Here is a 55,902-nt window from a genome sequence, read left to right on the forward strand (position 1 = left end):
GGGTGCATCTCGGCCATGTTCGAGCCCCAGAGCACGAAGGCGTCGGCCTGCTCGATGTCGTCGTAGCAGCCCATCGGCTCGTCGATGCCGAAGGTGCGCATGAAGCCGGCAACCGCCGAAGCCATGCAGTGCCGGGCGTTGGGGTCGATGTTGTTGGAGCGGAAGCCGGCCTTGAACAGCTTGGACGCGGCGTAGCCTTCCCAGATCGTCCACTGGCCGGAGCCGAACATGCCGACCGCGCCCGGGCCGTCGGCCTTGAGCGCTTCCTTCCACTTCTGGGCCATGATGTCGAAGGCCTGATCCCAGCTGATCGGCGTGAACTCGCCTTCCTTGTCGTACTTGCCGTTCTTCATGCGCAGGAGCGGCTTGGTCAGCCGGTCGGTGCCGTACATGATCTTGGACAGAAAGTAACCCTTGATGCAGTTGAGGCCGCGATTGACCGGCGAATCCGGGTCGCCCTGCGTAGCCACCACACGCCCGTTCTGGACGCCCACCAGCACCGAACAGCCGGTGCCGCAGAACCGGCATGGCGCCTTGTCCCAGCGTACGGCGGCGCCGGTGTCCTGCGCGGCGGCCACTTGCGGCAGCGAAATGCCGGCGCTGGCCGCGGCCGCGGCGATGGCCTGGGTCTTGATGAAATCGCGTCGGTTGATGCTCATGGCTGAACCTCCTCGCAGGGGGAATGCGTTGCAGGCGTTAGGGTTGAAGGATCGGAATCCGGGAAGGACGACAGGTGCGGGTTGTGTTCGTAAGCCAGTGTGACGGCCAGGACTTCGGGCACGCCATGCACGGCGATCAAGGTCTCTGCGACCGAGGATTGGGGGGTTTCCTCGACGGTGACGATCAGCTTGCCGTCATCGGACATGGCGTGGCATTCGACGCCGGGTAAAGCGGTCAGCGCGGCCTCGGCGGCAACGCGCCGCTCGGGCTGGATGCGCAGGACAAGACTGGCAAGGTTCATGCGGCCTCCGCAGGCAGGGGGATGGGACGCAAGGCGCCGACCGGACACGGCGCGATGCAGGCGCCGCACGCCGTGCAGCGTTCGGCGTCGAATTCGGGTTCGGCAACATTGCCCAGGCGCGGACGAAAGACGATGGCCCCGCGTTCGCACGCCTCGCCGCACACCCGGCACTCGACGCGCTGCTTCGGCAGGCAGGAGGCGACGATGGTCAGCGTATGGCGCCAGGTGGGTTGCCCGTCGTTTCTTAACAGCGCGCCGTCACGACAGGCCGTGACGCAATCGCCGCAGAGGGTGCAGGCAGCACGGGAGAAATCGACGACCGGATAGCCGCCCTCCCCCGCGCGCAGGACGCCGGTCGGGCAGGCGCGCAAGCAATCATCGCAACGCGTGCAGCGTTCGACGAAAGCCCGTTCATCCAGGCTCCACGGCGGGCGTAAAGGTGCATCTCCGGCCCGACGGGCGCCAAAGAAACTTCGGCGCGCAGGATCCATTGGCACTCCCTGATCGAAAAAATTTTTTCCAAATCTACCGATGAGCTTATGGAAAAAATTTGATTTAGGCTAATTAATCGCCCAAGCGCCGGTTTCGACGCGATCGCCCCATCGGCAGCGCGGAACGACAATCATCGGTCAACCATCACGACCGACCGGCGCAAGAGCGCACGCATCAAAGGCCGACACCGAGTGCCGGCCAGCGCTGCCGCCGGAGTCAGCTCTACGTATTTCCCGCCGATTCTGGCGAAAAGTACGGATGCACAAGTCATGCCGGGTTTGCAAGCATCTTGAACACGCCGCAGCTCGGCCATTCCGGTCGCGAGCGCGCCGCAGGAGGCCCTGGCATGTCGTCCGCATCGCACGCCGCCAAACCCAACACGATTCATCATGATCATCGGCGTTCGCCGTCACCGCTGAGCATCCGCAACGTGCGAACACACGATGCGCTGGCGCGGTTTTCCGGAGACGAAGCGCGCTACCGCTATTGGCTGGGTGATTTCATCGCGCATGGCCCGCGCACGGTGCGCAAGATCCGCGCGACCGTCGACATTGGCGAACAGGAAACTGCGGCCCGCCTCGTCCACTCGTTCAAAGGCCGGACCGGCATGCTCGGGATGATCGAGCTGCACGCCCTTGCGCTGGCGCTGGAAATGACCTTGCGCAACGGCGAACCAAGCTTCTACTGGCTGGACGATCTCGAACGCACGGTAACGGCCACCTGCCAGGACCTGACGGTAGCCCTCGCTCATTCTGGAAACTGAACCTCCGACCATGTCGTCACAGCGTCATTCATCCAACGACCGGAGCACCCACTTCTTTGGGGAGAGAAATGGAATCCGCATTCAAGGTTTTTGTCGTCGATGACGACCCGGCGGTACGCAGCATCATCTGCGCCATCCTCGAGCCGGATTACCCCGTCGACGCATTCGAGAGCGCGGAAGCCTGCGCCGCCCAACTGGAAACGACGCATCCCGACCTGATCCTGCTCGACATCAACCTGCCCGGCATGGACGGCTACGCGCTCTGTCGGCAGCTCAAGGGCGCACCGGAAACCCGGGCCATCCGGGTGATGTTCGTCTCGGCGCACGAAGGCAGCGAAGAGCGCATCGCCGGCTACGACGCAGGCGGCGACGACTTCATCGTCAAGCCATTTGAACCCGAGGAATTGTTGCGCAAGGTCAAGCTGGCGCAGCACATGATCCTCAACCAGCGCACCCTGGCCGAGCAGATCGAGGAAGCCGAACACCTCTCCTCGCTGGTCATGGCCAGCATGGACGAGACCGGCATCCTGCTGCAGTTCATGAGCAAGCTGATCGCCATGGAAAGCGCGCAGGAGATTGCTCAGGGCGTGCTTGACCTCCTCCACCGCTACCGCCTCGGCGGCGTCGTGCAGACGCGCCTTGGCGGCGAAACGCTGACCCTGAGCGCCGCCGGAACCAACCTTCCGCTCGAGACCTCGGTCATCGAGCATGTGCGCGATCAGGGCCGGATCTTCGAATTCAGCCGGCGCAGCGTGCATAACTTCGAGCGCGTCACGCTGATGATCAACCAGTTGCCGCTCGACGACCCCGACTACTGCGGCCGTCTGCGCGACCACCTCTCGGTCGCCGCACAGGGCGTCGACTCCCGGCTCAAGGCCTTGCAGGCCGAGGAAAGCAGCCGCCGGGCGCAGGAAGGCATCCGCACCGCGCTGGAGAACGTCGGCAACACGATCATGGAACTGCACATCGCCCACCGCGAAAACGCCGAGGCCAGTTCAGCATTGATCGTGAACTTGCAGGAGACCTTGCTCAATTCGTTCTACAAGCTTGGGCTGACCGACAACCAGGAAAAATTCCTGCAGAACATGGTCGGCGACTTCATGGCCCAGATGGTGGCCCTGCTCGACCGCGGCATCCAGACCCAGGACGCGCTCTCGCGCCTCAGCAACCAACTGGCCGACCTGCGCCAGCATTAAGGCTTCGGAAAACATCACGTGGACCTCACCGGACTGTCTCCTCGCGAAATCGAGCGGCTGGCGCGCAACGTTCATCCCGGCGCCTGGCTGATCGACAGCGAGAAGCCGCTGGCCACCTTGCTCGGCTCCTGCGTCTGCGTCTGCCTGCACGACCCGCAGTTGAAGATCGGCGGCATCAATCATTTCCTGCTGCCGGACATCAGCCGCAGCCGGGACGGCGAAGTCGACGCCCTGCTCTCCGGCAACTTCGCCATGGAAGCCCTGCTCAACGGCCTGCTGACGCGCGGCGCCAAGAAGGCGCGCCTGCAGGCCAAGGCCTTCGGCGGCGGAACCATCATCGAAGTCGGCAACACGCTCAACATCGGCCAGCGCAATGCCTCCTTTGCCAAGGAGTGGCTGTCGCGCGAGAACATTCCCCTGCTTTCCTCCGACCTGCTCGGGCCCTGGTCGCGCAAGATCGTTTTCATTCCCTGCTCGGGTGATGCGTTCTGCAAGCGCCAGGTCACCAGCATGGCCAACGCCGAGGTGATCGCCCGCGAAGAACGCGCCTACGCCGAAACGCTCAAGCGCAAGCCGCCGGCAAGCGAAAAACGGATCGAGTTGTTCTGATGATCGAAGCCGCCTTAAGCGACCAGGAGTTCGCGCTCTTCCAGAGGCTGATCTACAAGATCGCCGGGATCAGCCTGAGCGACGCCAAAAAGGTCCTGCTCGCCGGACGCCTGATGCGTCGCCTCAAGCACCACCAACTGTCGAGCTTTGGCGAGTACTACCAGCTGATCGCTTCGGAGCAGCACCCCGAAGAGCTGCAGACGATGGTCGACCTGCTGACCACCAACGAAACCTATTTCTTCCGCGAGCCCAAGCACTTCGAATTTTTGCGCGACGAACTGCTGCCGCGCCGTGCCGCGGAACAGACCTTCAGGGTCTGGAGCGCCGCCAGCTCGAGCGGCGAGGAGGCGTATTCGATCGCCATGACCCTGGCCGAGACGATCGGCCTCGGGCGCTGGGAAATCGTCGGCTCCGACATCTGCACCCGCGTCCTCGCCAAGGCCACCGCCGGGCACTACGCGCACGAACGAACCGACGGCATTCCGCCGGGTTACATGCGCAAATACTGCCTCAAGGGCGTGCGCGCACAGGCCGGTACCTTTCTCATCGCGCCCGAGTTGCGCCAGCGCGTGCGCTTCTATCAGATCAACCTGATGCACCCCGTCGACGCCGGGATCGGCGACTTCGACGTCGTTTTTCTGCGCAACGTGATGATCTACTTCGACGTGCCGACGAAGGCCAAGGTGGTGCATAACCTCATGCCTCGCCTCAAGCGCGGCGGCCACCTGATCATCGGCCATTCCGAAACCCTGACCGGCATCGTCGACGCCCTGGTCGCCGTCCGTCCGACGATCTACCGCAAGCCATGAACCGCCCGCCAGAACCCGCCAAGACCGGCGACACCACCCCCGCGGCGCACTTTCGCACCGTCGTCCTCGGCCCCGGGGATTTCCACTTCGGCCAAGGCCGGACGCGCATCTCGACCCTGCTCGGCTCCTGCGTCTCGATCACCCTCTGGCACCCGCGCCGGCACATCGGCGGCATGTGCCACTACATGCTCTGCCAACGCCCGCAGACCGAAGGCGGGCAAGCGACGCTCGACGGTCGCTACGCCGCCGAGGCCTTCGAGCTTTTCCTGCGCCACGTCGAACGCGCCGGAACCCGGCCTGCGGAATACGAAGCCAAGCTCTTCGGCGGCGCCAACATGTTCACCTACACCGACGAGACGCCGGGCATCGCGACCGACATCGGACAGAACAACGTCGCCTACGGCCGCGCCCTGCTCGAACAGTACGGCATCGCACTGATCGCCGAACACGTGGGCGGAAACGGCCGGCGCAAGCTGCACTTCGACATCTGGAGCGGCAACGTCTGGCTTGCCTTTCCCGAAGGCGAAGGCGCCGCGGTACGCGCCACGCGGAGTCAGCATCATGGCTGAGTCGATCAAGGTGATGATCGTCGACGACTCGGCCGTCGTCCGGCAGGTGGTGGCCAAGGCGCTCGCCGAGGCGCCGGGGATCGAAGTCGTCGGCGTCGCCAACGACCCGCTTTTCGCCCTCGACCGCATGCGCAACGACTGGCCCGACGTGCTCGTCGTCGACATCGAGATGCCGCGCATGGACGGCATCGCCTTCGTGCGCAAGATCATGGCCGAACGCCCGACGCCGGTGATCATTTGCTCCTCGCTCGCCGAACCGGGCAGCCAGGCCTCGATCGATGCCCTCGCCGCCGGCGCAGTGGCGGTCATCACCAAACCGAAACTCGGCCTCAAAGGCTTTCTCGAAGACTCGGCGCAGGAGTTCGTGCAGACCATCCGAAGCGCCGCCAAGGCCCGCCCGCGCCGGAGTATCGCGGCGCCGCTCCCGAGCGCCAGCGAAACCGTCCCTCCTTTGCTCGAGCGGACCACCGAACAAGTCATCGCCATCGGCGCCTCGACGGGCGGCACCCTGGCGCTCGAAACAGTGCTCACCCGCCTGCCGGCGCATTGCCATGGCATCCTCATCGTGCAGCACATGCCGGCGACCTTCACCGCAATGTTCGCCGACCGCCTCGACTCCTTGTGTCAGATCCGCGTCCGTGAAGCGCGCGACGGCGACCGCGTCCTCCCCGGGCACGCCCTGATCGCACCCGGCGGAAAACACATGACGCTCAAGCGCAACGGCGCGCAGTACGTGGTCGAAATCAGCGACGGCCCGCTGATCAACCGGCACAAGCCCTCGGTCGACGCACTGTTCCGTTCGGTCGCCCGAGTCGCCGGCGCCAACGCGCTCGGCATCCTGATGACCGGCATGGGCGACGACGGCGCGCGCGGCCTGCGCGAGATGCTCCAGGCGGGCGCCCGCACCGCCGCGCAGGACGAAGCCTCTTGCGTGGTCTTCGGCATGCCGCGCGAAGCCATCCGCCTCGGCGCCGCCCAGATTACCCTCGGCCTCGAGCAGATTCCCTCGCTCATCGTCGGCTACAGCGGCAACCCCGCAGGACTCCCCCTGCCCTTTGCCGTCCCGTCGGGAGGGCTCGCACCATGACTGATGTCGCCAACATCCTGCAACGCATCGCCGCCGACGCGCAAAACGGCGAAATCGTCTTCCCGACGCACGCCCAGATCGCCTTGCGCGTCCAGCGCCTGCTCGACGACCCGGACTGTTCGACCGACGCCCTGACCCGGCTGATCGGCGCCGAGCCCATCCTCGCCACCCGCCTGCTCACCCTCGCCAACTCGACGATCTACAACCCGGCCGGGCGACGGATCGACGACATCAAGATCGCGCTGGCCCGGATCGGATTCGCCGGCGCCCGGGCCATCGCCGCCGTCGTCGTCATCAAGCAGATGCAGGGCATGTCGCCCTTGGGCGCACACCGCAAACTCGCAGCCCAGCTCTGGGAACACACCGCTCACGTCGCGGCGCTGGCACGAGTGCTGGCGCGCCGCGTCACCCGCCAGAATCCAGACGCCGCCTTTCTGGCCGGCATCGTCCACGAAATCGGCAACTTCTACCTGATCGCCCGCGCCGGCGAATATCCCGGACTGCTGGAACGCGACCTCGAAATCCTGCACGGCGAAGGCGAAGCCGCCATCGGCCGCGCCGTCCTGACCGCGCTTGACGTCCCCGAAGACATCCGCCAGGCCCTCGAGACACTGTGGTCCGGCTACCTGGCGATGCCGCCCCGCAGCCTGGGCGACACCCTGCTGCTGGCCGACCAGATCGCCCCGCTCGAATCACCGCTCGACGCCCTCACCGGCATGAGCCGCAAGGGCATGCGCGCCGAAATCGAACTGCTCGTCAATCAGGAAACCCTCAGTGCCATCCTGGCCGAATCCAGCGAAGAAGTCCGCGCAATGAGCTCCGTCCTCGACGGCTGAGCCGCCGGACGCTGCGTCCGTCTTCCCCCGCACGCCGTTCCTCTCGACTCCCTCCACCGAACGGCGTGTTTTCCGCCCTCCACTCCCCGGAGGGCTTCTTTTTGCCTGCATTCATTCCGCCTGCATCCGCTTTGCATCGACGAAATATGAAAAATGGCTTAACCCGGCCCAAAAACTCCGTAAAAACCGCTGAAATAAAATAACGCATTGCGGTTTACACGGATGCACAAAGGGTTATTCGTCTGCGACTATGCTGACCGTGTAACTGGTTTTCCTCTAGTACCTCCGCCCACACCAGACCAAACGCCAAGCGACTGGCAGGCTCGGTGTGTTTCCCCCCCTCGGGACGCCTCTCCGGCGACCTTTTGAGGGGGGTTATTTTTTTCAGATCGTGTAATCCTCGCTCATCGCTGCGTCGTGGCGCAGCGCGTCGTTGATCTTGGCCTCGGTCAAACGCGGGATCAGCTGTTCGATCAAGGCATGAGCGTAACGCCGGAGATAAACGCCGCGCCGCAGAGCCAGGCGCGTCGTATTCGGGACGAAAAGCGACGACACGTTCAGCACACTCAGGCTGTCGTCAGCTTCCGGATCGAAGGCCATGGCGGCCACGATCCCGATCCCCAGGCCGATCTTCACGTAAGTCTTGATCACGTCGGCATCGATGGCCGACAGTACCACGTCCGGAACAAGCCCCGCTTCGGCGAAACGACGATCAATGTTGGTCCGGCCGGTGAAGCCCTCGTGGTAGGTCACGATCGGATATTCGGCCAGGTCGGCCAGACTGACATTCTCCTTCTGCGCCAACGGATGGCCGTTCGGCACGATCACGTCGTGATGCCAGGTGTAAAAGGGGAAGGTCACGATTTCCGTGCTGTTTTCCAGCCATTCGGTCGCAATTGCGATATCGGCCTCGCCCGTCGTCAGCAATTCGCCGATTTCGCGCGGACTGCCCTGATGCAACACCAGATGCACTTTCGGGTAATTCGCCTTGAAACGCTTGATCGCTTCAGGCAGCACATATCGCGCCTGCGTATGCGTGGTGGCGATGACCAGATTACCGCTGTCTTTGTTCGAGAATTGATCGGCAATGCTGCGCGCATTTTGCGTATCGAGCAGAATGCGCTCGACGACGGCCAGCAGTTCCTTGCCTGGGTCCGTCAAACCCAGCAGGCGCTTGCCGCGGCGCACGAAAATCTCGACCCCCAGTTCGTCCTCGAGATCCTTGATGTGTTTGGAGACACCGGGTTGGGATGTAAAAAGTGTCCCGGCCACCGTGGTCAGGTTGAAATCCTGGCGCACGGCTTCGCGAATGATCCGGAGTTGTTGAAAATTCATGGTCCGACCCCGTGCTGCAAACCGGCGCCATTGAACGCACTGTGGTGGCTGCTCCCGCCGTCCGCAGCGGCATGAATCGATTCGGACGGGAACGCGGCCATGCGGCTGGGCGCCACGCAGGACCACGCGGCAGCCAAGGCGATGCCGTAGACGATGCCCGTCAGCAGTGCGCGTATTTTCATGAAGCGACTCCGGTCGAGGGATGACAACAATCGATGACAACCAAAGTTTATGGAATAAACGCGGCGCGCGAACGAACAAATAGTTATTTAGATATGCTTCCCGACTTCCGCATCCGGGCCGCAACGCGGGCGTTCAACCGGAGCGCGTGACCTTGTAGCCTTGCGCCTTCAGATAGTCGATCGTGCGCACCAATTTGCAGTCCCGTCTGGCACCAGGCTTTGGGGCGCCCGCGGCGGGAACGTCACTTAACTCCAAACCGTGCCGATGCAGCCAGGCGCGGATGATCTCCAGGCTCCGCTGCCCGACCCCTGGGGCGCGCGCCACGGTTCGATAAGGCAGCGCGGCGATTTCTTCCGGCTGGATTTCCGGCTTATTGAGCAGGCTGCGCAGGGCATTGTTTTGCCGCGTGGGAAGTTGGTCCAAACACGTCGGACACGATTTTTCCCCTTTGGCCATTGGACAATCGGTCATCAGGACGGACACCTTAAGAACGTTGATCGTGCGCCAAGAAATTCGCCGCGGCGAACAGTTCGTTCAAAAGCATAGGCCGCGCCCAATCGGTGCCCAACGAACTTATCTGAATAAGCTTATTGGCATTTCAGACCATTCACTGAACCCCGCGCCACCATCGAAATCGCGCATAAGCTTTGCGACATTAATTATTTGTCAATCCAGGCGGGGGACCAAGATACTCGGTCGCATGCTCAGGCGCCGACCCGACGACGTCGGCGCGAGAAACCTCATCGAGACCGCCCCCATGACCGCACTCACACGCCTAAGAACAACCTTAATCCGGACGCTGCTCCAGGCGATTCCGACCGTCGTCGGCATCGTCATCCTGATTTTTTTCCTGCTCCAGCTCGTCCCCGGCGATGCCGCCGATGTTCTGGCGGGCGAATCCGGCGGGATCTCCGAAGAAGGACTCGCCCAGTTCCGCACCCGCTTCGGCCTCGACCAGCCGGTACTGGTCCAGTTGCTGGCTTACCTGAACAATCTGGCGCACTTCAGCCTCGGCCATTCCCCGCGCTACAACGTCCCGGTCATCGAGCTCATCCTATCGCGCCTGCCGGGAACGCTGCTCCTGATGCTCATCGCGCAACTCGTCGCCATCAGCGCCGGTATCGTCCTCGGCGCCATCATGGCCACCTGGGCCGGGCGCTGGCCCGACCGCCTGCTCTCGCTCGCCGCCCTGTTGCTCTACTCGACGCCCGGTTTCTGGATCGGACTGATGGCCCTCGTCGTCTTTTCGGTCTGGCTCGGCTGGCTGCCGAGCGGCGGCAACGGCACCCTCGGCGCAGACCTGCACGGTTTTGCCTACATCAAGGATTTCGCCGCCCACGCGGTGCTGCCCATCGTCGCCCTCGCCGGATTTTTCGTGGCCATCTACGCCCGCCTCGTGCGCGCCTCGATGCTCGAAATCTCGCGCCAGGACTTTGTCCGCACGGCCCACGCCAAAGGCCTGAGCCCTTTCGTCGTCACGGTCCGCCACATCCTGCGCTGTGCGCTGGTGCCACTGACGACCGTCGCCGGCATGCACTTCGGCACCCTGCTCGGCGGCGCTGCCGTCGTCGAAACGGTCTTCAGCTGGCCCGGCCTCGGACGCCTGGCGCTCGAAGCCGTGATGGCACGCGATTTTTCCGTACTGCTCGGCATCCTCCTGCTCTCTTCCCTCCTCGTCATCCTCGCCAACATGCTCGTCGACCTGCTGCATGCTTGGCTGGACCCACGCATCAAGGCCCACTGACATGACCCCCTCGCTGCTTACCTTCGCCCAGGCACCGGCCAGCCCCCCATTCGGCGCGCTGACACCGCACGTCCGCCACTTCCTGCGCAATCCTGCCGGGGTGGCCGGACTCACCCTGCTCCTTCTGATGATCCTGATGGCCATATTCGCCGCGTTGCTTTTCCCCGGCGATCCGCTCGACATGGTCGCCCAACCCTTGCTGCGCCCCGGCCAGGACCCTCAGTTTCCTTTGGGTACCGACGCCCTCGGGCGCAATCTCCTCGCCGGGCTGGTGCACGGCGCCCGCATCTCGCTGCTCACCGGTTTTTCGGCGGTCGGCATCAGCCTGCTCATCGGCACCCTGGTCGGCACGACCGCCGGTTATTTCGGCGGCCGGATCGATGCCTGCCTGCTCCGCCTGACCGAGCTCTTCCAGACGATCCCGACTTTCCTTCTCGTCATTGTGCTCGTCGCCATCGGCCGGCCTTCGGTGGCCTTGATCGCGCTCTCGATCGGCCTCGCTTCGTGGCCGACGATCGCCCGTCTGGTGCGCGCCGAATTCCGTTCGCTGCGCGAATCCGACTTCGTGCTGGCGGCGCGCAGCCTCGGCTATTCCGATGCACGCATCATTTTCCACGAAATCCTGCCCAACGCCCTGCCTCCGCTCATCGTCACCACGTCGGTGATGGTGGCGACGGCGATCCTGATCGAGTCGGCACTCGCCTTCCTCGGTCTTGGCGACCCCAATCGCGTCAGCTGGGGCAGCCTGATCGGCGCCGGACGCGAAATGCTGCGCACCGCCTGGTACCTGACCGCCTTCCCCGGCGCAATGATCGTCGCGACAGTCCTGTCGCTGAATCTGGTCGGCGACGCACTGAACGATGCCCTCAACCCACGCCTGCGAGGCCTGTCATGACACCGCTGCTCGAAATCAAGAAGCTGAACATCGCCTTTCCCGGTCACCACGCCGTGCGTGACCTGAACCTGACGCTCCAAGCCAAGGAAACGCTGGCGCTCGTCGGCGAGTCGGGCTGCGGAAAATCGGCGACGGCGCTTGCGTTGATGCGCCTGCTGCCGCCGACGGCGCAGGTCGAGGGCGAACTCCGCTTCGGCGGGCAGGACCTGCTGGCGCTCTCGCCGCGCGAAATGCGCGCCTTGCGCGGTAACGCGATCTCGATGATCTTCCAGGAACCGATGACCTCGCTCAACCCAGTGCTGTCGCTCGGACAGCAATTGATCGAGGTGCTGCGCGTTCACGAGTCACTGACGGCAAAAGCCGCGCGCCAGCGCGCGATCGAATTGCTCGACCTCGTCAGGATTCCCGAACCCGCGCGTCGAATCGACGATTTCGCGCACCAGTTGTCGGGTGGGCAGCGTCAGCGCGTGATGATCGCCATGGCCGTCGCCTGCCGCCCGCGTCTCCTGATCGCCGACGAACCGACGACGGCCCTCGACGTCACCATCCAGGCGCAAATCCTCGAGCTGCTCGACCGTCTTCGCCACGAGTTCTCGATGAGCCTGCTGCTCATCACGCACGACTTGGGCCTCGTCGGGCAATGGGCCGATCGCGTTGCGGTAATGCACGGCGGCAAAAAACTTGAGGAAGCGCCCACGCAGCGCCTCTTCGAGCATCCACACCACCCCTACTCGCGCGGCCTGCTCGGCACGTCGCTGCACCTCGAGCGTGACCTGCACTACCGCAGCGCCCGCTTGCCCGAAATCCGGCATGAACCCGATGCCAGCGGCGAAAGCGTATTCCGCTTCACCGACGCCCAGCCGCAGCGCATCCCGGTCCCGCCGCCGGCCCCGGCCTCGAACTCGGCTCCGCTCCTGTCGTTGCGCGACGTGCGCACGCATTACCCGACGCCGCAAGGAATGATCGCCGCCGTCGACGGCGTTTCGTTCGACATCCGGCGGGGCCAGACGGTCGGTCTGGTGGGCGAATCGGGCTGCGGCAAATCGACCTTATCGAAGACCATCCTGCGTTTGCTCGAACCGAGCGACGGAACGATCCGGCTCGACGGCCAGGACATCACGCACCTCAAGGAACGCGAACTGCGGCCATTGCGGCGCAACGTGCAGATGATCTTTCAAGATCCGTTCGGCTCGCTCAACCCCCGCCACTCGATCGAAACGATCCTCGACAGCGTGCTGCGCGTACATGGCGTCTGGCACCCCACCGAACGCCGTGCCCGCATCCTGCAAACGCTCGAACACGTTGGCCTGCCGCGGCAGGCGCTGGGTCGCTATCCGCATGAATTTTCCGGCGGCCAGCGGCAACGCATCGGCATCGCCCGCGCGCTGATCCTCCGGCCCTCACTGGTGATCTGCGACGAGCCCGTATCGGCGCTCGACGTTTCGATCCAGGCGCAGATTCTCAACCTGCTCGTGGACTTGAAGCGGGAGTTCGGCCTCGCCTACCTCTTCATTTCCCACGACCTGTCGGTCGTTCGCTACATCGCCGACGAAGTCTTCGTCATGCACGGCGGAAAGTTCGTCGAGCACGGCGATCACCAGCGCATCTGGGAGTCTCCACAGCACCCTTACACCCAGGCGCTGATCGATGCGGTTCCGGCCCGCCGCACGCCGACGCTCGCCGCGGCCTGAATTTCGTTCGCGTCTCAACCGCCACGGTCGCACGTGCCATGCCTGGCGCATGCGGCCGTCTTTCGTCGACTTCAAGCACCACCAGATGCATTCGCCCGCCTTCAGGAACGTAGTAAGCATATTGGAAATACTTCGTTCCCATGCGTCTGTCACGTCGATAACGTAGGGCCATGCGTGTCGGATCAAGCGAAGCGCCAGCCTCCGCCGTGACACCTGCGATGACTCGCACTACGACCGCCGCCCGAAAACCACCCTCATCAATGAAAGGCAAGCATGCGCATTCGTGAAACCCTCCGTCGCGCAATCACGCGAACCGCCGTGATCGCCGCGCTCGTCGCTCCGTCCGCCGGACTTTTAGCCGCGCCCCAGCACGGCGGCAACCTCAACTGGATCGTGAGCCCCGAGCCGGCGTCGATCGTTCCGCTCACCACCACCGCCGGCGGCAATTGCGAGATCGGCCCGAAGATCGTCGAAGGCCTGCTCACCTACGACCCGAAGCTCAACCCGAAACCGCTACTGGCCACGGCCTGGTCGGTCAGCAAAGACGGCCTGCAGTACCGCTTCGAGCTGCGCAAAGGCGTCAAGTGGCACGACGGAAAAGCCTTCACCTCGGCCGACGTGGCCTTCTCGATCCAGACGCTCAAGCAATACCATCCGCGCGGTCGCGGCACCTTCGCCAACGTGACGGCCGTGAAAACCCCGGACGCGCACACCGCCATTCTCGTCCTCTCGAAGCCGGCGCCCTACCTGCTGACGGCACTCGCGGCGACCGAATCGCCGATCGTGCCCAAGCACCTGTACGAAGGCACCGACATCCTGACCAACCCGCACAACAGCGCCCCGGTCGGCACCGGCCCCTTTGTGTACAAAGGCTGGGTGCGCGGCAGCCACATCGCGCTGGAGCGCAATCCTGAGTATTGGGACCGCCCCAAGCCCTATCTCGACAAGGTCACGGTGCGCTTCATTCCCGACGCCGCCGCCCGCGCACTGGCGCTCGAATCGGGCAGCGCCGACCTCGGCGGGCAGGCAATCCCGCTCTCCGATGTCGAACGCTTCAAGGCCTCGCCCAAATTCGCGGTCGACACCGAGAGCGAACCCTACCTGGGCAGCCAGCAGCAGCTCTACTTCAACCTCGATTCGCCCGCCCTCGCGAAAATCGAAGTTCGCCGCGCCCTGGCCGGCGCGCTCGATCTGAACGCGTTCAACAAGCTTGTCTGGTTCGGCTACGGTCAGATTGCCGCCTCGCCGATCGGTCCGTTGATCGCCAAGTATCACGACGCCAACATCAAGCCCTACCCCTACGACCTGAAGAAAGCAGAAGCCGCCCTCGACGCCGCCGGCTACACGCGGGGCGCGGACGGCACACGCTTCAAGCTGCGTTTGCTCTGGAATCCCTTCCAGGAAAAACGCGCGGCGGAATTCGTCCGCCAGTCGCTGGCCCGGATCGGCGTGGATGCGGTGATCGAGAGTTACGACTTCGCCACCTACGTGACCCGGGTGTACACCGACCGCGCCTTCGACATCACCCTCGAGGCTCTGGCCAACATGTTCGATCCCACAGTGGGCGTACAGCGCGTCTATTGGTCGAAGAATTTCAAGATCGGACTGCCATTCTCCAACCCGGCGCACTATGCCAATCCGGAAGTAGACCGTTTGCTCGAAGCCGCCGCCATCGAAAACGACGAAGGCAAACGGCGTCAGCTCTTCCTCGATTTCCAACGCTTGGTGAACCAGGATCTGGTCTCCGTCGAATTCGGCACCAGCCCGCGCGTCGTCGTCCGGACCAAAGCGCTGAAGAACTACGCCCCCGGCGGAGAAGGCCTGCGCGGCAATTTCGCGGACGCTTACCTGCAACCTTGAGCGCGACGGGGCGACACAGCAACGCGGCCCCGGGTCGCCCCTTCCTGCCTCTTTCCTTCCATCGCCCGACCTACTGCGCCGGGCCCACCGACACCGCAGACTGCTCATGGACTTCTCCGACTTCTTCTCCCCCCATTACGCCGCCGCCCGCACCCGTTTCCTCGAACATGCAACCGCAGCCGGCGCCCACCTCGCGCATTACGCCCACCCTGAGCAATCGGGTCCCAACGGCGAAGCGCTCGGCATCGACGTGGCCCACCTCGGCAACCGCAACGGCGCGCGGCAACTCGTCGTCATCAGCGGTACGCACGGGCTGGAAGCCTACGCCGGCTCGGCGGCACAGATCGCCTGGCTGAAACTCTTCCGACCGCAAGCGCTCGCGCACGACGTCGGCGTCCTCCTGATCCACGGCCTCAACCCCTACGGTTTTGCCCATTTCACGCGAACAACCGAGAACAACGTCGACCTCAACCGCAATTTCATCGACCACGCGGCTCCGCCCGAGAATCCCGACTATTCCCGCCTGCACCCACACCTGATCGCCACCGACTGGAGCTTCGAGACCCAGCACGCCCTGACGGACGCCGAGGCCGGATTCCGCGCCGAATACGGTGCCGACGCGCTGTTCAACGCCCGGGTCAAAGGGCAGTACGCGCACCCCGACGGACCGTATTTCGGCGGCCATCAGCGCGAATGGTCTAACCTCACCCTTGAACGGATCGTCGACGAACATCTCGCGTCCGCCGCGCGCGTCGGGCTCATCGATTGGCATACCGGCCTCGGCGACTATGCCCAGCCCTTCTTCTTATGCTTCAGCCCCGAAGACAGCGAACACTGGACGCTGGCCAAGCAATGGTGGGGAGCGGAACGGATCGAGAACGCCCGCCCGCACGGCCTTGCGCGCCCGGCTTACGTCGGTCTGGTCTTTCAAGGCCTGCAGCAGTTTCTGGGCACGCGTCCGCTGGTCGGGGCCGTGGTCGAGTTCGGCACCCGCGGTACGGCCATGAACCACGCCCAGGCACTGGATCAATGGCTGCGCAAACAGGATGCCGCGTTTCGCCGCACGGACCGACACCAGCAATTGCTCGCCGACTTGCGCGACGCTTACGTCCCCGTCGCGCAGACGTGGCGCAACGCCGTCATCCACCAGGGCGTTGCGATCACCGACCAAGCGCTGGCCGGGTTGACGCACTGGCCAGCGTAAACAACCCGTTTCGCTCCTCCTCGGACGCCTCCGCGCGGCCTACGTAGTTTCCGCAGTTCGTCGCGGATTTTGCGGATGCACATCGCGCGGCAGATCGACCAAGATCAATCGAAACACGGAAATGCTGGAAAAACGGCGCACGGGATGCGCCGGGGGCCGGCAAAAATCGCGCCCAAATCGACCGCCGACAGGCCGCGCCAGGCCTGCCCGCACCGCCGTTGATTCAGCTCCGCCCAAGACGAGGGGCCTAAGCGTGGGGCACGCCTGCTCGTCGGCCACCGTCCTTACCGGAGAAGGCACCATGAGCACGATCATGCTGGTCGATGATTCCGCCACCATTCTGCTCAGCATTTCGAGCATCCTGACCAAGGCGGGCTACGCGGTCGAGAAGGCGCCCAACGCCGAAGACGCGCTGAAGAAATTCCAGTCCGGCATCAAGATCGACCTCCTGATCACCGACCTCAACATGCCCGGCATGAACGGCATCGAGCTGATCAAGCAGGTGCGCCAGATCCCCGCCTACAAGTTCGTCCCCATCCTGTTCCTGACCACCGAGTCGCAGCAGGAAAGAAAACAGGAAGCCAAGGCGGCCGGCGCTTCGGGCTGGATCGTCAAACCGGCGACGGCCGACGAATTGTTGAGCACGATCAAGCTCGTCATCCGCTGAATCCGCCCTCACCCGCCCCGACGGACGCGACATGATCCCGCACGATCTCGTCAAACGACAGGTCCTGGTCACCCTGGTCGTGGCGATCGGCAGCGCTTTCTGCGTTTATTACTTCAACCGCCCCTTCCACCAATACTTCGCGCTCCCAGAACTCGCCGATGCCTTGGGCACGGCATTTCTCGTCATCACCGCCTTCCTGGCCCAGCACATCGTCTCACTCCTCTTCTACCGCGACACCACGCTCGGCCAACAGACAGCACTGGGTCAGGAATTGGCGCGACGCGCCGACGCCGGACGCCGGCAGAAGGCGGTCAGCGAGGAACTGCTGCGTCTCGACACGCTGACCGGCGTGATGCGTGCGCAGTTGCAGAACACCGTCGAGCTGACCGAAACCTCGGCGCTCGACATCGTCACCCGCCTGCACGAGATCGATGCGGTGGTGGACGAACTCGACCGCCTGATCACCAGCCGCAACGCCGAAACCGAACAACAGCTGCTCGATACCGACGCCGTCCTCGTCCGCAACCGGCAACTGCTCGAACGCATGGATAGCTACATCGACCAGCGCCGCGAGGAAGCGAACAACGACCGCCTGCGCATCCAGAGCGTCACCGACGAAGCGCGCGCCCTCGGCGACCTTGTCGCGCTGGTGCATCGCATCGCCGCCCAGACCAACCTGCTGGCCCTCAACGCCGCCATTGAGGCCGCCCGCGCCGGCGAATCGGGGCGTGGCTTCGCGGTCGTCGCCGACGAAGTGCGCAAGCTGTCGGTGGAAACAGGCGGCGCGGTCGAGAAAATCAGCGGCGGCATCCACAAGCTCGCCGAGCACATCGCCAGCCGTTTCCGCAACGAGGAACTCGAATCGAGCCTCGCGCTGGAGCAGGAGATGCTGCGTGAATTTTCCGCCCAGCTCTCGGAGCTGACCTCCGATTACGGCGGGCTTGTGCGCCGCGAAGCCGAGGTTTTCGCGGAGGTCGGCCAGAGCAGCAAGCGCCTGACGTCGATGTTCCTCGACGCCCAGGCCAGCATCCAGTTTCAGGACGTCACCCGACAGCAGATCGAGCTCGTCGCCGAGGCCACGCGGAAGCTCGACGCCCTGGCCGCCGATTTCGCCCGCCGCCTCACCCCGGAGTGTGACGGCGCCCCGCCCAAGATCGACATCGACAGCTGCCTGGCGCAGTTGCAGAAAGCCTATGTCATGGCCACGCAGCGCAAAGCCCATGCCGAGGCCACGCAGCATGGCAATGCCCCCGCGGCCGTTGCTCCCGGCAGCGGCACGCGCCGCAACGTCGAGCTCTTTTAGGAGGCCGCATGACGCCCCGCAAATCGCTCGCCCTCGAAGCCCCTCTGACGATCTACCACGCCTTCGAACAGAAGCGCCTGTTGCTCGATGCGCTCGCCGAATGCGAGGAGCTCGAGCTCGACCTGGCCCAGGTCGGCGAGATCGACAGCGCCGGCCTGCAACTGCTGCTGCTGCTCAAGCGCGAGGCGCAACGCGGCGACAAGCGCGTCGCCCTGATCCGGCACAGCCAGGCCGTGCGCGCGACCATCGAATTCTGCAACCTGGCCGCCGAGCTCGGCGACCCGCTCGTCATTCCCGCGGCCGAAGCCGGCTGAACCCCGGAGCGACAAAACATGGACGAGATCGTCAGCGTTTTCATCCAGGAATGCCGCGAGCAGCTGGCCGAAATGGAAGCCGGGCTGCTGCGCCTCGAACAGGTCCCCGACGACCACGACAACATCAATGCCATTTTCCGTGCCGCGCACACCATCAAGGGCGGCTCCGGCGTCATCGAATGCCGCTACATCGAGCAGTTCACCCATCTCGTCGAGAACGTCCTCGACCAGCTGCGCAACGGCAGCCTGCCCGTCACCCCGCGCCTGACCACGCTGCTGCTCGAATGCTGCGACCACATGAACGCCCTGGTCGACGTGCTGGCCGCCAACGACGCGGCCCCCGATGCGTCCCTGGCCGAGCGCGGCGAAGCCCTGCACGCCCGCCTCGCCGAGGGGTTGGCCGCAGAAGCACCGTCCGCGAAAGTCGCAGTCCATGTCGATCCGGTCGAGGTGGAAAGCGAAGTCGCGGTGGTCAACACCGACAGCTGGCACCTCTCGATCCGCTTCGGGCGCAACGTCATGCGCGGCGGCACCGATCCCCTTTCCTTCGTCCGCTATCTGGGCGAAATCGGCGAGATCATCGGCCTCGAAACGGTTGCCGACGCTCTGCCCCCGGCCCTCGAGATGGACCCGGAAGCCTGCTACCTCGGCTTCGAAGTCCGCCTGCAGACGAAAGCCAGCAAGACCGATCTTGAGCGCGTCTTCTCCTTTGTTCAGGACGAGTGCGAACTGCGCATCCTGCCGCCGGAAAGCTGCGTCGCCGACTACCTGCGCTTGATCGGCGAGCTGCCCGAAGACGACATGCGCCTGGGCGAGATGCTGGTCCGGGTCGGCGCGCTGACCCAGAACGAAATCGAGCGCGGCCTGCGCGAACAGCAGGCGCAGCACCTCCAGGACTCGAACGCGCCTGCCGAGACGGACGCGCCGCCCCCCTTGGGCCGAATCCTGGTCGACGACAAGGTGGTGCACCCGGCGGTGGTCGAAGCCGCCGCCACACGCCAGGGGCAGATCGTCGACAAGAAGGCGCGCGATGCGCAGTCGATCCGCGTCCAGGCCGACAAACTCGACCAGCTGATCGACCTCGTCGGCGAACTCGTCATCGCCGGCGCCTCGGCCAACCTTCTGGCGCAGAAAAGTCGGCAGGGCGAACTCGTCGAAGCCACCTCGATCCTTTCGCGCCTCGTCGAGAACATCCGCGACGCCGCGCTGCAACTGCGCATGGTGCAGATCGGCGAGACCTTCAACCGCTTCCATCGGGTGGTGCGCGACGTCTCCAAGGAACTGGGCAAGGACATCGAACTTGTGATCAACGGCGGCGAAACCGAACTCGACAAGACCGTGGTCGAGAAAATCGGCGATCCGCTGATGCACCTCGTGCGCAACTCGCTCGACCACGGCATCGAAGCGGCCGAATTGCGGCGCGAGCGCGGCAAACCCGCGACCGGCCGCGTCTCGCTCAACGCGTTCCATGATTCGGGCAACATCGTCATCGAGATCGCCGACGACGGCGGCGGCCTCGACCGCGAACGCATCCGCACCAAGGCCATCGAGCGCGAGCTGATCGCCCCCGATGCCACGCTCAGCGACGGCGAGATCATCAACCTGATCTTCGAGCCCGGCTTCTCCACTGCCGACAAGGTCTCCAAGCTCTCCGGCCGCGGCGTCGGCATGGACGTCGTCCGGCGCAACATCCAGTCGCTGCGCGGCAGCGTCGAAGTCGCCTCCAGCGAGGGACGGGGCTCGACCTTCACCATCCGGCTGCCGCTTACCCTGGCGATCATCGACGGCTTCCTGGTCGGCATCGACAACGACGCCTACGTCATTCCGCTCGATGCGATCGTCGAATGCATCGAACATCGGGCGCTGGGTGCCCAGCGCAACTACCTCAATCTGCGCGGCGAAGCCCTGCCTTTCATCCGCCTGCGCGACCTGTTCGAGATCGAAACGCCGGCGCCCGCGCGCGAAAGCATCGTCGTTGTCCAGTTCGGCGGCCAGCGCGCCGGCATCGTCGTCGACCAGCTGATGGGCGAGTTCCAGACCGTCATCAAACCGCTTGGACGCATGTTCGCCAACCTGCGCCTGATCGGCGGCTCGACCATCCTGGGCAGCGGCGAAGTCGCGCTGATCCTCGACGTCGCCGCCCTGGTCGGTTTCGTCACCCGCGGCGAGGAAGATCGCCTGAGCCTCGTCCGCGCCACCCCACCTGCAGCCCAGTTGCCCAACTAAGTGTCCGTCGCAAGGAGGACTTCATGTTCAAGAACCTCAAAATCGGTGCCCGACTCGCCTTCGGATTCGGCATCACCCTCATCCTTCTGACGGCGATCTCGACCGTGAGCTACGTGCGCATCAACACGCTCAATCAGGAGATCGAGCTGATGGTCTTCGACCGCTTCCCCAAGACGGTCCAGGCCAACAACATCATCGACGCGCTCAACGTCATTGCCCGCCAATTGCGCAACGCCTACATCTACAGTGGCGAGGAACGGGCAAAGTCCATCGAACAGATCGAACCGCAGCGCAAGATCATCACCGACGAGATTGCCAAGCTGGAAAAGTCGATCACCACCGAAAAAGGCCGGGAACTGCTCAAACGCATCACCAATGCACGACGCGATTACGTCGCAGCACAGGACCGGTTCATCGAAATCCTGCGCTCGGATAAAAAGCCCGATGTCCTCCGCAACGAGATCGTCGCGCACATGCAAGGCGCCCTGCGCAAAGCCCAGACCGAATACCTGGAGAGCGTGAATGCCTTGATCGACTTCCAGTCCGAACTCATGGACGCTTCCGGCAAGCTGGCCAACGAAAACGCCGAATCGGCAAAAACCATGATCCTCGGCCTGGCCATCAGCGCTTTGCTCATTTCCATCGCCTTCGCCTGGTGGATCACACGCAGCATCACCCGCCCGCTCGGCGAAGCCGTGAATGCCGCCAGCCGGATCGCCGAAGGCGACCTGAGCGTTCGCCTCGACGCAACGAGCAAGGATGAAGTCGGGCTGCTGATGAACGCGATGCAGAACATGATCGCCAAGCTCACCCAGATCATCGGCGAAGTGCGGACCGCCGCCGACAACCTCTCCAACGCCGCCGGACAGGTGTCCGCCACGGCCCAGTCACTCTCCCAGTCGTCGTCGGAGCAGGCCGCCAGCGTCGAGGAGACGACCGCGTCGATGGAAGAAATGACCGCCTCGATCTCCCAGAACACCGAGAATGCCCGCGTCACCGACGGCATGGCCACCAAGGCCGCCAACGAGGCGGCCGAGGGCGGCCAGGCCGTCACCCGCACGGTCGAAGACATGAAATCGATCGCCGGCAAGATCGGCATCATCGACGACATCGCCTACCAGACCAATCTGCTGGCACTCAACGCAGCCATCGAAGCCGCCCGCGCCGGCGATCACGGCAAGGGTTTCGCCGTTGTCGCCGCCGAAGTGAGAAAGCTCGCCGAGCGCTCGCAGATCGCCGCGCAGGAAATCGGCGACCTCGCGTCGTCCTCGGTCAAGCAGGCCGAGCGCGCCGGCAACCTGCTCACCGAGATGGTGCCCTCGATCCGCAAGACCTCCGACCTGGTGCAGGAAATCGCCGCCGCCAGCCAGGAACAAAGCGCCGGCGTCGCCCAGATCAACGGCGCGATGGGGCAGCTCAACCAGGCCACGCAGCAGAACGCCTCGGCCTCGGAAGAGCTGGCCGCGACAGCCGAGGAACTTGGCTCCCAGGCCGAACAGCTGCAACACACGATGACCTTCTTCCGCCTCGACGCCAACAGCGCGCAACGCAGTTTCGTCGCACCGGGCACCGCCGCGGAGCCCGTGGCCCGCAACGCCTTCGCCCCGCCGCGCGCCGCCAAGGGCGCTGGCCCGCGCAGCACGCCCCTGCCGGTCAGCGAAGGCGATTTCGAACGCTACTAGAGACGAGGACAGCCCATGGGACTCCCCGCGCAGCCCGCCACGGGCCTGGAGCTCGCCGGAATTTCCGGCCCCGACAGCCCCTCCCAATACCTGACCTTCTCGCTCGCCGGCGAGATGTTCGCCGTCGGCATCCTCAACGTGAAGGAAATCATCGAGTGCGGCCACCTCACCGCCATTCCGATGATGCCGACCTTCATCCGCGGGGTGATCAACCTGCGCGGCAGCGTCGTCCCGGTGATCGACCTCGCCGCCCGCTTCGGCGCCAGCAAGACCGAAATCCTGCGCCGCACCTGCATCATCATCGTCGAGGTCAGCGACGCCGAGACGCGTCACGACATCGGCATCATGGTCGATGCCGTCTCCGAGGTGCTCGACATCCCGCCCGCCGAGATCGAACCGCCGCCCGCCTTCGGCACCAACATCCGCACCGACTTCATCTTCGGCATGGGCAAGGTCGCGGGCAAATTCGTCATCCTGCTCAACATCGACAAGGTGCTCTCGGTCGACGAAATCGCGCTGCTTACGGGGCCGCTCGTCGGCGCCGCCGAAACTGCGCTGCCCGAGCGCTGACCCTTACGCCAACACGCCGCCGCGCCATGAACCTCGGAACCGCCGAAATCCCGCCGCCCCGCCCCCCCGCGGTGCCGACACCGGTCGACGCAACGGCGCATGAAGCGGTCACGCCGCCCAAACGCCGGCGCGCCACCGACCATGAAACCCTCCTCATCGTCGACGACCAGCCGGAGAACCTGAGTGCGCTCGGAGGACTGCTGCAAGGCGCGGGCTATCACGTCAAGGTGGCCAACAACGGCCACGTGGCGCTGCACCTCGCCCGCCAGCTGCCGCGTCCGGGCCTGATCCTGCTCGACGTGGTGATGCCCGAGATGAGTGGGCACGAGGTCCTCGCGCAGCTGCGCGAGGAGCCGTCAACGCGGGACATCCCGGTCATCTTCCTCACCGCGCAGGACAGCGACGCGGACGAAGAGCGTGCCTTCGACGCCGGCATCGCCGATTACATCGTCAAGCCGCTCAAGCCGGCGGTCGTGCTGGCGCGGGTGCGCAGCCAGCTGCTGGTGCGCCGCGCCCGGCACCTGCTGCAGGACCAGAACGCGGCGCTGGAAAGCGAAGTCGCCCGAAGGATGCGCGAGAACGAGCTGATCCAGGCGGTCAGCATCCGCGCCCTGGCGCACCTCGCCGAAACGCGCGACAACGAAACCGGAAACCACATCCAGCGCACGCAGGGCTACGTCCGCCTGCTCGCCACCCGGCTGGCCACCCATCCGCGCTTTTCCGACACCCTGACCGCACCGTACATCGACATGCTCGCCCGCTCGGCGCCGCTGCACGACATCGGCAAGGTCGGCATCCCCGACCGCATCCTGCTCAAGCCCGGCAAGCTCACACCCGAGGAGTGGTCGGTCATGAAGACCCACACCGTCCTCGGCAGCGAAGCCATCGCACTCGCCGAACGCGACCTGCACACCTCGGTCGGCTTCCTGAGCCAAGCCAAGGAAATCGCGCGCTGGCACCACGAACGCTGGGACGGCTCCGGCTATCCGGACGGCCTGGCCGGCGACGACATCCCGCTCTCGGCCCGGCTGATGGCGCTGGCCGACGTCTTCGACGCACTGATCTCCCGCCGGGTCTACAAGGCACCGATCCCGTTCGACACCGTGCGCGAAATGATCGCCGAGGAACGCGGCCACCATTTCGACCCGGACATCGCCGAGGTTTTCGTCGCCGGACACCATGATTTCGAAGCCATCGCCCTTTATTTCGGGATCGAGAACTGACGCCTTCGCCCCCATGAACGCCACGCCCACGCCCGCCCCCTCCTTCCTTCGCCCGGAATACGTCAAGGCCGGCGCCATCGCCGCGCTCTACGGGATCTGCGCGGCCATCTGGATCATGGGCCCGGACATTTTCCTCGACGACGACGTGGGCGCCGAACGCATCGAGCTGTTTCTCGACGCAGCCTTCGTCCTGGCCTCGACGCTGCTGCTCTTCCTCACCCTGGCCCACGGCCTGCGCGAAGCGGCACGCAACACGCCATTCTCGCGCGTCGTTGCCCCGCGCTACACCACCCGGCGCATGGCGGTCACTTTTTGCGCCCTGGCCTTGCTCGCGCCCCTGATCGGCACCAGCTACGTCGCCCTGCGCATTCCGCAGATCGAGCAGGACACCTACGCCCACCTCGAAACCATCGCTCGCCTGAACACCGAGCAGATCGAAAACTGGCTGCGCGAACGGCAAACCGATGTAGAAATGCTCAGTAAAAACCCGCTTTTCCTGACCGCGCTCAAAAAATCCAAGGACGGCAGCCGCAGCGAACGCACCCATTGGCGCGACGAGCTCGCCATCATGCTGGGTTCGCTGAAGCGGGCCGACAAGCACGACCGGACGGTACTGTTCGATGCCGACCAGAAGCCGCTGCTTTCGGATAACGGCGAAGTCGAACATCTCAACGAGAACATTTTCGCCGGCCTGGCCGCCGCGAGCCGCGAGCAGAAAACCCAACTGGGCGAAATTTCGCTCCTCGACGGCGATCCGCACCTGCACATCACCACGCCCCTCTTCGCGTCCGGAACCGACGACAAACGCCTGATCGGCTTCATCGACCATTGCACCAACCTCAATGATTTCATCCTGCCCCAGCTGAAAAACTGGCCAACGTCGAGTCCAAGCGGCGAAACACTGCTGGTGCGCAAACAGGACGATCACATCACGATCATCTCTGCCCTGCGTCATCTCGATGCCCCGCCGCTCACGGTCAGCATCCCGCTCACACGCACCGACATGCCGAGCGTGCATGCCGTTCTGGACGCCGACAGCGGCCGCTTCATGGGCCCGGACTATCGCGCAGTCAATGTGCTCGCGGCCTATCGGCCGATCGCCGGCACCGACTGGAAGCTGCTCGCCACCATCGATCGCAAGGAAGTGCTCTCGCCGATGTGGCGGACGGTGTTCTGGATCGGGCTCGTTTCGGCCGCTGCCGCGCTGGCGGTGATGTGGGCCTTCATCGTCCTGTGGCGCGAGCGCGAACTCGTGCAGACGATCTCCCTGATGTCCGAACAGGCCAAGAACGACCAGCTGCTGCAGAGCTTCTTCACCCTGCCCTTCATCGGCATGGCCATCGTCTCGCCTTCGACGCGAAAATTCCTGCGCTTCAACGACCAGGCCTGCGAAATCACCGGTTATTCGCGCGAGGAATTGCTCGAACTGACCTGGCAGGACATCTCGCACCCCGACGACGTCGCCGACTTCTACCCCGAGATCCTGCGCATCCGCAACGGGGAGGTCGATTCCGCGATGTTCGAGCAGCGGCTGGTGCGCAAGGACGGCACGCTGATCTACGTCAATGCCAATGTCAGGTGCGTACGCAAAAGCGACGGCACGCTCGACTACCTGCTCGGCACGGTGCAGGACATCACCCCGCGCAAGATGCACGAAATGGCGATCAGCGTCGCCAACGCCCAGCTCAAGGCCAACCAGGCCGAATTGCGCACGCAGAACGAAAAATTGCTTGAGACCAAAGCCGAACTCGAAGCCTCGCGCGCCCGGCACATCGACCTCTACGAGCACGCGCCGATCGCCTACTTCACGCTCACCTCGGCCGGCCACATCAAACGCATCAACCAGACGGCGTGCAAACTGCTCGGCTTCCGCCACGACGCGGTGAACGGCTTTAATTTCACGGCCTTCGTCAGCGACGAGGACCGCGCCCGCTGGCAGGTTTTTCTGGACACGGCGCAGCAGGACGAGCCGCAAAGCGCAGAATTCGGCATCGAACACGCCGACGGCTCGCTGATCTTCGTCAATGCCGAGTGCATTCTGCAGAAAGACTGTAAAGGCGACCCCGAACTGCGCCTGACGCTGACCGACGTGAGCGCCCGCCGTCAGGCCGAAATCGCCCTGCGCGCCAGCATCGAACGTTACGAGGCCGTCACCCAGGCCGCCAACGACGGCATCATCAACACCAACAGCAAGGGGCTGATCGTCGCCTGGAATCACGCGGCCGAACGCATCTTCGGTTATTCGGCCCAGGAGGCCATCGGCCGCTCGATCGCCCAGCTGTTCGCCACGCACGAGCAGGAACGGCACCGCGAGCTGATGAAGGCGGTCCTGGACGGCGAACTGTCCGGCAGTCAGGCCGGAAACGTCGAGCTCGTCGCCCTGCGCAAGGACGGCAGCACCTTCGAAGTCGATGTCTCGCTGTCGCGCTGGCAGGTCGCCGATGGCATCTACTTCACGCATGCGGTGCGCGACCTCTCGCAACGCAAGAAAGCCGACCAGTCGCTCCGCGTCCTCTCCGAAGTCGTCAGCCAGTGTCCGATCTCGGTGGTCGTCACCGACACCGAAGCACGCATCGAATACGTCAATGAAGCCTTTGAGCATCACAGCGGTTACACTTCCGCTGAAGTCATTGGTCATAACCCGAGGATGCTCAAGTCGGGAAAAACCTCGGCCGAAACCTACGCCGATCTTTGGAACGCCTTGCACCGCGGCGAAGCCTGGAAGGGCGAATTCTCCAACCGGCGCAAGGACGGCAGCCTCTACACCGAAGCGGCCGTAGTCGCGCCGATCCGCCAGGACGACGGAAGCATCACCCATTACGTGGCGATCCAGGAAGACATCACGGAAAAGAAGAAGCTCAACGCCGAACTCGAGAGCTACCGCAACCACCTCGAGGAAGTCGTTTCGCAACGCACCTCGCAGCTGGCCGACGCGCGCCTGCAGGCCGAGGCGGCGAACATCGCCAAGAGCTCCTTCCTGGCCAACATGAGCCACGAGATCCGCACCCCGATGAACGCCATCGTCGGGCTCACGCACCTCCTGCGCAACAGCGAAGCGACGCCCCGCCAGATCGACCGCCTGGACAAGATCGAGAATTCCGCCGCCCACCTTCTGTCGATCATCAACAACATCCTCGACCTGTCGAAGATCGAAGCCGGCAAGATGGTGCTCGAAGACACCGACTTCGCGCTCGCCACGGTTTTCGAAAGCGTTCGCACGATGATCGTCGATCAGGCGCGGCAAAAGCGCCTGCAGGTGATCATCGATCTGGACGGCGTCCCGTCCTGGCTGCGCGGCGATGCGACCCGGCTGCGCCAGGCGCTGCTCAACTACGCCATCAACGCCGTCAAATACACCGAGAACGGCCAGATCACCTTGCGCGCGAAGCTGCTCGAAGAAAAGGACGACAGTTTGCTGGTGCGCTTCGAGAGCGTCGACACCGGCATCGGCATCAATCCGGAAAAACTGCCCAACCTCTTCCGTGCCTTCGAGCAAGCCGACGCCTCGAACACCCGCAAGTACGGCGGCACCGGCCTGGGGCTGGCCATCACCCAGCGTCTGGCGCAGTTGATGGGCGGCGAAGTCGGCGTCGAAAGCGTCCGCCATTGCGGCAGCACCTTCTGGTTCACCGCCCGCCTGCAGCGCGGCCACGGCGCGATACCGGACACCCAGGAACGCCCCAACATGGACTTCGAAAGCCGTCTGCGCCAAGAGCATGCGGGCGCGCGCATCCTGATCGCCGACGACGTCGAGGTCAATCTCGAGGTCGCCCAGCTGCTCCTGCACGGCGTCGGCCTGCAGGTCGATTCGGCGCGCAACGGGCGCGAAGCGGTCGACAAGGCACGGATCACCCCCTACGACCTGATCCTGATGGACGTGCAGATGCCGGAGATGAACGGCCTCGATGCATCGCGCGCCATCCGCCGCCTGTTCGGGCGCGCGCAGACGCCGATCTTGGCGATGACCGCCAACGCCTTCGAGGAAGACCGCCTCAATTGCCTCGACGCCGGCATGAACGATTTCGTCGCCAAGCCGGTCGACCCCGACGCCCTCTACGCCATGCTGCTCAAGTGGTTGCCGCGCGTGCGCAAGGCACCGCCTCCCGCTGCCGAAACGCCCGCCGTTCAGCCCGAGACACCCGCCGAGGCGAACGCAGGCAACCGCCTCGCCAGAGTTTCCGGCCTCGACGTCGCGAGCGGCCTGGCGCGCGTGCGCGGCAACGAAGAAAAATACCGCCAGGTCATCAGCCTCTTCCTCAACAGCCATCGCGACGACCCGGACAAGATTGTCGCCGCGCTCGCCGCCGATGATCACCAGGCCGCCGAGCAGGTCATCCATGCGCTCAAGGGATCGGCCGGCCTGATCGGCGCGCAGGAAGTCACGAGCGAAGCCGCCGCGCTGCTCGACGCGCTGCGACGCAAGGAAGACGGCTCGACCATCGACACCCTCTACCAGCGCCTCGCCCCGCGGCTCGAAACGCTGATCGCCGAGCTTGAGCGGGCGCTTGCCCCGGCGGACGCCGACAGCGCGGAGGAAGACGAAACGGAAACCGATGCCGCCGCCCTGTGCAGTCAGCTCGCCTGCCTGCTCGAAAACGGCGACCTGGCCGCGAACACCCTGGCACGCCAGCACCGCGAACGTCTGCTGGCCGAGCTCGGGGCTCAGGGGGGAACGATCCTCGCGGCCATCGAAGTCTTCGACTTCGAGCTGGCGCTGAGCGAACTCAGGCAGGCACGCCAGTCGCCCGGCACCGCGCCGGCCGAGGCGTGAGAAAAATCGTCGTCTAGACCGTGCCGCGCCGCGGCATCGCCTCGACGACGATGCGCACCAGCTCGGCCACCGAGCCAGCCTGCAGCTTCTGCATGATCAGCTGGCGGTAGGTTTCGGCGGTGCGCACGCCGATGCCCAACTCGTCGGCGATCACCTTGGTCAGCTTGCCCTCGAAGATGCCCTGCAGCACTTCCCGCTCGCGCGGGGTGAGCAGCGCCATGCGCTCGCCGATCTGGCGGTTGCGCGCCAGCAGCTCGGCACGCTCGCGGTCGATGCGCAGGCCGTCTTGGATGCGTTCGATCAGGTGCTGCGAGGAAAAAAGTTTCTGGAAGAAATCGAGCGCGCCGCCCCGCATCGCCCGCACCACCGACTGCACCTCCGCATAACCGGAGATGAAGATGATCGGCAGGTTGATCTCGCGTCGGTGCAGCTCCTCCTGCAACTCGAGTCCGCTCATGCCCGGCATGCGCAGATCGGTCACGATGCAACCTTCGAGGCCGCTGAGGTCCTGCTCGAGAAACTTGACCGCACTGTCGAAGACGACGTGCGGCAGATTCACCGATTCGACGAGGTCGACCAGAAGATAAGTCACGACCGGATCGTCATCGATCAGATAAACCTTCGGAACCTTCCGCTGATTATTGTTTGTTCTCATCTCGCCTGGCCGGTCGGAATGACGCGCAAATCTTAATCAATCGAGAAAAACGCCGCAAGGCAATGATTCAATTGAACAAGCAAAAACCCGCCCCGGCGTGCAAAAAACCGCACGAGGCCGGGGCGAAAGGGCTTACGCAAGGATCACGGCTGCGTCGTTCCGGCCTTGAAACGCTCGCAGTAGGCTGCGCGCGGCGGCGGCAGCGTCACGCCCTGCGCCTTGGCCCGCGCTTCCATCTGCGTCCGGTGCTCGGCTTGCAGGGCCTTGCATTCGTCGTAGCTGCGCACCGCGCGCATCTGTTCAAGGTGCGCCGCGCGTTCCTCGGGGGTCAGCAAGGCCCGCCCGGGCGCAGCCCCGGCTCCGGCGCCCCGCGGCCGGCCGTTGCCCGGCTGTGCGCCGGCCTCAAAGCGCCGTGCGCAGACGTCCGCCCGCATCGGCGGCACGCTCACACCTTTTTCCTGCGCCCGGCGCTCGATCAAGGCGCGGTGTTCGCCCTGAACCTGGCGGCAGGCTTCGAGGTTGCCGGCGGCGCGCATCGCGTTGCGGTGAGCGCTCATTTCCTCGGGGGTCAGCAGACCGGCGCCGGGACCATACCCTTGGCCACGCCCCGGGCCACGGCCCATGCCGCCTCCCGGTCCCATCCCACCGCCCGGACCCATGCCCTGACGGCCGCCCATCATGCCTGAGCCCGCGGCGCCGCCGGCCATGACCCGCTCGCACACGTTGGGCGGCTCCGGCGGCAGGGCAATGCCGCGTTCCTGGGCCCGGGCTTCGACCAGCGCGCGGTGCTTGGCCTGCACCGCGCGGCAATCCTCGAGACTCTTGCTGGCCCAGAGGGCGCTGCGATGCGCGTCCCGCTCGGCCGGCGACATCAGGCTCCAGCCCGCGCCGCCGCCGGGGCCATACCCCTGGCCATAACCTTGACCGCTTCCTTGACCACTTCCTGGGCCACCGCCGGGTCCGGGCTGCGCGAAAACGGGCAGGCTGAGGCTGCCCAAGAGGGCAATCAGGCCCAGGTTTTTGACGATCTGGATGTTCATGGCAAAGCTCCTTGAGCGGTGAGGGGAAACCGCGCCCGCGGTCTCCATGCCGTCATTAAAGCCGCTGCATGTAAGCGGCGTATTGCGCCGCGCGCCCAAATTGCATCGTGGCGTTACCTGGCGGAGTGATGCAACAGTACGTTACATTCGGATTCCCGGTCCGCGCCACAAGCGCCGATAATGCGGTTTGCACGCAAACCCTGCCGCCCCGTTATTCCCCAGGACCTTTCCGATGGACCGCGCCGATAGCATCCTCATCGTCGACGACGACCCCGAGATCCGCCGTCTGCTCGTCGACTACCTCGCCCGCAACGGCTACGCCGCCCACCCGGCGCGCGACGGCCGCGAGATGAAGCTGGCACTCGAACGCCAGACGATCGACCTCGTCGTCCTCGACCTCATGCTGCCCGACAGCGACGGCCTCACCCTCTGCCGCGACCTGCGCGCCAACGAGCGCACGCAGAACCTGCCGGTGCTGATGCTCACCGCGCGCGGCGAGGAGACCGACCGCATCGTCGGCATCGAGATGGGCGCCGACGACTACCTCGTCAAACCCTTTAACCCGCGCGAACTGCTCGCCCGGATCAAATCCATCCTCCGTCGCACCCGCGCCCTGCCCCCCAACCTGCGCCCGGAAGCCGCGCGCTGCCTGCATTTCGCCGGCTGGTGCCTGGACACCGCCGCGCGCCTGCTCACCGCGCCGGACGGCGTCGCCATTCCGCTTTCGGGCGGTGAATACCGGCTGCTGCGCATCCTGCTCGACCACCCCAACCGCGTGCTCACCCGCGATCAGCTGTGCGAGCTGATCCACGGCCGCGAAGCCGGCCCCTTCGACCGCGCCATCGACGTCCAGGTCAGCCGCCTGCGCCAACGCCTGCGCGACGACCGCCGCGAACCGCAACTCGTGAAAACCGTGCGCGGCGAAGGCTACGTCCTCGCCTGCACCGTCGAAGGCCGCGACGCGTGCGCCTGAACCTGCGCGCCCTGCCGGGCAGCCTTTATGCCCGGATGGCCCTGCTCCTGCTCGCCGGCCTCGCGGCGGCGCAGTTCGTCAGCTTCTGGCTCTTCTCCGGCGAACGCAGCACCGCCGTCGCCCAGGCGCGCAGCCAGCAATTCGTCGAACGCCTGGCCGACCTCGTCCAGCGCCTCGAAGATCAAACGCCCTTGCAGCGCCATGTCACGCTGGCCGCGCTGCAACGCGGCGAACTCAATGCGCAACTGATCGCCCCCGAAAACGTCGCCCCCAACCCGCCGCGCGGGCAACTGCAGGCCAACCTCGCCGCCCGCCTCGGCAGCCCGCGCGAGATCCGCGTCGTCGGCGGCCAGGGCGGCGGCATGAACATGGGCATGGGGCCCGGCGGCGGACGCGGGCGAGGCGCTGAAATGGGCGCTCCAGGCCGGCTGGACACCCCGCAAAATGGCGCACCCAGCGCCCGTCCGCCGATCCAGCGCAGTGTCGACGTCCGCCTCCAGGACGGTCAATGGCTGCGTGTCACCCTGCAACGCGAAAGCGAGCCGCCGGCCCCGCCGCGCGAGTTCTACCTGCACCTCGTGCTGGCCATCGGCATCGTCGCCGCCGCCGTCGTCTTCGCCGTCCGCCAGGCCACGCGCCCGCTGCACGAACTGGCGCGCGCCGCCGAACACTTCGGCCGCGACCTCGACGCGCCGCCGCTGCCCGAACGCGGCGCCCACGAAACACGCCAGGCCGCGCAAGCCTTCAACCGCATGCAGGCGCGCATCAAGCGCCTCGTCGACGAACGCGCGCGCGCCCTGGCCGCCGTCTCGCACGACCTGCGCACCCCGCTCACCCGCCTGCGCCTGCGCACCGAACTCGTCGACGACGAACGCCTGCGCGAACAGATGGCCGCCGACCTCGACGCCATGGCCGCCATGCTCGACGCCAGCCTCGACTACCTGCGCGGCCTGCAGGACAGCGAGCCGGCACGGCCGATCGACGTCAATGCCCTGCTGCAAACGCTGGTCGAGGACAACGCCGTGCAAGGACGCGAACTCGGCCTCGCCGGCGAAGCCGACAAGCCTTACCCGGGGCGGCTCGCGGCGCTGCAGCGCGCCGTGCAGAACCTCATCGACAATGCCTTCAAGTACGGCCGCGACGTGCGGCTGACCGTCTCGGACAGCGACGAGACGCTGCGGCTGGCCGTCGAAGACAACGGCCCCGGCGTCCCGCCCGCCGAACTCGAACGCCTGGGCACCCCCTACTACCGCCCCGACGCCGCCCGCCGCAGCGCCACCGGCGGCGTCGGCCTCGGTCTCTCCATCGCCCGCGACGTCGCCGCCCTGCACGGCGGTACCCTCGAGCTCGCCAACCGCCCCGGCGGCGGCTTCTCCGCCACCCTGCGCCTGCCGCGGATGGCGGCGGGGGAGCCGACGTAAAACGCTGCGCCACGCCCGGCGCGGAGGCCTTGCCCCCACCTTGAACCGGCGCCCACACCGGATTCGCAGGTCGATCCACCGCTTTGTTTCGCCGTTGACCGGTGACCGGACTTTCTTTTGCTTCGCCAAAAGAAAGCCACCCGGGCGTCAGGCGCGGAACACAGCGTTTGAAGCGAGCCTGGACGCAGGCACACAGGAAATGCCCGCTCGTCCAAGCCCGCGCTTGACGCCCTTTCTTTCGGGCGTATAATTCTGCGACAAACTACTCCGTTTATTAATCATGGCCCGTCCCAAGAACGAAGAACTGCACCAGCAGCGCCGCGAGGAGATCCTGCTGGCCGCGGCGCGCACCTTCAAGCGCTGCGGCTTTCACGCCGCGCGCACCGAAGACATCTGCACCGAGGCGGGCTTGAGTTCGGGCACGGTGTTTCGGCATTTCGCCAGCAAGCACGAGATGATCATGGAGATCGCCTCGCGCGAATACGCCTTCTATACCTCGCAGATCCAGCAACTGGCGACGCGCGAGGGGCTTGAATGGCTGAGCACGCTCGACGCGGACAAGCTCGAGCAGATGCTCACCCCATCCGAATACGACCTCGGCAGCGACAGCTGGCTGGAGTTGTCGCGCCTCGACCCGTGGCGCGGACAGCTGACGGCCTTCGAGTCCGAGCTGCGCCGCACCCTGGCCGAGCGCCTCGTCACCGGGCAGCGGGAAGGCTGGGTGCGTGCCGACGTTAACGGCCTGGGCGCGGCGCACCTGCTGTGCGCGGTGATCACCGGCCTGCTCTTCGAGCGCGACATCGGCCTCACCAGCGGCCGCGCCGAAACGGCCCGCACCCTGGCCAAGCTGTGCCGGGAACAGCTGATGCGCTGACCCCGACTTCTAACGTCCACCTCCGCCAACCGCCATGCGTGCCCCACAGCCTACCCCATCCCGCTTTCGTTTGTTTTGCGACGGACTACTCCGTTTCATAACGAAACGCTTCGCGCCCTGCGCCTCGAAGAACACTGCTCCGGACAGCGAGTCGACCGACGCAGGCCTCAGCAGCCCCCGTGCAAGCATCCTCCCGATCGAAAGCGCCGACGCCCGCCCCGTCTCGCTCGCCCGCGCCGGCCTGCGCCACGAGGGGCGGCGTTACCTCGCCGCGGTGCTGGCGATCACCTTCGCCAGCATGCTGATCGCCATCCAGATGGGCCTCCTGCTCGGCATGTTCGGCACCGTCTCGTCGGTCATCGACCGCTCCGACGCCGAGCTGTGGATCGGTTACCGCAACACCCGCAGCGTGGACCTCGGGCGCGCCGTCAGCCGTTTTTCCGACGCGCTCGCCTGGCAGCACCCCGACGTTCGCCGCATCGAGCGCTACGTCAGCGGCTACGCCGACATGCGCCGCGCCGACGGGGTGCCGGTCTCGGTCATCCTCAACGGCATCGACGCGACGCCGCAGGCGCTTGCCTACGCCCGCCTGCTCACTCCGGCGCAGCGCGCCGCGCTCGATGCGCCCGACGCCATCCTGATCGACCGCGCCGACGAGGCCAAGCTCCAGGCCGCGGTCGGCGACACGGTCGAGATCAACGGGCGGCGCGTGCGCGTCGCCGGCATCGTCGACGGCATCCGCGCCATCGGCGGGGTCAACGTCCTCGCCTCCTTCGCCACCGCCCGCCGCCTGATGCCCGAGGGCGGCGACCAGCCGACCTTCCTGCTCGTCGACCTCGACCCCGCAGCCGACCCGGCGGCGGTGCAGGCCGCGCTCGCCGACCGCGCCCGCTTCCCGCGCTACAGCGTGTGGACCGCGGCCGAGCTGTCGTACGAATCGCAGGCCTACTGGCTGCTCGAAACCGGCGCCGGCATCGGCACCGCCTTCGCCTCGCTGCTCGCCTTGATCGTCGGCATGGTCATCACCAGCCAGACGCTCTCCGGCGCCATCCTCGCCTCGCTCAAGGAATTCGCCGCCCTGCGCGCCCTCGGCGTGGCACGCGCGGCGCTGCGCCGGGTGGTGATCGAACAGTCCTTCTGGGTCGGCGTCGTCGGCCTCGGCCTGGCCGGGGCACTCACCGCGCTCCTCGCCGTCGTCGGCCACCTCGCCCACGTCGACATGCGCTACCCGTGGTGGATGCTGCTGCCGCTGGCGCTGACCATGCTCGTCGTCGCGGTGCTCTCGGGCCTGCTCGCGCTGCGCCCGCTCAACCGGGTCGACCCGGCCAACCTGCTGCGCTAGGAAAACGCATGAACGCCCCAGCCAAGCCTCCCAGCCTCCGCAGCCACGGCATCGCCAAGGCCTTCACCGTCGGCAAGGTGACGCAACAAGTGATCCGCGACAGCAGCCTCGACATCTACCCTGGCGAACTGACCCTGATCGTCGGCCCTTCGGGCTCCGGCAAGAGCACCCTGCTCTCCATGCTCTCCGGCCTGCTGCGCCCCGACGCCGGGCAGGTCCTGGCCCTCGGCACCGACCTCTGGCAGCTCGACGAAACGCGCCTCGACGCCTTCCGCCTCGCCCACTGCGGCTTCGTCTTCCAGGGCTTCAACCTCTTTGGCGCGCTCACCGCGCTGGAAAACGTCGCCCTGCCGTTGCAGTACGCCGACGTCGCCGCCGCCGAAGCGCGCCGCCGCGCCGCCGCCGCGCTCGCCGAGGTCGGCCTCGAAACGCGCGCCCACCTGCGCCCGGCCGAACTCTCCGGCGGCGAGAAGCAGCGGGTGGCGATCGCCCGCGCGCTGGTCAAGAACCCGCACTTCCTCTTCGCCGACGAACCGACCTCGGCGCTCGACAAGCACAACGGCGAGATCGTCATCGACCTGCTCAAACGCATCGCCGAGGAGCACGGCGCCACGGTGCTCGGCGTCACCCACGACCCGCGCCTCCTCTCGCACGCCGACCGCGTCATCGGCCTCGAGGACGGCGTCGTGACGAGCGATGCGCGCCGCAACGAACGCCCCCTTTCCCTTGCCCACGAGACCCTTAGCCATGCCTGAAACCCGCACCCCGCCTGCCCTGCGTCGGCCCGCCAGGCCGCGCCCCGCCTTGATCCTGGCCCTGCTCCTCGGCGTTCCGCTCGCCGCCTGCCAAGGCACGCCGCCCGACGCGCAGGCGCAAACCGCCGGCCCGGTCTACGTCGCCAGCGGCAAGGGCCGGATCGACATCGAAGGCGGCGTCATCCGCCTCGCCGCCCAGCGCGACGGCATCATCGCCCGCGTGCACGCCGAAGAGGGCGAGCGCGTCCAGGCCGGTCAACGGCTCGCCGAACTCGACCACGAAACCGCGCGCCGCCAGCTCGCTCTGGCCGAGGCCGAACTCGGCGAAGCGCGCGCCGCGCTGGCGCGGGTCGAGGTCGACTGGCGCGCCGCGCAGCGCGAAGTCGAACGCCTGCGCAGCCTCGCCGACAACGACAACGTCTCGGCGCAGGAACGCGACCTCGCCCGCGACCGCCACGACGGCGCCCTGGCGGCCCTGCGCGTGGCCCGCGCCGCCTGCGAGAGCGCCGCCGCCCGGCGCGCGCTCGCCGAGCGCGAGGTCGAAGAACGCTTCATCGTCGCCCCGCTCGCCGGCCAGATCGTGCAGCGCCAGGCGCGGCCAGGCAACGGCGTGAGCACACTCAACGTCACCCCGCTCTTCCTCTTCGCCCCCGACGGCCCGCGCATCGCGCGCGTCGAAGTCGAGGAACAGGCGCTGCCCGAAATCGCCGTCGGCCAGAAGGTCGACGTCGTCCTCGACGCCGACCACCGCCGGCACTGGGATGCCACGGTGCTGCGCATCGGGCGCATGGTCGGCGCGCGCACCCCGAGCGACGACCCCACCGAGCGCCAGGACCACCGCGTCGTCGAAGTCGTACTCGTGCTCAGCATCGACGCCCCCGACGCGCTGATCGGCCAGCGCGTCGTCGCCCGCTTCGCGGCGCGCAGCGGAGCCTGAACATGCTTGCCGCGACCGCGCCTCGATCCGTGCCCGCCCTGCGTTCCCCGCAGGCCGCTGGCCCCATCACGTTCGTTCTTGGGCTCGCGTTCATCCTCCTTGGCACCGGCTGCGCCCAGCTCGACGCCGCCCGCCCTGAAGCCTTCGTCGCCCCGGAGGGCTGGTCGACCGCCGCCACGGCCGCCGCCGGACAAACCGCCGCAACGCGCACGACCTCAGCCTCGGCCCCTGCCGCCACGCCCAACTTCACCCCCGCGCCCTGGCCGGCGGGCGACGACGCGGTGCTCGCCGACCTGCTCGCGCGCCTCGAACGCGACAATCTCGAACTCAAAGGCGCCGCCGCACGGCTCGCCGCCAGCCGCGCCGTCGCCGAACACGCCGCGGCGCTGCATCGGCCGTGGCTCGACGGCGGCCTCGACCTCGCCCGTCAGCGCGTCCCGCGCAGCAGCTTCCGCGACAGCGACGGGCAACGCCACCGTGTGCCGCCCTACCGCGAATCGCGCTACGACGCGCAATTCGTTCTCGGCTACGAAGTCGATCTCTTCGGCCGCCTGGCCCAGCTCCAGGCCGGCGCAGAAGCAGCGCAGGCCGCCCAGGCCGCCGACCTCGAAGTCTTGCGTCTGCGCCTGCGCCTCGAAACCCGCTTCGCCTACCTCGACCTGCGCCACGCCGAAAGCCAGCAGGAAGAAAGCGCCGCCGCCGCGATGCTGCTGCGGCAGCGCCTCGAACACCTCGCCGCCCGGCATTCCGCCGGCCTCGTCGGCCGCGACGCCCTGCGTCCGGCGCAGGAGGCGCTCGCCGCCGTCGAGCGCCAGGCTGCCGCCGAACGCGCCGAACGGCACCTTGCGCACAGCCGCCTCGCCGTCCTGCTCGGTCAGGCGCCGGCAGAGCTCGTCGTCGCCCCCGCGCCGCCTGCGGCCAAGCCCGCGACGCCGGGCCAAACGCCGGCCGAACTGCCGGCGGCGGTGATCGCCCGCCGTCCCGACATCGCCGCCGCCTGGAACGCCGCCCTCGCCGCCGCGCACGAGCGCGAGCGCGTCCGCCTCGAACGCTGGCCACGCCTCACGCTCACCGCGAGCGGCGGCGTCCTCAGCGACCGCCTCGGCGACTGGCTGCGCCGCGACGCCGTCGGCTGGCTCGCCGGCCTCGCGCTGCAAGGCCCGATCCTCGACGGCGGCCGCCACGCCGCCCGTCACGACGCTGCCCGCGCCGAAGCCGAAGCCGCGCACGCGAACTACCGGCAGCAGGTGGTCGCCGCGCTTGGCGAAGTCGAAAGCACCCTGCTCCGCCTTGAGGCCGCGCGGCAGCAGGACGACAGCCTGACCCAGCAACGTGCGCGCCGCGCCGGCCACCTTGCCGACACCCAGGCCAGCGCCCGCGCCGGACGCAGCGACGCGCTGGCCCTGATCGACGCCGAACTCGAACTGCTCGCCGCCCGCCGCGAACAGCTCGCCGGCCGGCACGCGCTTCAAGTACGATGGCATGAAGCGCGGCACAGCCTCGGTTACTGACTTTTTTCGCCACCGCAAGGACACGCGCATGGACGCTTACCTCACGGACGACTACCTCGAACTCTTTCGTGGCCTCGAACGCCTCGGCCCCGGCAGCGCCGACGACACCCGTCGCGCCCTCGCCCTGCTGCCCGCCGCGCCCAGCCGGCGCGTGCTCGACATCGGCTGCGGCACCGGCCCGGCCGCGCGCCTGCTCGCCGCGCACACCGCCGCCGAGATCGTCGCCCTCGACGACCACGCCCCCAACCTCGATACGCTGCAGCGCCTGAGCACCGGCCAGCCCTGGGCCGGGCGGATCGGCGTCTGCCACGCCAGCATGAGCGCCATCCCCTTCCCCGAAGCCCATTTCGAGGTGCTGTGGGCCGAAGGCAGCGCCTACCTCATGGGCTTCGAAGCCGCGCTCAAAAGCTGGCGCCGCCTGCTCGAACCCGGCGGCCACCTGGTGGTCAGCGACCTCGTCTGGCGCGATCATCCGCCCGCCCCGCTCGCCCGCGCCTTCTGGCAAGACGACTACCCCGACATGCGCGACACGGAAACCCGCCTCGCCCAGGCCCGCGCCGCGGGCTACCGGCCGCGCGCCCATTTCGAACTGAGCGCCGCAGCCTGGGCCCACTACTACCAGCCGCTCGCCGCCAACCTCCAGGCCCTGCGCCCCCGCCTCGGCCACCGTGCCGCCTGGCAGGCGATCGACAACGAAATCGAAGTCTGGCGGCGGCATGGGGAGGATTTTGCTTATGTCATGATGGTGTTGCAGCGTGAAGCGTAGACCGGCGGTGGGCTGAAGCGCCCGTCGTTATTGACTTCCAGGCATGCGCCCCTGTTCTGAGGCCGTGGAGGCTTCCTCGCCCGCTACGTTCCGCGCCTGACGCGCGGGTGGCTTTCTTTTGTGTGCCCAAAAGAAAGTCACCAAAGAAAAGGGCACCCCGGTGACACGGTCGGCTGCGCCGACTCCCCTGCGCGCCTCGCCGAGCCGGGCGGCTGCGCAACTCGGGGCTGCGCCCCTCAGACAGTGCTCGCCGACATCCCCCGGCCCGGCTGCGGTGCTCGGCGCGTCACAGGGGCGAAAAAGCATCGAAGCACAAGGGCTGTATGAAAAAAATAGCGCACTATGGCACGCAAAAGACGAAATACGGCAACGCCCCGCGAGGCCCGTGTTTATTGGTCTGCCGCGCCGCCGCAGCGCGCGTCTTTCTTGGCCCCTGGAAGGCGCCGAGCAACGCAGGGGCGGGCGGGAAAAGGGCGAGCACTGTTTGAGGGCCGCAGGCCCGAGTTGCGCAGCCCCCGCCCGGCCCGAGTCGCGCAGGGGACCCGCGCAGCGGGCGCCGACCCGGGGTCGCCTTTTCTTTGCCGACTTTCTTTTGGCGAAGCAAAAGAAAGCCGGCCGCGCGTCAGGCGCGGAACGTAACGCCAGAGGAATCCACCCAAGGGGCAGGAAGAACGCGCCCTGCAGCCCTGCCCCCCGCCACAGACCAATCAATACGGACCTTACAGCCGACCGGTCAAACGCGCCTTACCACATCAAATCATCCGGCACCTGATACGCCGCATACGGATCGTCCGCATCGACGGCCGTGTCGACTTTCTTGGCCCGCACCACGAGCGAGGCGTCGCGTTCGGCGATCTTGTCGGCGATCACCCGCGGCACGAGTTCGACACGCTCGCCAAGGCAGACGATGGCCAGGCGCCCGGCCACCAGATGCGCCTGCACCTCGGCCGAAACGTGGATTTTCTCGATCTTGTTGCCGAAGGTGTAGTTGTAGGCGATGTCGCCGTTGCCGCCCTTGCCTCTCGGCTGGCGGTTCTGCTGCACCATCTGCACGATCTGCGCCATGATCGCCTTCTGCCGCGCCGCCGCGTCGCGCTGGGCGTTGAGCTCGCGCGCCCGCTCGGCGTTCTTGCGCTGCGTTTCGAGCGCCGCGAGACGCACCTCGTCGACGGCCTGAACGCCCGTCCGGCGTTCGCTTTTCTTCTGCGTGCTCTTTTCCTGATTGACCTGTTTGACCTTCTTTTTGTCGACCAGGCCGGCCTTCAAAAACTGTTCCTGCAAGGACGCCATGCGTACCGCTCCATTCACGTAAATCCACGTAAAGTCCGCCGCGCCCCGGCGCGACGAGAAAGGCGCAAGCATAGCAAAAGCCGGCCGCTCCGATCTCGTGCCTCGACGTGCCATCCAACCCCATCCCGGCGCTTGGGCTAAAATCGCGCCTCGCCATGAACATCGCCCCTTTTTCCGCCCTCGCCTGCCCGCTCGACGGCGCGCCGCTGCACCGCCAAGGCGCCGCCTTGCGCTGCGCGCGCGGCCACAGTTTCGACCTCGCCAGCCAGGGTTACGTCAACCTGCTGCCGGTCCAGAACAAACGCTCGCTCGATCCGGGCGACAGCAAGACGATGGTCGCGGCGCGCCGCCGCTTCCTCAACGCCGGCCCCTACGCGCCGATCGCCGCGGCCGTCAGCCGCCTCGTGCTCGACGGCGCCACGGCCCAAGCCCCGCTGGCTTGCCTCGACGCCGGCTGCGGCGAAGGCTACTACCTGCGCCAGCTGGCGACGGCGGCGGCGCAGGCCGGAACGCCGCTCAGCCTGCTCGGGCTGGACATCTCCAAATGGGCGGTGCAGGCGGCGGCCAAGCAGGACAAAAGCGCCACCTGGGTCGTCGGCAGCAACGCGGCGCTGCCGGTGCTGCCGGCCACGCTCGATCGCGTGCTGTGCCTCTTTGGCTTTCCCGTCTATCCCGAATTCGCGCGCGTGCTCAAACCCGGCGGCCTCCTGCTGCAGGTCGACGCCGGGGCGGACCACCTGCGCGAACTGCGCGAAGTCATCTACCCCACGCTCAAACCCGCGCGCCCCGCCGCCAACTCGGCGCCGGAAGGCTTTGCCCTGGCCGGCGGTGAAAACCTGCGCTTTGAGGTCACCGTCCGCGGCGCCGACGCCATCGCCGACCTGCTGGCGATGACCCCGCACCTCTACCGCGCCAGCGCCGAAGGCCGCGCCCGCGCCGCGGCGCTGACCGAGATCGCGCTCAGTGTCGACGTCCGCCTGCAGCGTTTCGAACGTCTCTGAACCGGCGCTCAAGCACCGGAAAAAGCGCGCAGCCAGCCCAGACCGGCCTCGGTCGTCCCGCGCGGCCGGTATTCGCAGCCGACCCAGCCGGCGTAAGCGCGACGGTCGAGTTCGGCCAGCACCGCCTGCGTCACCGCGTCGTCCAAGGCCGGCTCGTCGCGCGCCGGCACGCCGGCGATCTGCGCATGCCCCAGCCACGGCCAGGCGGCGTCCAGCGTCGAAAGGGCCTCGTCGCCCAGCCGACGCACGTGGTAGAGGTCGAACAGATATTTCACGTTCGGCGTTCCGAGTTCGGCACAGATCGCCAGCGCTTCCTGTGGCGAAGCGAGCTGATAGCCCGGCATGTCCTGCGGATTGAGCGCCTCGACGAGCAGCGTACACCCGGCCTCGGCCGCCAAGGGCGCGGCCCGGCGCAGGTTGGCGATGAACGTCCGACGGCACAACGCCGGATCGACCCCGGCCGGGACGACGCCAGCCATCACGTGCAGCCGCGGCACCGCCAGCGCCCGGGCGTACGCCAGCGCCCGCGCCAGATCGGCCATGAAGTCCGCCTCCTTCCCCGGCAGCCCGGCGCGCCCACGCTCGCCGGCCGCCCAGTCGCCCGGCGGCAGGTTGATCAGCACCACCTCGACGCCCGCCGCCCGCGCCCAGCCGGCCACGGTCTCGGGCGCACCTTCGGTGTAGGGAAAATGGATTTCGACGCCCTTGAAACCGGCGCGCGCCGCGGCGGCAAAGCGCGCGGCGAACGGCAGTTCGGTGAACAGCATCGACAGGTTGGCGGCAAAGCGCGGCATCGAAAAACCCTTTGAATCAAGCGCATCGGGCCACGCCGGCCCGGCGGTTCAGGCAAGCAGCATACACGCCTTCAACCGTCCGCAGGCGCGCACGGGGAAGCCCGCCCCGGCTTCTGGCATAATCGGAAGCCTCCGTCCTGGCCGCGCGCCAGAAACGCCTTCAGCATGGAGTCCCGCATGGCCCGCTTCTCCCGCTTCGCCCTCACCCTTCCCGCTCTTGCCCTCGCCGCCGCCCTCGCCGCGCCGGGCGCCTGGGCCCACACGCATGGCGAGGCTCAGATCGACGTGGTGCTCGAGGACACGCAGCTCAGCCTTTACCTGCACAGCCCGCTCGAAGTCTTCCTCGGTTTTGAACGCGCACCGCGCACCGCCGCCGAAAAGAACGCCGTCCAGCAGCTCAAGGAGCGCCTGCCGCAAGGCGAGGCCTTGTTTACGCCCAACGCCGAAGCTGGCTGCCGCTTCCTCGGGATGGAGGTCGACGCGCCCATCCTCGACGGCCAGCCGGTGCAGAACGGCCACGCCGAACTGAGCGCCCGCTACCGCTGGCAATGCGCGCAGCCCGAACACCTCAAGTCGGTCGGCACCACGCTGTTTGCCGACTACAAGCGCCTGCACAAGATCAAGGCCGTCTTCGCCGGCCCGCGCGGCCAGCACGGCGCCACGCTCGGGCGCAAGACGCCGACCTTCCGCTGGTGACCCCGCCCGCCGCCTCGCCCGCGGTCGAACTGCGCGACGTCGTCTTCCGCTGGCAGGACGGCGACGCCTTCGTCCTCGAGCTGCCCGAACTCGTCCTCGCCGCGGGCGAGCGCCTGTTCGTGCATGGCCCGAGCGGCAGCGGCAAGAGCACGCTGCTCAACCTGATCGGCGGCGTCGTCCAGCCGGCGCGGGGCGAGGTACGCCTGCTCGGCCAGCCGCTCGCGGCGCTGGGCACGGCGGCGCGCGACGCCTTCCGCGCCGCGCACACCGGTTTCATCTTCCAGCAGTTCAACCTCATTCCCTACCTGTCGGTGCTCGACAACGTCCGCCTGCCCTGCCGCTTTTCGCCGCGCCGCGCCGAGCGTGCCGGGGATGAAACGCAGGAGGCCCGGCGCCTGCTGTCCGCGCTCGACATCGCCGCCGAGCTCTGGACGCGGCCCGCCAACCGCCTCTCGGTCGGGCAGCAGCAGCGCGTCGCCGCCGCCCGCGCCCTGCTGGGCAAGCCCGAGATCATCATCGCCGACGAACCCACCTCGGCGCTCGACGCCGGGCGGCAGGCGGCCTTCCTCGACCTGCTGCTGGCCGAAGCGCGCGCCGCCGGCAGCAGCGTGCTCTTCGTCAGCCACGACCTCGCGCTCGCCGACCACTTCGAACGCACGCTGGAGCTGGCCGCATGAAACCGTTGCCGCCGCTGCTCAGCCTCGCCCTCGCCAGCGCCTGGAACCGGCGCCTGACGCTGGGCCTCACCCTGCTGGCGATCGCCCTGGCCAGCGCGCTGCTGCTCTCGGTCGAACGCCTGCGCGAGAACGCCCGCGCCAGCTACGCCAACGCCCTCTCGGGCACCGACCTCATCGTCGGCGCGCGCGGCAGCGGCCTGCAGCTCGTCCTGCACGCCGTCTTCCGCGTCGGCGAGCCGGTCGCCCCGCTGCGCTGGGCGAGCTACACCCAGCTCGCCGCCGATCCGGCCGTGGCCTGGAGCGTGCCGCTCTCGCTCGGCGATTCGCACCGTGGCTTTCCGGTGCTCGGCACCAACGCCGACTACTTCCGCCACTACCGCCACGGCGCGCGCGAAGCGCTGCGCTTTAGCGCCGGCGAGCCTTTCGCCGAACTTTTTGAAACCGTGCTCGGCGCCGACGTCGCCGCCCGCCTGGGCTACCGCGTCGGCGATACGCTGACGCTCAGCCACGGCGTCGGCGGCGTACCCGGGCTCGAACACGCCGACAAGCCCTTCCGCATCGTCGGCATCCTCGCGCCGACCGGCAGCCCGGTCGACCGCACGCTGCACATCAGCCTCGAAGCGATGGAGGCCATCCACCTCGACTGGCAGGCCGGCGTGCCGATCCCCGGCCTCAACATCCCGCCCGAGCTCGTCACCCGCTTCGACCTCGCGCCCAAGACGATCAGCGCCGCCCTGATCGGCCTGCACCAGCGCACCGCCGTCTTCGCCGCCCAGCGCAAGATCGCCGCGCTCCCGGGCGACGCGCTCCAGGCCGTCCTGCCCGGCGTCGTCCTCGATCAATTGTGGGAACACGTCGGCAACGGCGAACGCCTGCTCGACGGCCTCGCTTGGCTCATCCTCGGCAGCAGCCTCGCCGGGCTGGCCGCTGTGCTCCTCGCCGGCCTCGGCGAGCGCCGACGCGAACTCGCCATCCTGCGCGCCGTTGGCGCCGGGCCGCGCCACATCGCCGCCCTGCTGCTGATCGAAAGCACCGCGCTGGGCCTCGTCGGTGCCGCGCTGGGCCTCAGCGTGGTCGTCGCCGCCAGCGCGGCCGCCGGCCCCACGCTGGCGCTGCACTGGGGCATCCACCTCGCTTCGCCGTGGCCGTCATCCGGCGAACTCGCCCGCCTCGCCGCCATCGTCGCCACCACTGCCCTCGCCGGCCTCTGGCCCGCCTGGCGCGCCTTCCGCCTCGCGCTCGCCGACGGCCTCACGCCGCGCCTCTGACCCGAAGCGAACCGACCATGCCCAACGCCCGCGCCTTCGTGACCGCGCTCTTCACCCTGACCTGGCTGCTGGCCGCCCCGCACGCCACCGCCCAGAGCAGCGAGTACCGCACCGGCGAGCGCCTCGCGCCGCCCACCGCCAAAGCCGCCAAGGACTACCGCGAAATCGGCTGGGATGACTTGATCCCGAAGGATTGGGACCCGATGGCGCCGTTCAAGGGCCTCGACCTCGCCCGCCTCAACGACCGCGACCCGCGCGCCATCGAAGCGATGATCAAGCTCCAGGCCGCCTGGGCCGACGCCCCGGTCGAACCCGCGCTGCGCGGCAGCAAAATCCGCATCCCCGGCTTCATCATCCCGCTCGACCGCCAGGGCGACCTCGTTTCCGAACTCCTGCTCGTCCCCTACTTCGGCGCCTGCATCCACACCCCGCCGCCGCCCGCCAACCAGATCATTCACGTGGTGCTCAAAAAGCCGATCAACGGCCTGCGCATGATGGACGCCTACTGGATCAACGGCACCCTCGACCTCGCCCGCGGCGACACCGGCCTGGGCGTCTACGGCTACCGCCTCAAGGCCGAAGCGATGCAGCCGTATGTGGAGAAAGTGAAATAGCAAGCGGGGGGATCACAAGCCTGGCCTGAACGCCCTTAGCGTTTGGGCGTGTTGATATCTGTAGCACAAAGATACTCGACAACTCGAACCACGTAGTCCGAGAAAACAAAAAAAGCACTTTTCTCCACATAAATAGCGTTCCCAATAAAATATAAAACCAGAAACGCAAAAAGAAGAACCTGCCATAATCGGGAATAAGAGGTGATTTCATTAATTATAGAAGACCTATTCTCACTGATCGCAGGACCAACCGATTCCTTTATTTCATCCAACAACAACACTCGCCCATAATTCGCCAAAATAGTCGCCTCGATCGACTTGGCAGCAGAATCAAATCGAACAAGTATATTCTTCTTTAAAAAACCAAGCCACAACCAAGAAACAGCCGTGATTATAAACACCACACCAAGGTATATATTAGAAAAAACAACTGACTCCCCATTATCTTTTAATCCATTAACAACAACCACTGTCAGCAGAAACGTAACAACAATAGCAACATTGCTTTTCAAGGATGCCAACAAATCATCAGATATTGACGCTGTTCTTCCTATAAAATCGACCAATAATTCGCCTATCTTATTTTTAACTTCCAAATAAGATTGAACATTCCCCTTTAAATAAATTTGATAATTGGACCAAATAGCATCCTTCAACTGCTTATCAAACTTTGGACGCCCTTGCTCATCGAGGTGTATGGAAACAATATTTCTCACTAAACCAAGCTTGTCCGACACATTTCCACCATCATACGCCCAGTCATAAATCTGGTATATGAAATCAAAATCGACCACAAGATCGCCAGACCCAAAATACTGGCAGTCAACAGCTTTATAACCGTAGAATTTATAAGAAAACAATCCACCCGAAACACACTCGGTATTGTTTGCCAAAAACATCAGCGCAAGCACCGAACACGCCGACTTAAATTTCTTCTCAAGAGCCGGAAAATCCGTGTCACAACCCAAATAAAAATCACCAGGCGTCAGATTATTAAAAGGAAAAGACAAACAAGAAACCAAGCAATTCTCTTTAAACAAAAGCAATTGCTCGCGCCGCCTTAAAACATCATCAGCCGACGGAATACATTTAAATTCACTCAAAGAACTTGCAGACCGGAACAATATTGCTTTACTACCAAAAACTGGAATATCAGAAAAAACTTCAAAACACAGATACTCATCAAATAAAGCAGACATACTTGCCAAAAAATCACCAAGACTCTGCCCCTCAACAAAATCAGAATAGTGCTCTATAGAATAAATAGACAATTTACAATCAACTACTTCTTTTTTTATGTGGAGCTTAATTTCAACCTCTACCTCATCACCAAATTCGCGGATAAAGCGACCCACTTCATCCAAAGAAACACTACTTCCATCAGTAGTTTTTCGTTCACCAGAAATAGAGAAAAAAAGTTCAAACCTATCCCGGACCGACACTTCACCAACAGCATCAATCCAAGCAGTACACGCATCCAAATAGGGATGACAGACAATTGTCTTTGCAACAAAATCAACCGATGTTTCGGAAACCTCAGAAGCCGAGACTTTAATTAATTCACTGATAGATCTATCGCTCATCAAACCCTCGCTCTGATCTTGAATTTTTCGAAAGCCTCATCAGAGTGAATCACAACAAGCCGCCTCCCCTCCTTCGTTTGCTCTGACCAAATTTTATTGTCAATATCTTTAATATCTGGCTCAAACGACAACGAAATTTCTGGCGTTAAGTCAACCTTTGTTCTACGAAAATCAACAGCACCCGGAACAAGCTCGAACTGAGTGTCAAAATTATATCTCTCAGGAAGCTGCTTAAGCTTTTCAATAATAGATTCAATTTTTTTACTCAGGGCAACATCGTGCGGCTCGTACTTCAAAAACGTCTTCTCCACAAAATCAACGTAATTCATTCTCCCTTTTTGCTTAAAGGCGGCGACAACCGCGTTTCTTAAGACAGTGTAATCATGAGGAAATTCTTTCTTAATGCTACCAATTGTCCTAACCACGCACTTCACAGCCACAGATGTATTGTGCTCATCATTACGCAGAACTTCAAGCTCAAGAAACTCCTTCCACCAGTAAGCAGCCGGCTGCGAATTAGTATCGTATGCTTGCACCAGACTTGGAAGACCTTCATTATCAAAAAACACATGGCATGCCTTATACACTTTTGATGTATTCGGCAACCCAGAGTGCTTTTTAAAATCATGCTCATCGACAAATGTCTGGTGTTCTAACTTAACCCCAAGATACCCAATTCCAGATTCGTCTTTGTACAAAAATTGTAAAAAACTACCTTTCTGCAAAAGCTGGCCAGATTTTTTTGCCAACTGACTGTACCGCTCTTCCGCCTTTATCTCTTGAGAAAGAAGCCTTTTCGCAAGAGAATCACTTCTTTCACCCCCCAAATCTCCAGACGCTCCAAACGCCTCCAAGGCCGAATAAAACTCAGTAGTATTTCTTTCAAATTTATAGGACCGCCTCTCCGTTTTTTCACGAAGCTCTGACAGAAGCGTGCAGAGATATTCATTCAAATCTGCCAAGTCACCTGACATCTCGATGGACTTTGACCTCTTATTCACAACATCAATTTGGTGCAATGTAGTCTTAAGTATTTTGAGTGAGTTCAACTCATTTTTTTCGGCCACTTCCATACACCTCCCCATTATTATTCAGTCGCTATTTAAACAACCAGACTAAGCTTTAGTTTTACCAAAAAAACCACATCAATACCAACCAGTTTCGGCTACATGATAGCCCATATACATACAAATGGCTCGCTCTCACTAGAGTATCGTTTAGACAAGTCTCAACCGCACAAACGGTTCAATCGTGAGAATCATCACACCTTATTGAACGTTGGTAAACCCGGCTATTTCCTTCGCGTCAGCTCCCGAAAATCGCTGACGATCGAATCGAGTGCCGCCCTCCCATCACTGGTTTTCGCGCTCCAGGTGTTGCCGTTCTCGGCGAGCGTCAGATGCACGACCTGGCCTTTGTTGATCGAGAGCATTTTCGTGCTGTGCGAGGTCGTCCAGGCTTTCGTGTTGGCGCCGCGCGCTTCGCCGACGCCGAGTACCAGCGCGTGCATGCCGGGCAGCAGGTGCAATTGGTAGCGCCCGCTGGCGGAACGGCCGGCGGACTTGAAGGCTTTTAGCTCGGACACCGATTGCCCATCGACCGCCAGGATCATGATCGAGCCGTCGGTGGTGACGATCCCCACGTCTTCGATCCGCCGCATTTCGCCGGCGTAGCCAAGGTAGGCGTACTTGGAGTACATCCCGCCCAGCGTCGGGGGCGCGTCGGTGTAGTTTGAAGTCGCGCAGCCGAACAGCACGGCGGGCGCGAGCAGCAGGGCAAGCAGCGTTTTGGCGTTCATTCTTCAGCCCCTTTCGTCGTTACGCAGCGCAGCTTACGTTTGGCACGGGCGGCTGTCTACGCCGTGGCCCCTTGTCGAATCAAGGCGATATTTCATCCTCCAAAAAGCAGGCCTGGAAGGCGCATCGAGAGGCGCGTCCAGGCCTGCATGGCTGAAACGACCGCTGGATGCGCCTTGCAGGCCGGTTTTTTCCGCCCGCCCGCCGAGCTTGCCTGCACCCAAAATGAAAACCCCGCCGGACGGCTGTCGCGGCGGGGTTTTGGGGTGCGGCAAGGCGCCCGGGGGCGCCTGCGGCGCGGATGCTTACATGCGTTCGATCATCGCGTTGCCGAAGCCCGAGCACGAGACTTCGCTGGCGCCGTCCATCAGGCGGGCGAAGTCGTAGGTGACGACCTTGTCGCCGATCGCGGCTTCCATCGACTTGATGATCAGGTCGGCGGCTTCAACCCAGCCCATGTGGCGCAGCATCATTTCGGCCGAGAGGATCAGCGAACCGGGGTTCACGTAGTCCTTGCCGGCGTACTTGGGCGCGGTACCGTGGGTGGCTTCAAAGCAGGCGTACTGGTCGGAGATGTTGGCCCCCGGGGCGATGCCGATGCCGCCGACTTGCGCGGCGAGCGCGTCGGAGATGTAGTCGCCGTTGAGGTTGAGCGTGGCGATCACGTCGTACTCGGCCGGGCGCAGCAGGATCTGCTGCAGGAAGGCGTCGGCGATGGCGTCCTTGATGACGATGCCGTTGGGCAGCTTGAGCCACGGGCCGCCGTCGATCTCGACGCCGCCGAACTCGTTCTTGGCCAGCGCGTAGGCCCAATCACGGAAGCCACCTTCGGTGAACTTCATGATGTTGCCCTTGTGCACGATGGTCACCGACTTGCGCTTGTTGTCGATCGCGTATTTGATCGCGGCGCGCACCAGGCGCTCGGTGCCTTCCTTGGAGACGGGCTTGATGCCGATCGACGAGGTGTCGGGGAAGCGGATTTTCTTGACGCCCATTTCCTCGCGCAGGAACTTGACGACCTTGGTGCAGGCTTCGGTGCCAGCCATCCATTCGACACCGGCGTAGATGTCTTCGGTGTTCTCGCGGAAGATGACCATGTCGGTCAGCTCGGGCTGCTTGAGCGGCGAAGGCACGCCGCGGAAGTAGCGCACCGGGCGGACGCACTGGTAGAGGTCGAGTTCCTGGCGCAGGGCGACGTTGAGCGAGCGGATGCCGCCGCCGACCGGGGTGGTCATCGGGCCCTTGATCGAAACCGAGTATTCCTTGAGCGCGGCGAGCGTTTCGGCCGGCAGCCAGACGTCGGAACCGTAGAGCTTGGTCGACTTTTCACCGGCGTAGACTTCCATCCAGTGGATCTGGCGCTTGCCGCCGTAGGCCTTGGTGACGGCCGCATCGACGACCTTCTTCATCACCGGGGTGATATCGACACCAATGCCGTCGCCCTCGATGAACGGGATGATCGGGTTGTCCGGCATGGCCTGGCCCGGAACGATTTTTTGTCCGCCTTGCGGAACCTTGATCAAACTCTCGCTCATTTCTGCTCCTGTTGGTTTAGTGTTGTGAGTACGGACTGCCTAACACCTGCTGTGCCCAAACCTTACGACATCTTCCCACGGCCCGAAAGCCGGAAATCGTTTGCCAGCGCGACCTTTCGACCGCCAATTCGGGATGCACAGCTGAGGATTATGGAGTAAATGGTCGTTCCTCGCCAGCACAAACTCATTCTCTTTGCGCATCAATTGCTTCCGTTTAGCGAATGCTAAACTCCCCTCCTCGCGCCCCCTCAACTCCGTCCAAAATGAGCATTTCCAACGAATTCCACCCCATCGCCCGGCGCATCGCCGAGGCCACCATCGAGGCTTTCGACGCCCATTACGCCGAGCTGCGCGCCTACGGGCGGCGCGCCAAGGCGCTGTTCGAGGCCGGCGACTGGAAGGGCGTGCAGGACGCCGTGCGCGAACGTCTGCCGGCCTACAACGACAGCGCCAAGGAAACCGCGCGCACCCTGGCCGACGACCTGCGCGCCCACCTGCTCGACGACGAGACGCTGCTTCAGGTCAAGCTTTTCTACATCGGCCTCTTGATCAACCACAAGCAGCCGGAGCTGGCCGAGACTTTCTTCAACTCGGTGTGGTCGCGCCTGCTGCACCGCACCTACTTCAACAACGACTACATCTTCGCCCGCCCGACGATCTCGACCGACTTCATCCTCTCCAATCCGCCGGTTTATTCGATCTACTACCCGATGGAGAACGGGCTGCACCGCTCGATCAAGCAACTGGTGCTCGACTTCGGCTGGCAGCGCCCCTTCGAAGACCTCGACCGCGACGTCCATTACGTGACGCGTTCGATCAAGGACCACCTCGGCGGCTGGCCGCCGGCCGAGGCCAACCTGCAAATCCAGGTGCTGCACTCGGCCTTCTACCGCAACAAGGGCGCCTACATCTTCGGCAAGGCGATCAACGGCTTCTCCGAGCAGCCTTTCGCCATCCCCGTGCTGCACACCCCGGACGGCCAGTTGATGCTCGACACCGTGCTGCTCGAACCCAAGCGCATCGCCATCCTGTTCTCGCTCTCGCGCGCCTACTTCATGGTCGACATGGAAGTGCCGTCGGGCTACGTGAATTTCCTGCACAGCCTGATGCCCAACAAGCCGCGCTCCGAGATCTACACCATGCTCGGCCTGGGCAAACAGGGCAAGACTATGTTCTACCGCGACCTGATGGCGCACCTGCGCCATTCACAGGACAAGTTCGTCATCGCCCCCGGGGTGCGCGGCATGGTCATGCTGGTGTTCACCCTGCCGTCCTACCCCTACGTGTTCAAGCTGATCAAGGACGTCTTCGCCGCCACCAAGGAAGTCGACCACGACACCGTCAAGGCCAAGTACCAGCTCGTCAAGCAGGTCGACCGCGTCGGCCGGATGGCAGACACGCTGGAGTTCTCGCACGTCGCCTTCCCGCTCGACCGCTTCTCCGACGAACTGCTCGAAGCGTTGCGCACGCAGGTGCCCTCGCTGATCGAGGAGGACGGCAACACGCTGGTCATCAAGCACCTCTACACCGAGCGCCGGATGACCCCGCTCAACCTCTACCTCGACCACGCCACACCGGAGCAGATCGACCACGCCGTGCAGGAATACGGCAACGCCATCCGCCAGCTCGCCTGCGCCAACATCTTCCCCGGCGACATGCTGTGGAAGAACTTCGGCGTCACCAGCTACAACCGCGTCGTCTTCTACGACTACGACGAAATCGAGTTCATGACCGACTGCAACTTCCGGGCGATTCCCGAGGCGCCCTACCCGGACCTCGAACTGTCGAGCGAGCCGTGGTATTCGGTCGGCCGGCACGACGTCTTCCCCGAGGAGTTCGCTGCCTTCCTGCTCGGCTCGACCAAGGTGCGCGAAGCCTTCCTCAAGTACCACCGCGACCTGCTGACGCCCGAGTTCTGGCAGGCCGCGCAGCGCGAAATCCGCGCCGGGCACGTCGTCGACTTCTTCCCCTACCCGACCGAACTGCGCTTCTGCAACACCTTCAAGCGCATGTGCACCGACGTCGGCCTGCGCTGAGGCCGAAGATCCCGTTCGACGGGCGAAAAAAAACCTCGCCGGAGCGAGGTTTTTTTGGCGCGTGCCGGGAACGACAAGCCGATTACTTCAGCTTGGTTTCCTTGTAGGCCACATGCTTGCGAGCCTTGGGATCGTACTTCATGATCTCCATTTTCTCGGGCATGGTCTTCTTGTTCTTGGTCGTCGTGTAGAAGTGGCCGGTACCGGCCGTCGACTCAAGCTTGATCTTTTCACGCATGGCAGATTCCTCGATTAGATCTCGCCGCGGGCGCGCAGATCTGCGAGCACAGCGTCGATACCCTTCTTGTCGATGGTACGCAGGCCGGCGTTGGAAACGCGCAGACGCACCCAGTGATTCTCGCTTTCAACCCAGAAACGACGATACTGCAGGTTCGGGAGGAAGCGGCGCTTCGTTTTGTTGTTGGCGTGGGAGACATTGTTCCCCACCATCGGGCCTTTACCCGTCACTTGGCAGACACGCGCCATGATTGTTGCTCCAAATAACTTGGGAAGAAAGCCGGGGATTTTAACGCAAACTCTTCAAAAAAAACAAGCCATTTCTGAGACTTTGCCAATTGCCGTCGCCCGCCGGCCACAAAACGCCCACACGGCGGGGCTCAGGACGTCGCCGCCGGCCCCGTCGAATGCTGGATCGCCCGGCTGCGCTGCTCGAATTCCTGGCGCAATTGGCGGCGCAGCTGGGCCGCCTCGAAACGCCGCAATTCGTCGGCCGTCGCCGGGGTAAAAGCCGGAACGGGACTGGCCTTTCCGGCCTCGTCGACCGCGACCATGGTGAAGAAGCAGCTGTTGGCGTGCCGCACCACCTGGGTCTGGATGTTCTCGGCGATCACTTTGACCCCGACTTCCATCGAGGTCTTGCCGACGAAATTGACCGACGCGAGAAAAGTCACCACCTCGCCGACGTGGATCGGCTGGCGGAACATCACCTGGTCGACCGACAGCGTCACCACGTACTTGCCCGCGTAGTGGCTGGCGCAGGCGTAGGCCACCTGGTCGAGCAGCTTGAGCACGATGCCGCCATGCACGTTGCCGGAGAAATTAGCCATGTCCGGCGTCATCAGCAGGGTCATGGTCATCTGGCGGTTGGACTGAACGGGGTCGGTCATGGGCATTCCTGACGAAGAGAACAAGCGTGCATTTTAACGAAAGGCCGCCTACAACCAGCCGCGCTCGGCAAAAGACAGGGGCGCGGCGTTGCCGGCGACGACGAAGTGGTCGAGCACTTTCACGTCGACCAGCGCCAAGGACGCCTTGAGCGCGGCGGTCAGCTGCCGGTCGGCCGCCGACGGCTCGGCGACGCCCGAAGGGTGGTTGTGCGCAAAGACGACCGCCGCCGCGTTGTGCGCCAGCGCCTTCTTCACCACTTCGCGGGCGTAGACGCTGGTCTGCGTTAACGTGCCGGAAAACAGCGCCTCGCTCGCCAGCAGTCGGTTCTGCGCGTCGAGCCAGAGGGCGAAGAAGACTTCGTGCCCCAGCCCGCCCAGATTCAGGCGCAGGTAGTCGCGCACCGCGCCAGGCGAGGCGAGCGTGTCGCGGTCGCGCAGCTCCTCGGCCAAGGCCCGCCGCACCAGCTCGAACACCGCCTGCAGCTGCGCGTACTTGGCCGGCCCGAGGCCGGGCACCGCGGCCACTTCGGCCTGCGTCGCGGCAAACAGGCGGTTGAGGCTGCCGAAGCGTTCGAGCAGGATGCGCGCCAGATCGACGGCGCTCATTCCGGCCACCCCGACGCGCAGGAAGATGGCCAGCAGCTCGGCGTCGGAAAGGGCGCCCGCGCCCTGCTTGAGCAGGCGTTCGCGCGGACGTTCGTCGGCGGGCCAGTCGGTAATCGCCATGGCGGGTTCTCGGTTAAAATGGGCCGCAGTCATTCTAAGGACATTCCAAGGAAATTCCAGGCGCGCCTTCACCCCAGGCCCGCCGCCGCGCCCGGCGCCCTCCGGCCCTCCCGCCCGCACGCCGCGCCCTCCTTTTCCGCAACACGCAACCATCGGATCGAACACATGGAACTTTCGGGTAAACGCATCGTTCTCGGCGTCACCGGCGGCATCGCCGCGTACAAGTCGGCCGAACTCGTCCGCCTGCTGGTCAAGCAAGGCGCCGAGGTGCACGTGGCGATGACCGAGGCCGGCACCCGCTTCGTCACCCCGGTCACCTTCCAGGCGCTGTCCGGGCACACGGTCTTCACCGACCAGTGGGACGCGCGCATGGCCAACAACATGCCGCACATCGACCTCACGCGCGGCGCCGACGCGCTGCTGATCGCGCCGGCCTCGGCCGATTTCATGGCCAAGCTCGCGCACGGTCTGGCCGACGACCTCCTCTCCACCCTGACCCTGGCGCGCGACTGCCCGCTGCTCCTCGCTCCGGCGATGAACCGTCAGATGTGGCAGAACCCGGCGACGCAACGCAACGTCGCCACCCTGCGCGCCGACGGCGTCACCCTGCTCGGCCCGGCCAGTGGCGAGCAGGCCTGCGGCGAAACCGGCGCCGGGCGCATGCTCGAAGCGGCCGAAATCCTCGACGCGCTGATCGCCTTCTTCCAGCCCAAGCCACTCGCCGGCCGCAAGCTCCTGCTCACCGCCGGCCCGACTTTCGAGGCCATCGACCCGGTGCGCGGCATCACCAACCTCTCGTCGGGCAAGATGGGCTTTGCGCTGGCCCGCGCGGCGCGCGACGCCGGCGCCGAAGTCACGCTGGTCTGCGGCCCGGTGAGCCAGCCCACCCCGCGCGGAGTGACACGGGTCGACGTCGTCTCGGCGCTCGACATGCACGCCGCCGTCATGGAACGCGTTGCCAGCCAGGACGTCTTCATCGGCGTCGCTGCGGTCGCCGACTACCGCCCGCAACTCGCGGCCGATCACAAGCTCAAGAAGGACGACGGCGACCTGCCGCCGATCGCCCTGATCCGCAACCCGGACATCCTCGCCGACGTCGCCGCGCTGGCCAAACCGCCGCTGTGCGTCGGCTTCGCCGCCGAGAGCCGCGATCTGGCGGCCTACGCCGAGAAAAAGCGCAAGAGCAAGAAGATCCCGCTCATCGTCGGCAACCTGATTCAGGACGGTTTCGGCGGCGACGACAACCGCCTCGTCCTCTTCGACGCCCACGGCGAAACCCCGCTGCCGCCGGGCAGCAAACTCGAACTTTCGCGCCGCCTCGTGGCGCACATTGCCCTCATGCTGGAGAAACACTGATGCACCGTATCGACGTCCGCCTGCTCGACCCGCGCCTTGCCGACAACCCGCCGCACTACGCCACGCCCGGCTCGGCCGGCCTCGACCTGCGCGCCTGCATCGCCGCGCCGATGCACATCCACCCGGGCGAGACCCACCT

At 65.1% G+C, this 55,902-nt stretch carries 54 protein-coding genes (1 of these 54 only partly in view); 36 read left to right on the forward strand and 18 right to left on the reverse strand.

Annotated features, from left to right (window positions below; genetic code table 11):
- The 3 genes from QMB55_RS00720 to napF all read right to left on the reverse strand — a co-directional run.
- On the reverse strand, positions 1–659 hold a 659-nt coding region (locus tag QMB55_RS00720; protein ID WP_497586740.1), incomplete at its 3' end, for a molybdopterin-dependent oxidoreductase.
- Positions 656–961 (reverse strand): chaperone NapD, encoded by a 306-nt coding sequence (locus tag QMB55_RS00725; RefSeq protein WP_497586741.1) that lies wholly within the window; start codon positions 959–961, stop codon positions 656–658. The genes QMB55_RS00725 and QMB55_RS00720, both read right to left, overlap by 4 nt.
- Complete coding sequence (gene napF, locus QMB55_RS00730) at positions 958–1,452, reverse strand: ferredoxin-type protein NapF (protein WP_497586742.1); 495 nt, start codon at positions 1,450–1,452, stop codon at positions 958–960. Before napF ends, QMB55_RS00725 begins: the two co-directional genes overlap by 4 nt.
- Before the next feature lie 347 nt (positions 1,453–1,799).
- Between napF and QMB55_RS00735 the strand changes: the two genes are divergently transcribed.
- The 7 genes from QMB55_RS00735 to QMB55_RS00765 all read left to right on the forward strand — a co-directional run bounded on the left by QMB55_RS00735 (position 1,800) and on the right by QMB55_RS00765 (position 7,322).
- Entirely contained in the window at positions 1,800–2,216 is a 417-nt protein-coding gene (locus QMB55_RS00735) for an Hpt domain-containing protein (protein ID WP_497586743.1), read from the forward strand.
- A gap of 68 nt (positions 2,217–2,284) precedes the next feature.
- The gene (locus tag QMB55_RS00740) at positions 2,285–3,412 is read left to right on the forward strand and encodes a response regulator (protein WP_497586744.1); all 1,128 of its coding nucleotides are present in this window, start codon (positions 2,285–2,287) and stop codon (positions 3,410–3,412) included.
- Positions 3,413–3,430: 18 nt separating this feature from the next.
- Positions 3,431–4,021, forward strand: a complete 591-nt coding sequence (locus QMB55_RS00745) for a chemotaxis protein CheD (RefSeq protein ID WP_497586745.1) — start codon at positions 3,431–3,433, stop codon at positions 4,019–4,021.
- The gene (locus QMB55_RS00750; RefSeq protein ID WP_497586746.1) at positions 4,021–4,830 is read left to right on the forward strand and encodes a CheR family methyltransferase; all 810 of its coding nucleotides are present in this window, start codon (positions 4,021–4,023) and stop codon (positions 4,828–4,830) included. The genes QMB55_RS00745 and QMB55_RS00750 overlap by 1 nt, the downstream gene beginning before the upstream one ends.
- A complete protein-coding gene (locus QMB55_RS00755) occupies positions 4,827–5,399 on the forward strand; it encodes a chemotaxis protein CheD (RefSeq protein WP_497586747.1) in 573 nt (190 codons plus the stop codon). The genes QMB55_RS00750 and QMB55_RS00755 overlap by 4 nt, the downstream gene beginning before the upstream one ends.
- Complete coding sequence (locus QMB55_RS00760) at positions 5,392–6,486, forward strand: protein-glutamate methylesterase/protein-glutamine glutaminase (RefSeq protein WP_497586748.1); 1,095 nt, start codon at positions 5,392–5,394, stop codon at positions 6,484–6,486. The genes QMB55_RS00755 and QMB55_RS00760 overlap by 8 nt, the downstream gene beginning before the upstream one ends.
- Positions 6,483–7,322 (forward strand): HDOD domain-containing protein, encoded by an 840-nt coding sequence (locus QMB55_RS00765; protein WP_497586749.1) that lies wholly within the window; start codon positions 6,483–6,485, stop codon positions 7,320–7,322. Before QMB55_RS00760 ends, QMB55_RS00765 begins: the two co-directional genes overlap by 4 nt.
- Before the next feature lie 384 nt (positions 7,323–7,706).
- Here QMB55_RS00765 and QMB55_RS00770 read toward each other — a convergent pair whose 3' ends face one another.
- The 3 genes from QMB55_RS00770 to QMB55_RS00780 form a co-directional block, all read right to left on the reverse strand.
- Complete coding sequence (locus QMB55_RS00770; RefSeq protein ID WP_497586943.1) at positions 7,707–8,657, reverse strand: CysB family HTH-type transcriptional regulator; 951 nt, start codon at positions 8,655–8,657, stop codon at positions 7,707–7,709.
- Positions 8,654–8,839: a hypothetical protein gene (locus QMB55_RS00775; protein ID WP_497586950.1), complete on the reverse strand. Its 186-nt coding sequence runs from the start codon at positions 8,837–8,839 to the stop codon at positions 8,654–8,656. Before QMB55_RS00775 ends, QMB55_RS00770 begins: the two co-directional genes overlap by 4 nt.
- A gap of 133 nt (positions 8,840–8,972) precedes the next feature.
- Positions 8,973–9,311 carry a hypothetical protein gene (locus QMB55_RS00780; protein ID WP_497586750.1) on the reverse strand — a complete coding sequence of 113 codons (339 nt, stop codon included), beginning with the start codon at positions 9,309–9,311 and terminating at the stop codon, positions 8,973–8,975.
- A gap of 286 nt (positions 9,312–9,597) precedes the next feature.
- Here QMB55_RS00780 and QMB55_RS00785 point away from each other — a divergent pair, with 286 nt between their 5' ends.
- From QMB55_RS00785 to QMB55_RS00845, 13 genes are all read left to right on the forward strand, one after another.
- Entirely contained in the window at positions 9,598–10,584 is a 987-nt protein-coding gene (locus QMB55_RS00785) for an ABC transporter permease (RefSeq protein WP_497586751.1), read from the forward strand.
- Between the two features lies 1 nt (position 10,585).
- Positions 10,586–11,479: an ABC transporter permease gene (locus tag QMB55_RS00790; RefSeq protein ID WP_497586752.1), complete on the forward strand. Its 894-nt coding sequence runs from the start codon at positions 10,586–10,588 to the stop codon at positions 11,477–11,479.
- Positions 11,476–13,170, forward strand: coding sequence for an ABC transporter ATP-binding protein (locus QMB55_RS00795; RefSeq protein WP_497586753.1), 1,695 nt, complete (start codon positions 11,476–11,478; stop codon positions 13,168–13,170). The genes QMB55_RS00790 and QMB55_RS00795 overlap by 4 nt, the downstream gene beginning before the upstream one ends.
- 273 nt (positions 13,171–13,443) lie before the next feature.
- Entirely contained in the window at positions 13,444–15,030 is a 1,587-nt protein-coding gene (locus QMB55_RS00800) for an ABC transporter substrate-binding protein (protein WP_497586754.1), read from the forward strand.
- 106 nt (positions 15,031–15,136) lie between these two features.
- Complete coding sequence (locus QMB55_RS00805) at positions 15,137–16,234, forward strand: M14 family metallopeptidase (RefSeq protein WP_497586755.1); 1,098 nt, start codon at positions 15,137–15,139, stop codon at positions 16,232–16,234.
- Positions 16,235–16,535: 301 nt separating this feature from the next.
- Positions 16,536–16,901: a response regulator gene (locus QMB55_RS00810; protein ID WP_497586756.1), complete on the forward strand. Its 366-nt coding sequence runs from the start codon at positions 16,536–16,538 to the stop codon at positions 16,899–16,901.
- Positions 16,902–16,932: 31 nt separating this feature from the next.
- A complete protein-coding gene (locus QMB55_RS00815) occupies positions 16,933–18,204 on the forward strand; it encodes a methyl-accepting chemotaxis protein (protein WP_497586757.1) in 1,272 nt (423 codons plus the stop codon).
- An 8-nt stretch (positions 18,205–18,212) separates the two neighbouring features.
- Positions 18,213–18,518: an STAS domain-containing protein gene (locus QMB55_RS00820; protein WP_497586758.1), complete on the forward strand. Its 306-nt coding sequence runs from the start codon at positions 18,213–18,215 to the stop codon at positions 18,516–18,518.
- 18 nt (positions 18,519–18,536) lie between these two features.
- Entirely contained in the window at positions 18,537–20,744 is a 2,208-nt protein-coding gene (locus QMB55_RS00825) for a chemotaxis protein CheA (RefSeq protein ID WP_497586759.1), read from the forward strand.
- A 23-nt stretch (positions 20,745–20,767) separates the two neighbouring features.
- The gene (locus QMB55_RS00830; RefSeq protein ID WP_497586760.1) at positions 20,768–22,426 is read left to right on the forward strand and encodes a methyl-accepting chemotaxis protein; all 1,659 of its coding nucleotides are present in this window, start codon (positions 20,768–20,770) and stop codon (positions 22,424–22,426) included.
- 15 nt (positions 22,427–22,441) lie between these two features.
- A complete protein-coding gene (locus tag QMB55_RS00835) occupies positions 22,442–22,996 on the forward strand; it encodes a chemotaxis protein CheW (RefSeq protein ID WP_497586761.1) in 555 nt (184 codons plus the stop codon).
- Between the two features lie 26 nt (positions 22,997–23,022).
- A complete protein-coding gene (locus QMB55_RS00840; RefSeq protein WP_497586762.1) occupies positions 23,023–24,219 on the forward strand; it encodes an HD domain-containing phosphohydrolase in 1,197 nt (398 codons plus the stop codon).
- Positions 24,220–24,232: 13 nt separating this feature from the next.
- Positions 24,233–28,990, forward strand: coding sequence for a PAS domain S-box protein (locus tag QMB55_RS00845; protein WP_497586763.1), 4,758 nt, complete (start codon positions 24,233–24,235; stop codon positions 28,988–28,990).
- Between the two features lie 13 nt (positions 28,991–29,003).
- Here QMB55_RS00845 and QMB55_RS00850 read toward each other — a convergent pair whose 3' ends face one another.
- Together QMB55_RS00850 and QMB55_RS00855 are read right to left on the reverse strand one after the other, a co-directional pair.
- Complete coding sequence (locus QMB55_RS00850) at positions 29,004–29,645, reverse strand: response regulator transcription factor (protein WP_497586764.1); 642 nt, start codon at positions 29,643–29,645, stop codon at positions 29,004–29,006.
- A 143-nt stretch (positions 29,646–29,788) separates the two neighbouring features.
- A complete protein-coding gene (locus QMB55_RS00855) occupies positions 29,789–30,685 on the reverse strand; it encodes a hypothetical protein (RefSeq protein ID WP_497586765.1) in 897 nt (298 codons plus the stop codon).
- A gap of 232 nt (positions 30,686–30,917) precedes the next feature.
- Here QMB55_RS00855 and QMB55_RS00860 point away from each other — a divergent pair, with 232 nt between their 5' ends.
- The 8 genes from QMB55_RS00860 (at position 30,918) to QMB55_RS00895 (ending at position 39,264) form a co-directional block, all read left to right on the forward strand.
- The gene (locus QMB55_RS00860) at positions 30,918–31,658 is read left to right on the forward strand and encodes a response regulator (protein WP_497586766.1); all 741 of its coding nucleotides are present in this window, start codon (positions 30,918–30,920) and stop codon (positions 31,656–31,658) included.
- Complete coding sequence (locus tag QMB55_RS00865; RefSeq protein ID WP_497586767.1) at positions 31,649–33,079, forward strand: ATP-binding protein; 1,431 nt, start codon at positions 31,649–31,651, stop codon at positions 33,077–33,079. The genes QMB55_RS00860 and QMB55_RS00865 overlap by 10 nt, the downstream gene beginning before the upstream one ends.
- Positions 33,080–33,359: 280 nt before the next feature.
- A complete protein-coding gene (locus QMB55_RS00870) occupies positions 33,360–33,953 on the forward strand; it encodes a TetR/AcrR family transcriptional regulator (protein ID WP_497586768.1) in 594 nt (197 codons plus the stop codon).
- Between the two features lie 70 nt (positions 33,954–34,023).
- Complete coding sequence (locus QMB55_RS00875; RefSeq protein ID WP_497586769.1) at positions 34,024–35,295, forward strand: ABC transporter permease; 1,272 nt, start codon at positions 34,024–34,026, stop codon at positions 35,293–35,295.
- 8 nt (positions 35,296–35,303) lie between these two features.
- A complete protein-coding gene (locus QMB55_RS00880) occupies positions 35,304–36,050 on the forward strand; it encodes an ABC transporter ATP-binding protein (RefSeq protein WP_497586770.1) in 747 nt (248 codons plus the stop codon).
- Positions 36,043–36,987, forward strand: a complete 945-nt coding sequence (locus tag QMB55_RS00885) for an HlyD family secretion protein (RefSeq protein ID WP_497586771.1) — start codon at positions 36,043–36,045, stop codon at positions 36,985–36,987. Before QMB55_RS00880 ends, QMB55_RS00885 begins: the two co-directional genes overlap by 8 nt.
- Before the next feature lie 2 nt (positions 36,988–36,989).
- The gene (locus tag QMB55_RS00890) at positions 36,990–38,498 is read left to right on the forward strand and encodes a TolC family protein (protein WP_497586772.1); all 1,509 of its coding nucleotides are present in this window, start codon (positions 36,990–36,992) and stop codon (positions 38,496–38,498) included.
- Positions 38,499–38,526: 28 nt separating this feature from the next.
- On the forward strand, positions 38,527–39,264 hold the full coding sequence (locus tag QMB55_RS00895; protein ID WP_497586773.1) for a class I SAM-dependent methyltransferase: 738 nt from the start codon (positions 38,527–38,529) through the stop codon (positions 39,262–39,264).
- A gap of 744 nt (positions 39,265–40,008) precedes the next feature.
- Here the strand turns inward: QMB55_RS00895 and QMB55_RS00900 are convergent.
- Positions 40,009–40,554: a DUF2058 domain-containing protein gene (locus tag QMB55_RS00900; RefSeq protein WP_497586774.1), complete on the reverse strand. Its 546-nt coding sequence runs from the start codon at positions 40,552–40,554 to the stop codon at positions 40,009–40,011.
- 155 nt (positions 40,555–40,709) lie between these two features.
- Here QMB55_RS00900 and QMB55_RS00905 point away from each other — a divergent pair, with 155 nt between their 5' ends.
- Positions 40,710–41,555 (forward strand): putative RNA methyltransferase, encoded by an 846-nt coding sequence (locus tag QMB55_RS00905; RefSeq protein ID WP_497586775.1) that lies wholly within the window; start codon positions 40,710–40,712, stop codon positions 41,553–41,555.
- An 8-nt stretch (positions 41,556–41,563) separates the two neighbouring features.
- Here QMB55_RS00905 and QMB55_RS00910 read toward each other — a convergent pair whose 3' ends face one another.
- Entirely contained in the window at positions 41,564–42,349 is a 786-nt protein-coding gene (locus tag QMB55_RS00910) for a hydroxypyruvate isomerase family protein (protein WP_497586776.1), read from the reverse strand.
- Positions 42,350–42,526: 177 nt separating this feature from the next.
- On the opposite strand from QMB55_RS00910, the gene QMB55_RS00915 reads away from it, so the two are divergent.
- From QMB55_RS00915 to QMB55_RS00930, 4 genes are read left to right on the forward strand one after another with little or no spacing between them, the layout of a single operon-like run.
- Positions 42,527–43,045: a ZrgA family zinc uptake protein gene (locus QMB55_RS00915; RefSeq protein WP_497586777.1), complete on the forward strand. Its 519-nt coding sequence runs from the start codon at positions 42,527–42,529 to the stop codon at positions 43,043–43,045.
- On the forward strand, positions 43,042–43,722 hold the full coding sequence (locus QMB55_RS00920; RefSeq protein ID WP_497586778.1) for an ABC transporter ATP-binding protein: 681 nt from the start codon (positions 43,042–43,044) through the stop codon (positions 43,720–43,722). Before QMB55_RS00915 ends, QMB55_RS00920 begins: the two co-directional genes overlap by 4 nt.
- Positions 43,719–44,990: an ABC transporter permease gene (locus QMB55_RS00925; RefSeq protein ID WP_497586779.1), complete on the forward strand. Its 1,272-nt coding sequence runs from the start codon at positions 43,719–43,721 to the stop codon at positions 44,988–44,990. The genes QMB55_RS00920 and QMB55_RS00925 overlap by 4 nt, the downstream gene beginning before the upstream one ends.
- A 17-nt stretch (positions 44,991–45,007) precedes the next feature.
- On the forward strand, positions 45,008–45,604 hold the full coding sequence (locus QMB55_RS00930) for a DUF3299 domain-containing protein (protein WP_497586780.1): 597 nt from the start codon (positions 45,008–45,010) through the stop codon (positions 45,602–45,604).
- A 35-nt stretch (positions 45,605–45,639) separates the two neighbouring features.
- Here the strand turns inward: QMB55_RS00930 and QMB55_RS00935 are convergent, their stop codons facing one another.
- The 4 genes from QMB55_RS00935 to icd all read right to left on the reverse strand — a co-directional run bounded on the left by QMB55_RS00935 (position 45,640) and on the right by icd (position 50,518).
- Positions 45,640–47,187 (reverse strand): hypothetical protein, encoded by a 1,548-nt coding sequence (locus QMB55_RS00935; RefSeq protein WP_497586781.1) that lies wholly within the window; start codon positions 47,185–47,187, stop codon positions 45,640–45,642.
- A complete protein-coding gene (locus tag QMB55_RS00940) occupies positions 47,187–48,260 on the reverse strand; it encodes a nucleoid-associated protein (protein ID WP_497586782.1) in 1,074 nt (357 codons plus the stop codon). The genes QMB55_RS00935 and QMB55_RS00940 overlap by 1 nt, the downstream gene beginning before the upstream one ends.
- Before the next feature lie 218 nt (positions 48,261–48,478).
- A complete protein-coding gene (locus QMB55_RS00945) occupies positions 48,479–48,985 on the reverse strand; it encodes a hypothetical protein (protein WP_497586783.1) in 507 nt (168 codons plus the stop codon).
- Between the two features lie 303 nt (positions 48,986–49,288).
- Positions 49,289–50,518 carry an NADP-dependent isocitrate dehydrogenase gene (gene icd / locus QMB55_RS00950; protein ID WP_497586784.1) on the reverse strand — a complete coding sequence of 410 codons (1,230 nt, stop codon included), beginning with the start codon at positions 50,516–50,518 and terminating at the stop codon, positions 49,289–49,291.
- 263 nt (positions 50,519–50,781) lie between these two features.
- Between icd and aceK the strand changes: the two genes are divergently transcribed.
- A complete protein-coding gene (gene aceK / locus QMB55_RS00955; RefSeq protein ID WP_497586785.1) occupies positions 50,782–52,554 on the forward strand; it encodes a bifunctional isocitrate dehydrogenase kinase/phosphatase in 1,773 nt (590 codons plus the stop codon).
- 82 nt (positions 52,555–52,636) lie between these two features.
- Here the strand turns inward: aceK and rpmG are convergent, their stop codons facing one another.
- From rpmG to radC, 4 genes are all read right to left on the reverse strand, one after another.
- Positions 52,637–52,792: a 50S ribosomal protein L33 gene (gene rpmG, locus QMB55_RS00960; protein ID WP_497586786.1), complete on the reverse strand. Its 156-nt coding sequence runs from the start codon at positions 52,790–52,792 to the stop codon at positions 52,637–52,639.
- Between the two features lie 14 nt (positions 52,793–52,806).
- A complete protein-coding gene (rpmB, locus tag QMB55_RS00965; RefSeq protein ID WP_497586787.1) occupies positions 52,807–53,040 on the reverse strand; it encodes a 50S ribosomal protein L28 in 234 nt (77 codons plus the stop codon).
- A 131-nt stretch (positions 53,041–53,171) separates the two neighbouring features.
- Positions 53,172–53,681, reverse strand: a complete 510-nt coding sequence (locus QMB55_RS00970) for an acyl-CoA thioesterase (RefSeq protein ID WP_497586788.1) — start codon at positions 53,679–53,681, stop codon at positions 53,172–53,174.
- 48 nt (positions 53,682–53,729) lie between these two features.
- Positions 53,730–54,407 (reverse strand): RadC family protein, encoded by a 678-nt coding sequence (gene radC, locus QMB55_RS00975; RefSeq protein WP_497586789.1) that lies wholly within the window; start codon positions 54,405–54,407, stop codon positions 53,730–53,732.
- Between the two features lie 165 nt (positions 54,408–54,572).
- Between radC and coaBC the strand changes: the two genes are divergently transcribed.
- Entirely contained in the window at positions 54,573–55,763 is a 1,191-nt protein-coding gene (gene coaBC, locus QMB55_RS00980) for a bifunctional phosphopantothenoylcysteine decarboxylase/phosphopantothenate--cysteine ligase CoaBC (protein WP_497586790.1), read from the forward strand.
- A protein-coding gene (gene dut / locus QMB55_RS00985; protein ID WP_497586791.1) for a dUTP diphosphatase crosses the window boundary here: on the forward strand, positions 55,763–55,902 show its start. The gene runs 310 nt beyond the window's last position; the window shows 140 of its 450 coding nt (coding positions 1–140); the start codon lies at positions 55,763–55,765; its stop codon lies beyond the right edge, outside the window. The genes coaBC and dut overlap by 1 nt, the downstream gene beginning before the upstream one ends.

Origin of the sequence: Propionivibrio sp., from assembly GCF_041441355.1 — a bacterium.
Lineage (GTDB): Bacteria > Pseudomonadota > Gammaproteobacteria > Burkholderiales > Rhodocyclaceae > Propionivibrio.

Excerpts from the sequence above, each read along its gene's own strand:
- QMB55_RS00725 (WP_497586741.1), bottom strand. The coding sequence starts at position 961 with ATGAACCTTGCCAGTCTTGTCCTGCGCATCCAGCCCGAGCGGCGCGTT.
- napF (WP_497586742.1), bottom strand. The coding sequence starts at position 1,452 with ATGGATCCTGCGCGCCGAAGTTTCTTTGGCGCCCGTCGGGCCGGAGAT.
- QMB55_RS00735 (WP_497586743.1), top strand. The coding sequence starts at position 1,800 with ATGTCGTCCGCATCGCACGCCGCCAAACCCAACACGATTCATCATGAT.
- QMB55_RS00740 (WP_497586744.1), top strand. The coding sequence starts at position 2,285 with ATGGAATCCGCATTCAAGGTTTTTGTCGTCGATGACGACCCGGCGGTA.
- QMB55_RS00750 (WP_497586746.1), top strand. The coding sequence starts at position 4,021 with ATGATCGAAGCCGCCTTAAGCGACCAGGAGTTCGCGCTCTTCCAGAGG.
- QMB55_RS00755 (WP_497586747.1), top strand. The coding sequence starts at position 4,827 with ATGAACCGCCCGCCAGAACCCGCCAAGACCGGCGACACCACCCCCGCG.
- QMB55_RS00760 (WP_497586748.1), top strand. The coding sequence starts at position 5,392 with ATGGCTGAGTCGATCAAGGTGATGATCGTCGACGACTCGGCCGTCGTC.
- QMB55_RS00765 (WP_497586749.1), top strand. The coding sequence starts at position 6,483 with ATGACTGATGTCGCCAACATCCTGCAACGCATCGCCGCCGACGCGCAA.
- QMB55_RS00770 (WP_497586943.1), bottom strand. The coding sequence starts at position 8,657 with ATGAATTTTCAACAACTCCGGATCATTCGCGAAGCCGTGCGCCAGGAT.
- QMB55_RS00775 (WP_497586950.1), bottom strand. The coding sequence starts at position 8,839 with ATGAAAATACGCGCACTGCTGACGGGCATCGTCTACGGCATCGCCTTG.
- QMB55_RS00780 (WP_497586750.1), bottom strand. The coding sequence starts at position 9,311 with ATGACCGATTGTCCAATGGCCAAAGGGGAAAAATCGTGTCCGACGTGT.
- QMB55_RS00785 (WP_497586751.1), top strand. The coding sequence starts at position 9,598 with ATGACCGCACTCACACGCCTAAGAACAACCTTAATCCGGACGCTGCTC.
- QMB55_RS00790 (WP_497586752.1), top strand. The coding sequence starts at position 10,586 with ATGACCCCCTCGCTGCTTACCTTCGCCCAGGCACCGGCCAGCCCCCCA.
- QMB55_RS00795 (WP_497586753.1), top strand. The coding sequence starts at position 11,476 with ATGACACCGCTGCTCGAAATCAAGAAGCTGAACATCGCCTTTCCCGGT.
- QMB55_RS00800 (WP_497586754.1), top strand. The coding sequence starts at position 13,444 with ATGCGCATTCGTGAAACCCTCCGTCGCGCAATCACGCGAACCGCCGTG.
- QMB55_RS00805 (WP_497586755.1), top strand. The coding sequence starts at position 15,137 with ATGGACTTCTCCGACTTCTTCTCCCCCCATTACGCCGCCGCCCGCACC.
- QMB55_RS00810 (WP_497586756.1), top strand. The coding sequence starts at position 16,536 with ATGAGCACGATCATGCTGGTCGATGATTCCGCCACCATTCTGCTCAGC.
- QMB55_RS00815 (WP_497586757.1), top strand. The coding sequence starts at position 16,933 with ATGATCCCGCACGATCTCGTCAAACGACAGGTCCTGGTCACCCTGGTC.
- QMB55_RS00820 (WP_497586758.1), top strand. The coding sequence starts at position 18,213 with ATGACGCCCCGCAAATCGCTCGCCCTCGAAGCCCCTCTGACGATCTAC.
- QMB55_RS00825 (WP_497586759.1), top strand. The coding sequence starts at position 18,537 with ATGGACGAGATCGTCAGCGTTTTCATCCAGGAATGCCGCGAGCAGCTG.
- QMB55_RS00830 (WP_497586760.1), top strand. The coding sequence starts at position 20,768 with ATGTTCAAGAACCTCAAAATCGGTGCCCGACTCGCCTTCGGATTCGGC.
- QMB55_RS00835 (WP_497586761.1), top strand. The coding sequence starts at position 22,442 with ATGGGACTCCCCGCGCAGCCCGCCACGGGCCTGGAGCTCGCCGGAATT.
- QMB55_RS00840 (WP_497586762.1), top strand. The coding sequence starts at position 23,023 with ATGAACCTCGGAACCGCCGAAATCCCGCCGCCCCGCCCCCCCGCGGTG.
- QMB55_RS00845 (WP_497586763.1), top strand. The coding sequence starts at position 24,233 with ATGAACGCCACGCCCACGCCCGCCCCCTCCTTCCTTCGCCCGGAATAC.
- QMB55_RS00850 (WP_497586764.1), bottom strand. The coding sequence starts at position 29,645 with ATGAGAACAAACAATAATCAGCGGAAGGTTCCGAAGGTTTATCTGATC.
- QMB55_RS00855 (WP_497586765.1), bottom strand. The coding sequence starts at position 30,685 with ATGAACATCCAGATCGTCAAAAACCTGGGCCTGATTGCCCTCTTGGGC.
- QMB55_RS00860 (WP_497586766.1), top strand. The coding sequence starts at position 30,918 with ATGGACCGCGCCGATAGCATCCTCATCGTCGACGACGACCCCGAGATC.
- QMB55_RS00870 (WP_497586768.1), top strand. The coding sequence starts at position 33,360 with ATGGCCCGTCCCAAGAACGAAGAACTGCACCAGCAGCGCCGCGAGGAG.
- QMB55_RS00880 (WP_497586770.1), top strand. The coding sequence starts at position 35,304 with ATGAACGCCCCAGCCAAGCCTCCCAGCCTCCGCAGCCACGGCATCGCC.
- QMB55_RS00885 (WP_497586771.1), top strand. The coding sequence starts at position 36,043 with ATGCCTGAAACCCGCACCCCGCCTGCCCTGCGTCGGCCCGCCAGGCCG.
- QMB55_RS00890 (WP_497586772.1), top strand. The coding sequence starts at position 36,990 with ATGCTTGCCGCGACCGCGCCTCGATCCGTGCCCGCCCTGCGTTCCCCG.
- QMB55_RS00895 (WP_497586773.1), top strand. The coding sequence starts at position 38,527 with ATGGACGCTTACCTCACGGACGACTACCTCGAACTCTTTCGTGGCCTC.
- QMB55_RS00900 (WP_497586774.1), bottom strand. The coding sequence starts at position 40,554 with ATGGCGTCCTTGCAGGAACAGTTTTTGAAGGCCGGCCTGGTCGACAAA.
- QMB55_RS00905 (WP_497586775.1), top strand. The coding sequence starts at position 40,710 with ATGAACATCGCCCCTTTTTCCGCCCTCGCCTGCCCGCTCGACGGCGCG.
- QMB55_RS00910 (WP_497586776.1), bottom strand. The coding sequence starts at position 42,349 with ATGCCGCGCTTTGCCGCCAACCTGTCGATGCTGTTCACCGAACTGCCG.
- QMB55_RS00915 (WP_497586777.1), top strand. The coding sequence starts at position 42,527 with ATGGCCCGCTTCTCCCGCTTCGCCCTCACCCTTCCCGCTCTTGCCCTC.
- QMB55_RS00925 (WP_497586779.1), top strand. The coding sequence starts at position 43,719 with ATGAAACCGTTGCCGCCGCTGCTCAGCCTCGCCCTCGCCAGCGCCTGG.
- QMB55_RS00930 (WP_497586780.1), top strand. The coding sequence starts at position 45,008 with ATGCCCAACGCCCGCGCCTTCGTGACCGCGCTCTTCACCCTGACCTGG.
- QMB55_RS00935 (WP_497586781.1), bottom strand. The coding sequence starts at position 47,187 with ATGAGCGATAGATCTATCAGTGAATTAATTAAAGTCTCGGCTTCTGAG.
- QMB55_RS00940 (WP_497586782.1), bottom strand. The coding sequence starts at position 48,260 with ATGGAAGTGGCCGAAAAAAATGAGTTGAACTCACTCAAAATACTTAAG.
- QMB55_RS00945 (WP_497586783.1), bottom strand. The coding sequence starts at position 48,985 with ATGAACGCCAAAACGCTGCTTGCCCTGCTGCTCGCGCCCGCCGTGCTG.
- icd (WP_497586784.1), bottom strand. The coding sequence starts at position 50,518 with ATGAGCGAGAGTTTGATCAAGGTTCCGCAAGGCGGACAAAAAATCGTT.
- aceK (WP_497586785.1), top strand. The coding sequence starts at position 50,782 with ATGAGCATTTCCAACGAATTCCACCCCATCGCCCGGCGCATCGCCGAG.
- rpmG (WP_497586786.1), bottom strand. The coding sequence starts at position 52,792 with ATGCGTGAAAAGATCAAGCTTGAGTCGACGGCCGGTACCGGCCACTTC.
- rpmB (WP_497586787.1), bottom strand. The coding sequence starts at position 53,040 with ATGGCGCGTGTCTGCCAAGTGACGGGTAAAGGCCCGATGGTGGGGAAC.
- QMB55_RS00970 (WP_497586788.1), bottom strand. The coding sequence starts at position 53,681 with ATGACCGACCCCGTTCAGTCCAACCGCCAGATGACCATGACCCTGCTG.
- radC (WP_497586789.1), bottom strand. The coding sequence starts at position 54,407 with ATGGCGATTACCGACTGGCCCGCCGACGAACGTCCGCGCGAACGCCTG.
- coaBC (WP_497586790.1), top strand. The coding sequence starts at position 54,573 with ATGGAACTTTCGGGTAAACGCATCGTTCTCGGCGTCACCGGCGGCATC.